Origin of the sequence: Pseudolysinimonas yzui (assembly GCF_014653215.1) — a bacterium.
Taxonomy (GTDB): Bacteria; Actinomycetota; Actinomycetes; order Actinomycetales; family Microbacteriaceae; genus Pseudolysinimonas_A; species Pseudolysinimonas_A yzui.
In genome coordinates this window covers 1-56,967 of the sequence record NZ_BNAI01000011.1, presented here as the reverse complement: position 1 = coordinate 56,967, position 56,967 = coordinate 1, and the positions used below count along the sequence as shown (strand labels likewise).

Sequence of the window (56,967 nt, the reverse complement as noted above, 5' to 3'; positions counted from 1 at the left end):
GCCTCAAACGACGCCTCGCCCGCATCGTCTACAACCACCTGACCACCGACCAAGCCTCCGCGACCGCCCCCCTCGCGGCCGCAGCTTGACATAGGAGAAACACATGACACCCGCCGACGCCGTCACCAAGGTGCGCGACTGGCTCACGCGTGACAACCTTGAGGCCAACCGCCACGTGATCGAAGCGGTCGCAGCGGGTGGGTGGTTCACGGTGGGGCTGTTCGCCGCCGCGACGATGGGTGGCGTGCTGGCGATCGTCGCCCACATCCTGCTCTCGGTCACGCTCGTGCTCTACCGCTCGCAGCCGCTCCTGAGTCTCACGGTCGGGGCAGTCGGAACGCTCGCGATGCTCGGCAGCGGCTTCTTCGGGGCCGGCGGGCTGTTGTTCATCTTCCTGCCGCTGCTCGTCGTCTTCTTCGGCGCCGCGGCCTACGGGCAGCCGGTCACGCGCTGGCTGGGGCTGGTCGGCACCCCCATCGCGGCTCTCGCGATCGTCGTCTCGGTGTTCGCCAACATCCAGCAGGGCATCGGGATCGTGCTGTTCTGGTTCGTGCTGGTGGTACTGGTGCTCGCCTGGGTCGCCGGCCTGCTGGTGCAGGTCAACCGGGCGCGACGGGCGGCGCAGACGGGGGAGATCCGCGCCACCGTGAAGCTCGGCGAGGTCAAGCAGGAGGTCTCGCTCGAACAGGAACGCAACCGGGTCGCCCGGGACGTGCACGACATCGTCGCCCACTCGCTCGCCGTCGTCATCGCGCAGGCCGACGGGGCCCGCTATGGCGCCAAGAACGTTCCGGCTCCGGTGGTGGAGGCGCTGGAGAACATCGCCATGACGGCCCGGGGTGCCCTCACCGACGTGCGGGTGCTGCTGGGGGAACTGCGCCACAACCAGGAGGCGGGGCCGCAACCGGGGATGAACGACCTCGACGCCCTCGTCCGCGGCTTCCGCGACTCCGGGCTCGAGGTCGAGTGGAACAGCTACGGCAAGGCGGTGGAACTGACGGATGCCCCCGCGCTCGCGGTCTACCGCATCGTGCAAGAGGGGCTCACCAACGCGCTGCGCCACGGTGATCGCGGGCAGCCGGTCGAGCTGGTGTTCGACTGGGGCGGAGCGAGTCTTGCCGTCATCGTCACCAACGGCATCCCGCGGGGCACGACGGTGCCGGCCAACCCGGCGGGCCACGGCATCCCGGGAATGCGGGAGCGCGCGACGCTCGCCGGCGGCGAACTCGAGGCGAGCGACGGCACCAACGGACGGTTCCGGGTGCGGGCGACGATCCCGTTCGCCTCGTCAGCGTCGGTCAGCCCGGCGTCGGTCGGGCCGGTGCCCGCGTGACGGCGGGTGGCATCCGCGTCGCCCTCGTCGACGACCAGCCGCTGTTCCGGGGAGGGCTTCGGATGCTCATCGACTCGCAAGACGACCTGACGGTGGTCGGCGAGGCGGGTGACGGCATCGAGGCGCGCACGATGGTGCGGGAGGCGCAGCCCGACGTCGTGCTCATGGACATCCGCATGCCGGTGGCGGACGGCATCCAGGCGACCGAGTGGATCGTGACCGACGCGGCTTCGGCGAAGGTTGCGCCGCGCATCCTCGTGCTGACGACCTTCGACCTCGACGAGAACGCCGCGAAGGCGATCCGGGCCGGGGCGAGCGGATTCGTGCTTAAGGATGCCGAGCCGGAGTTCCTGCTCGCCGCCATCCGCACGGTGCACGCCGGCACCGCGGTGATCGCGCCCGCGGCGACGACCGAACTGTTCCAGCACTTCGGCGAGCGGGCGCCGCAGCCGGGGGATCCCGACGAGCATCTCGCCGACCTCAGCGCCCGCGAGCGCGAGATCTTCCTGCTCGCCGCTCGAGGCCTGTCGAACTCCGAGATCGCGAAGGCCGAGTTCGTCAGCGAGGCGACAGTGAAGACCCACATCTCCCGGGTGCTCGCCAAGCTCGGCCTGCGCGACCGGGTGCAGCTCGTCGTCTACGCGTTCGAGCGCCGCCTGGTGTGAGGTCAGAGGTCCCGCAGCGCGGACTGCACGATGACGACATCCGGCCCGTAGACCTCGTCGAGGTAGGACTGGATGGTGCCGTCGTCGTACGTGACGTCCGCCCAGAGGTAGCCGTTCTCGGTGTATGACGACAGCACGATGACGTCGGTCCATGCGGAGAGCTCGTCCTGCACGCGCAGCAACAGATCTTCGGAGTTGTCGCCCGCGTTCTCGGGATCGTGGCGCGGGTCGGGCTCCTCCATCATCGGGTCGTAGAGGGCGAGCGGGATCGCCGGCTGGGTGGGGGTGAACTCCACCCCGTCCCACGTTCCGGTCAGCGCGTAGGTGCCCCAGGTGACGCCGTTCGCCGACTCGTACATCCCGTCGTCGGGCCACTCCCAGCCGACGATGACCGGGCCCGAGCACTGCGGCGGGTAGGACTCCATGACGGGGCCGAGGCAGAACTGCGCGTCCTCGCCGTCGAGTTGCAGCACGGTGCCCTGGCCGATGACCTCCCCGGGGGCCGCGATCGGTTGCGGCTCACCCGGTCCGCCGGGCACGACGTCGCCGGCGCCCGGGTCCGCGGGGGTCGCACACGCGGCGAGCAGCAGAACGGGGGCGGCGAGCAGGATGAGGGCGCGCGCAGGTCTCATGCCCCCAGTTTCGTCACGTCGGGCCCTCGCCACCAGCCAACGTTTCGGCTGAGTCGAACGTCAGGCCGATCATCCGCGAGGAGGTCGCGGGTCATCCCCGCGCCGGACGCGCCGCGGCCCGCCCCGTTCGTAGCGTCGAGCCATGCAGACAGACACTCCTGCCGCCCGCGCGCGCAGCCTCACGAAGACCTATGGCCGCTCATCCGCCGAGGTGCACGCCCTGCGCGACGTGACCCTCGACATCCGTCGTGGCGAGTTCACCGCGATCATGGGCCCCTCGGGGTCGGGCAAGTCGACGCTCATGCACATCATGGCTGGCCTCGACGCTCCGACGAGCGGGGAGGCGTGGCTCGGCGCGATCGAGATCGGGCGGATGCCGGACGCCCAGCTCACGCTCGTGCGGCGCCGTCGGGTGGGGTTCGTGTTCCAGTCCTTCAACCTCGTGCCGACGCTCGACGTGCGCGGCAACCTGCTGTTGCCGTTCGAACTCGACGGCCGCCGCCCCGACATCCGGGAGCAGAAGTTCATCGACGAGCTGATCGTCTCGCTCGGCCTGAGCGACCGGCTGACGCATCGCCCGCACGAACTCTCCGGCGGCCAGCAGCAGCGCGTCGCCATCGCCCGGGCCCTCGCCACCCGACCCGAGGTGGTGTTCGCCGACGAGCCGACCGGCAACCTCGACTCGAAGACCGGGCGCGACGTGCTCGCGCTGCTGCGGGATGCCGCCACCCGTCACGGGCAGACGATCGTCATGGTCACCCACGACCCCGTCGCGGCGAGCCACGCCGACCGGGTGGTCGTGCTGGGCGACGGACGCATCGTCGCCGACCGGCCGCGCTCGACGGCAGAGGAGATCTCGGCGTTCATGCTCTCCCTCGAGGTGACGTCGTGAACCGCACGCGCGGGCACGGCGCGAGCGTGCTCGTTGCGGCTCTCGGCTCGGCGTTCGGGGTGGCGTTGTTGCAGATCACCGGCGCGCTCTCCGCGGTCATCCAGCAGGATGACGTCACCGGCTCCAGCACCACGGTCGCGATCATGCTGCGGGTGCTCGCCTTCGTGTTCATCGTCATCTCGGTGTACGTCGCCGCGGTCGTCACCGCGAACACCTTCTCGACGATCGTCGCGGGCCGGGTGCGCAGCATCGCGCTGCTGCGGCTGCTCGGCTCGTCGGCGCGCCGGGAGCGTGGCCGGATCGCGCGGGAAGGCCTTGCCGTCGGCATCCTCGGATCGCTCCTCGGCGGGGTGGCGGGTACGGCGGTCGCCGTCGCGACCGAGCGGATCGCGGTCGCGACCGGGGCGATCCCCGACGCGGGCTACACCTTCGCCGAGCGGGTCATCCTCGTGCCGGTGGTCGGGGTGGTGTTCACCACCTGGGCGGCCTCGTGGGTGGGTTCGCGTCGGGTCACGACCGTCACCCCGCTCGAGGCGCTCGGCCGGAGCGAGGAGCTCAGTCGCGAGCAGACCCTGGCCCGCCCGGGTCGCAACCGCACGGCTCTGGTGCTGGCGATCCTCGGCTTCGTGCTGCTCGGCGCGGGCGTCGTGCTCGGGCTGATGCATCCGGCCGCGATCCTGATCGGGCTGGTCGGCGGCATCCTGTCGTTCAGCGGAATCGTGCTGGGGGCGGATGTCGTCATGCCCCCCGTTCTGCGGGTCGCCGGGCGACTCTCCGGTCGTTCGGCGCCGGCGCGACTCGCGGCCGAGAATGCGGTGCGGCATCCGCAGCGCAGCTCCCGTGCGACGATCGGGCTCGTGATCGGCGTCACGCTCGTCACGATGTTCGCCGTCGCGATGGCGGGCTTCGAGACGTCGATCCGGGTGGCTCAGGCGCAGCAACCCGAGGTGTACCAGGGAGTCGACCCGATGCTCACCGCGACGACGGCGGTCTTCTCGGTGCTCGTCGGCTTCAGCGGACTCATCGCGGCGGTCGGCCTCGTGAACAATCTCGTCCTCAGCGTGTTGCAGCGTCGGCGCGAGCTCGGGCTGTTGCGTGCGCTCGGCTTCACCGTGCCGCAGGTGCGTCGCATGGTGCTCGCCGAGAGTGCGCAGCTCACCTTCTCGGCCGTCGCGCTCGGACTGGTGCTCGGTGCGTTCTACGGCTGGGCGGGGGCGCAGTCGCTGCTCGGCTCGGCGACCGAAGGCATCGTGATCCCGGGGATGCCGTGGCTCGCGGTCGCGCTCATCGTGCTGGCCGGCGCCGCGATCACGGCGATCGCATCGTGGGCGCCGGCTCGATCGGCGGTACGCGTCTCGCCGATCGAGGCGCTGGCCGTCGACTGACCTACAGCAGGGGCGCGAGGTCGACGGTGAGCGAGGAGCCGTCGGCCACCCGCGCCCAGCACTGCGCCAGCAGCACCTCGTCGACGACGTACTCGGCGTTCACCGAACTCGCCTCGACGATGACTCCGGTCACCAGGTCGGGTCGCTCGGCGATCGCCGCCTGGAATGTCGCGCACTGCGTTTCGACGACCGCGGCCGCCTCGGCATCCCCGAGGTAGGCGCCGTCCCAGTCGGCCGGCATCGGAACCCAGCGCAGGAACTGGGCGGCGTGCGGCTCGGAGCAGGCGACGACCGGGTAGGTGTCTTCGTCGGGGCTGAGGAACTCCGAGACGCAGGCGCCCTCGTCCAGCTCGTCCCACGAGATCGGGCCCCCCTCGCCGGTCGCGTCGAACCATCCCTCCGCGAACGCCGGAACGTCGTCGCCTAGGACCACCTCGTTGGCCGTCACCATCATCGCGGCGATGTCGACCACTGCCTCCATCGGCGTGAAGCCGGGCTCGTGGGCGATGCAGGCGCCCAGGCGGGGGTCGCCGATCGTCGCGTAGTTGATGCTGACCTGCAGCTCCTCTGCGGGGTCGACGGCGGCGAGGTGGGCGGCGACGAACAGCTCGTAGGCGCGGCAGACCCCGGTCACCCATTCGTCGGATTCGGCGATGGCCGGACCGTCGGTGGTGCCGTATTCGCTCCACTCCGGCGCGGCCGGGATGTCGACGACGCCGACGACCTGCGCGAGGTGCAGCCGGTCGCAGTCGACGACCTCGAAGTAGTAGGCGTTGGGGTCGAATCCGTCGGTCGGCAGCGCGTCGGCGTCGAGGCTCGCCGCGAGGCAGGCACCCGGCTCGAGGTCTTGATAGTAGATCTCCACCGACCAGTCGGTGCTGCTGTCGGGGGCGGAAACACACGCGGTCAGCGTCGCGAGCGAGGTCAGCGCGAGCGCGGCGAGTGCGACGCGGAACGTGCCGATCACCGAGCCTCCGAACGCGCTAGTCTCTGAACCGTCCGCCGTGCACGGTCGAACTGGACCGCACACTATCAGTCGGGCAGCTCGCATTTCAGGCGCAAGGAGCAGGCGTGACCGTCGCGAACGAGCGTGGCTCCCGGTGGGCCGGGGGCGACATCCTGCTGCTCGTCGTCGCCATCGTTCTCGGGGTCGGGGTCGCTGCCGTCTTCGCGGTGAGCGCGTTCATCTCGATCGATACCGCGCGCGAGGCGGAAGCCCGCATCGGAGCCAGTTTCGAGCTCGCCGACCTGCGTGAGGGCGACTGCGTCTCGGAGTTGCCGCAGTACGTTCCCACCGACTTCACCGTCGTCGACTGCGCCGAACCGCACGCCGCCGAGTTCGTGTTCTTCGTCGACCAGACCGATGCGGTCGACAGCAACCTCGGCGATCGCGCCCTGGCCGCACTCGCCGACACCTACTGCGACACGACGTTCACCTATCGCATCAACATCTCCGAGGATGTCGACGACCTTCCGAACGCCGCGGTGAACGGGTACGTCGGGTCACGGGCGACGTTCGCGGGCGGGACGCGGTTCCAGTGCTTCCTGTTCAACACCACGGGGGAGCCCCTCGTCGGTGCCTATTACGTCGACGACGGGGTCTAGCCGAGGCCTTCGACCGGAGGACCGAATCCGATCAGGATCGCGACGACCATGATCACGACGGCCACGACGTTGAGCCCCAACTTGATGCCGCTGCGGGCAGCGGTCGAGGCCACGGTGAGCAGCAGCAGAGCGGCGGAGTAGATCACCGAGGCCCCGGTCAGTCGGGAGCTCGTCGCACTGTAGGCGCCGGCCGTCGCGTATACGGCCTTGATCTGGTCGGCGTAGGCCACCGACTCGACTTTGAGCTCGTCGAAGTACCGCTGGTCGGTCGGGAGCACGTCGGTACCGTAGCCCTGGGCCTCGAATCGACGCGCCGCGTCCAGCCAGCGTTCCGAAAGCAGCCCCGTCAGCGGGCTCGCGTCGAGGGTGTCACCGCTGGTCGCGATCTGGACCCACACCTGGGTGTCGGTCAGGTGATCGGCGAGATCTGATTGCGACTTGTTGATCGCGTCGGTGCTCATCCGGTTGGCGAGTGCAAGGTTGTCGTTGGCCTTGTCGGAGGCGATCGAGGCTTGAAATGCCGAGAACGCGATGAGCAGCGAGACGATGCCGAGCAGGATCGAGGTGAACAGGCTCGCGCTGCGCAACATGCGTGCCAGGAGGCGCGCGATCGCGGGCGACCAACGCCGTCGGGCGGCGGTCGGCTCAGGGTCGGGGGCAGTCATCTCGGCGCTAGTGTATGGGCTATGTCGAGCGAGCCGCCCCCCTGGGCGCAAGCCGACGCGGCCCCGGCACCGCTCACCCGGCGGCGCGTCGTTCTCTTGGTTGTGGTGGCATCGCTCGTGGTGGCTCTCGTCGTCGCGGCCCTCACGCTGCGGTCAGCGCTCGACGCCGTGATCGCGACGGAGAGCACCGGTCCCGCCGAGTCGGTGACCGTCGACATCGCCGACTGCGACGACGAGTTCCCCGAGTGGATCGACAGCCTCATCGAGACCGAGTCGCCGCGCATCGTGCAGACCTACGGAACCGGGCCGGTCACGTCGGTCGGGTACCGGCATCCCGAAGGGTTCCCGACGGTGGCGCTCACCTGGACGCGCGTCATCCCGACCTGCGGCACGACCCTCGTGATTCCCGACGGCACCGAAGTCGCGTACTACCTGGATGCCGCCGAGTCGTCGAAGACCGAGTTCGAGGCGGTGAGTTCGGTGCTGACGGCTCTCGGTTACGTGATGACCGCCGACGAGGTCGAGCGGGAGCTGCTCGAGGTCGCCGGTGACGAGCCCACCGGGCCCGAGACCCCCGCCACCGACACCCCTGAGGGTCCGGCGGCCGAGGAAGGCGGCGAGGAGTCGACGGCTTCGTCGTACCGCTACTTCCGGCTGCCCGGAGGCGGTCGGCTGTGGATGCAGTTCGATCCGTTCGACGTCGCCGACCCCGACGGGGCGGGCGACCTCTACCTCGGCTACTTCCCGCCGTCATGACGAACGGCCGACCCCGAAGGGCCGGCCGTCGCCAATGGTGAAGCGGACTACTTGGACTGCGCCGACCGGCCGAGCGTCGTGTCGAACGAGTTGACCACCTGCAGGTAGACCTCGTTGGCGTCGAGGTCCGACGTGATCTGCGCCCGCACGAAGATCGCCTGGGTGCCGGCCGCGTTCGTGCCGACGATCGCGAACGCCGACGTGTTGGAGCGGCCGCAGCCCTCCCACGCCGACTCGAATCCGACGAAGAAGCCGTCGTCATACGGCGAGGCCTCCTGCACGACGGTCTCGCACTCGGCGTAGATCGACGAGATCGACTCGAGCAGTCCGAGCAGACCCTGGTCGTCGACGCCGGACGTCTCGGTCGCCGCGATCTCGAGCCCGGGCTCGCTCCAGCTGGTGAGGTATCCGTCGATGTCGGGCGCGACGGTGATCGAGGCCCACTCCTGCCCGGCGTCGGTGGTGAACGGCAGGCCGTTGACGTCGGTCCAGTCGTCGGGAACGGTGACGGTGAGAACGCCGAGGTCGTCGACGACCGACGTGTAGCCCGAGTCGTCGGGGTCGACGGGCTCGATCGGCGTGCCGGTCTCCAGGGGCACGGGCGACTCGTCGCCCCCGATGGCCCCGAAGTTCGGGGTGGGTTTGGGCGTCTCGGCGGGTGCCGGGCCGGGTCCGAAGCATCCGCTGAGCAGGGCAGCGGTGCCGAGACCCACGGCGGCGACGAGCGCGGCGCGGAGCAAGGGTGTGCGTGACAAGGGAGCCTCCAAAGGGGTGCGAACGATGCTCACTGTAGTAGCGCGCGCGACCGGTGCTACCCTGGATGTGTGCGTTTCGGCCTGCTCCTTCTTAGCTGCCGCGACGAGGTCTAGTTCTTAGCCTCCCTCGTCGCGGAGTTCGTCGTCGGCTGACAGACCTTACGACCTGAGAGACAGACCCCATGAAGAACACACAGCGCCCCTCCGGGATGCCGGTACATCGCTACCGCCCCTACTCCGAGCAGTTCAGCACCGACCTGCCCGACCGCACCTGGCCGACGAAGACGATCGAGCGCGCACCCATGTGGTGCGCCGTCGACCTCCGCGACGGCAACCAGGCGCTCATCGACCCGATGAGCCCCGAACGCAAACGCATCATGTTCGACCTGCTCGTGAAGATGGGCTACAAGCAGATCGAGGTCGGCTTCCCGTCGGCGAGCCAGACCGACTTCGACTTCGTGCGGCAGCTCATCGAAGAGAACCTCATCCCCGACGACGTCACCATCCAGGTGCTGACGCAGGCCCGCGAAGAGCTCATCGCCCGCACCTACGAGTCGATCAAGGGCGCCAAGCAGGCGATCGTGCACCTCTACAACTCCACCTCGGTGCTGCAGCGCGACGTCGTGTTCCGCACCGACAAGGCCGGCATCCTCGAGATCGCCCTCCAGGGCGCGCGCTGGTGCACCCAGTACGAGGCCACGGTGCCCGGCACGACGGTGTACTACGAGTACTCGCCCGAGAGCTACACGGGCACCGAACTCGAGTACGCGGTCGAGGTCTGCAACGCCGTGATCGAGCACTTCCAGCCCACGCCGGATCACCAGATGATCATCAACCTGCCGGCGACCGTTGAGATGGCGACGCCGAACGTCTACGCCGACTCGATCGAATGGATGTCGCGCCACCTCGCCCGCCGTGACAGCGTGCTGCTGTCGCTCCATCCGCACAACGACCGCGGCACCGCGATCGCCGCCGCCGAACTGGGTTACCTGGCCGGGGCCGACCGCATCGAAGGCTGCCTGTTCGGCAACGGGGAACGCACCGGCAACGTCGACCTCGTCGCGCTCGGGCTGAACCTGTTCACGCAGGGCATCGACCCCGAGATCGACTTCAGCGACCTCGACAACATCCGTCGCACCGCCGAGTACTGCAACCAGCTGCGGGTGCCCGAGCGCTCGCCGTGGGCCGGCGACCTCGTCTACACCGCCTTCTCGGGCTCCCACCAGGACGCCATCAAGAAGGGCTTCGAGGCGATGGATGCCGAGGCCGCCCGCCAGGGCAAGCCGGTCTCCGAGATCGAATGGGCGGTTCCCTACCTGCCGATCGACCCGAAAGACGTCGGTCGCGGCTACGAGGCCGTCGTGCGGGTGAACTCGCAGTCGGGCAAGGGAGGCGTCGCCTACCTGCTGAAGGCCGACCACGCCCTCGACCTGCCGCGTCGGCTGCAGATCGAGTTCAGCCAGGTCGTGCAGGCCAAGACCGACGCCGAAGGCGGCGAGGTGACCAGTGAGCAGATCTGGGATGCCTTTCAGGACGAATACCTGCCCGCCGCCGCCGAAGACGCCAAATGGGGTCGATACGAGCTGCTCAGCACCCGAACCGCCAGCGACATGAACGGCGAAGTCAACCTCGAGATCCGCGTGCGCGTCGGCGAGGAGGTGCAGGCGGCGACCGGAACCGGCAACGGACCCATCGCCGCGTTCCTCGGCATCCTCACCACGCTCGGCCACGACATCAAGCTGTACGACTACGTCGAACACACCCTCTCGGCGGGCGGCGACGCGCAGGCGGCGGCTTATGTCGAACTGCACGTCGACGGCAAGCGCCTCTGGGGTGTCGGCATCGACGGCGACATCTCGACGGCCTCGCTCAAGGCGGTCGTGTCGGCGGTCAACCGCTCGGTGCGTGCCGACTCTGGGTCTCTTTCGCTCGCGTCGGTGTAACTCGGGGGCGCGGAGCCGGATGCGGTTCGCGAGTCAAGAGCGGGGACCCCTACCCCGATTGACTCGCGAACCGCATCCGGCCCCGCGCTCGTTGCACGTCGCTCAGCCCACGACGAGGGTGAGTCGGCGGCCCTCGCTCAATGCTCGGGCTGTCTCTAGCTGCTCTTCTGCGACGAGGGTGACGAGCACGCCGTCGGGAGTCAGCCATTCGTCGAGGTCGGCGAGCACGTGGCGGAGGGGGTCGAGGCCGTCGGGGCCGCCGGCTACGGAGAGGTCGGGTTCGTGGGCGCGGTAGTCGCCGGGGATGTCGGCGAGGCGGGCCGTCGGCACGTGGGGGAGGTAGGCGACGGCGAGGTCGACCCGACCCCGTAACTCGTGGGGGAGGGCATCCCACCAGTCGCCTTCGTGGACGGTGAAGTGGTGGCGGGCGGCGTTGCGTACGGCGTAAGCCAGGGCGTGCGGGTCGAGGTCGACGCCGTATACCGCGGCGCGGGGGAGGCGGGTCGCGAGGGCGGCGGCGATCGCGCCGGAGCCGGTGCCGAGGTCGACGACGACGCGGGCGTCGGGGCGGGCGGCGACGGCCGCGTCGACGAGCACCTCGGCGCGGGCGCGCGGCACGAAGACTCCGGGGCCGACCTCGATCTCGACGCCGGCGAAGAGCGCGACACCCAGGGCGTGTTCCAAGGGGATGCCGGCTCCGCGGGCGGCGACCACGGCATCCGCTCGCTGCTCATCGTCGCCCACCACCCGGCGGATCTCGGCGGCTTCCTCCTCGGCGAAGACGCAGCCGACCTCGCGGAGGCGCCCGATGAGCGGATCGGAGGCGAGGGCGTCAGGCATCCGCGGTCGGCGGCTTCGGTTTGCGCGTGAGGCGCGGGATGCGCTCGAGCCGCCGTTGCTCGGGGAGGCTCCACCGGAACAGCACGGCGAGCACCCGCACCGTGAAGGTCAGCACGACCCCGGCGATCGCGGCGATCGGGATGGCGACGCCGAGGTTCACGAGCACGACGAGGGTGGTCGCCCCGACGAGCGCGGCGACCGCGTAGAGCGAGCCGACGTGCATGAGGGCGATCGGCATCCCGAGCAGCAGGTCGCGCAGAATCGAGCCGCCGACCGCGGCGAGCACCCCGACGAAGACGGCGGGGACTTCGGGCAACCCGGCGGAGAGGGCGGCGGTGGTGCCGATCGCGCCGAACAGCCCGATCGTCAGGGCGTCGAGCACCGTGATGACCTTCGAGAGTCGCGAGAAGAGTCGCTCGAGCAGCATCCCGATGAGCGCCGCACCCGTCGCGACCGGCAGGTACCAGTTGCTCTGCAGCGCTTTCGGGACCTCGTTGAGCAGCAGGTCGCGGATGATTCCGCCGCCGAAGCCGGTCGCGATGCCGATGATCGCCACCCCGAGCAGGTCGAGCCGCCGGTCGCGGAACTGGGCGGCGAACATCGCACCCTGCAAGGACCCGATGCCGACGGCCAGCAGGTCGGCCCAGAACGGGATGACGAACGCGCTCACGCCTCCATTGGTAGCACCCGTTCCCGATGCGGCGGTCGCTCGCCGCGCCAGCGTACGGTCGCGATCACCAGCAGCGCGAGCGCCAGCACCGGCTGGCCGAGAGTGAGCCCGACGGTGAGGACTGCGACCTCGGGGGTCGCGTCGCCGACATGGTGGAGGTGGAACCAGGCGTGCGGCAGGGCGAAGGCGAGCAGCGCGAGCAGGGCCGGGATGACGAGCACCGTGCGGGGGAACAGGGTCGCCGCGACCAGCACGATGCCGATCCCGATCGTCGCTCCGCCGAAGTCGCGGGCGTAGTGCTCGGCGAACGGCGGGGTGAGGGCCACCCCGGGGAAGTTCGCGTAGAAGTGCTCGGGCCAGACGGCGTTCCAGATTCCGATCACGACCGCGGAGGCCGCGAGCACGGCGAGCCCGATCCGCAGCACCGCCGTCACTTCGTGGCTCCCGACGCGAGCCACTCGTCGAAGGTCTGCGTGCCGTAGCCGGGGAGTCCGGCGAGGTGGTGCCCGGCCTTGAACGCCGCGAACGTCGTGCCCGGCAACTGGATCGACAGCACCCGCTTCTTCGCGCGACCCGCGGCCTGCAGGCGGGCGAGGATGTCGCGGGTCTCGAGAATCTCCGGGCCCCCGATGTCGGGCACCCGCCCGGCCGGTTCGCCGGTGGCGAGTTCGGCGAGCCGGGTCGCGACGTCGTTCACCCCGATCGGCTGGATCTTCAGCCCGCCGAGGAACAGCCGCCCGCCGAGCATCCCGAGGATCTCGCCCGGGAACGAGTGGAACTGCGTCGCCCGCAGAATCGTGAACGGAATGCCCGACTCGGCGATCGCCTGCTCGATGGCGACCTTGTCGCGGTAGTAGAAGTACGGGATGCGGTCGACCCCGACGATCGACAGGAACACGAGGTGCGTCACCCCCGCGGAGCGCGCGGCGGCGAGCAGTCGTTGGGTGTCGGGCAGGTCCTTTCTGCGGTTCGTCGCGAGGTGCACGACGACCTCGGCCCCGGCGAGCGCGGCGTCGAGCCCTGCGCCGGTCGCCAGGTCGCCGACGATCCGGCCGTCGCCGGGGGCGCGGCTGAGGGCGCGCACGTCGTGGCCGGCGGCGCGGAGCCGTTCGACGAGCGGGGCTCCCGGGCCGGAGGTGGCGCCGGTGACGAGGATCGTGGTCATTGTTCTCCTTCTAGGTGGATTCCCTAGCTGAGATCGGACAGCCCCGAGAAACGTGACAGCTTCGCCGGATTCAGCACGATGAAGACGCGATGGATGCCGTCCGCCCCCGCCTCGACGGTCCACAGCGCCATCGGGGCGCCGTCGCGCACTCCGAGCACGCCCGGCTCGCCGTTGACCTCGACGGGCACCGGCGTGACGCCGTGGCCGAACTTCTCGAGCACGCCGAGCAGGAAGTGTGCGACGCGTTCGCGACCGCCGACCTCCTTGCGTGCGGCGAGCACCTTGCCGCCGCCGTCGGAGATCGACACGACGTCGGCCGCGAGCACGGTCTCGAGCGCGGAGAGGTCGCCCGCTCCTGCCGCGGCGAGGAACGCCCCCAACAGCCGGTCGCGTTCGTTCGGAGCGACGGGTCGGGCACGACCGGCATCGAGGTGCTTCTTCGCCCGCGAGAACAGCTGCCGGGCGTTCGCCTCGCTGGTCTCCAGAACCTCGGCGACGCGCGCGTGCGGATAGTCGAAGGCCTCGTGCAACACGAACGCGGCCCGTTCCGCAGGGGCGAGCCGCTCGAGCAGCAGCAGGACGGCGAGCGACAGCGCCTCGCCACGTTCCGCGCCGAGCAGCGGATCCCCCGAGGTGTCGACCGGCTCGGGCAGCCACGGGCCGACGTACACCTCGCGCCGCGCGCGGGCACTCGTCAGCTCGGCGATCGCCAGCCGGGTCACGACGGTCGCGAGGTACGCACCCGGCTCGGCCACGGCATCCCGGTCTGCCCGGTCCCAGCGCAGCCACGCGTTCTGCACGACGTCTTCGGCGAGACCGACTTCGCCGAGCATCCGGTACGCGATGCCGAACAGTCGACCCCGCTGCTGCTCGAAAACCGCGACCGTCACGTCCACATCTTCCCAGGGCATCCGGGGGAGACTTATCCCCATGGGCCAGACGTATCGCGACGAAGCGGTCGTGCTGCGCACCCACAAGCTGGGCGAAGCCGACCGCATCGTGACGCTGCTCAGCCGCAAGCACGGCAAGATCCGCGCCGTGGCGAAGGGGGTGCGGCGCACGGCGTCACGGTTCGGCGCGCGGCTCGAGCCGTTCATGGTCGCCGACCTGCAGCTCTACAGGGGCCGCAGTCTCGACATCGTGCAGCAGGCGGAGTCGATCGGGGCGTACGGCGCCGACATCGTCGACGACTACCCGCGCTTCACGGCGGCGACCGCGATGGTCGAGGCCGCCGACCGGCTCACCGACCACGACGCCGGGTTGCAGCACTACCTGTTGCTCGTCGGGGCGCTGCGCTCGCTCGCGAAGGCCGAGCATTCGGCGGGCCTCACCCTCGACTCCTACCTGTTGCGGGCGCTGTCGATCGCCGGATGGGCGCCGTCGTTCGTCGACTGCGCCGTCACCGGCGAGGCGGGTCCGGGCCACACGGCGTTCGTCGTGCAGCTCGGCGGGGTCGTGAGCGACGCCGTCGCCCCACCCGGGTCGCCGCGCCTCGATCCGGCGACCCTCGGAACGCTCGCCGCCCTGCTCGCCGGCGACTGGCCCACCGCGGAGGGCGCCGACGAACGCACCCGCGCCCAGGCATCCGGTGTCGTCGCCGCCTACACCCAGTTCCACCTCGAGCGCGGCCTGCGCTCGCTGCAACACGTCGATCGGACGATCGCGTGACCGGCTTGGCGATCGATTGGACCGGGCTCACACCGCCCGCCATGAGCCCGAGCGCGGTGCCGAAGCATGTCGCGCTGGTGATGGATGGCAACGGGCGCTGGGCGAACCGGCGCGGGCTCTCGCGGGTTGAGGGGCACAAGGCCGGCGAGGCGAGCCTGCTGGATGTCGTGGCCGGCGCCATCCAGATCGGGGTCACCCACCTGTCGGCGTACGCGTTCTCGACCGAGAACTGGTCGCGCAGCCCCGACGAGGTGCGCTTTCTGATGGGCTTCAACCGCGACGTCATCCGCCGTCGCCGCGACCAGTTGCACGAGTGGGGCGTGCGCGTGAAATGGGCAGGACGGCGGCCCCGGCTGTGGCGCTCGGTGATCGACGAACTCGAGGTCGCCGAACGCCTGACCGCCCGCAACACGACCCTCACGCTCACGATGTGCGTCAACTACGGCGGGCGCGTCGAAGTGGTGGATGCGGTGCGTGCGATCGCTGCGGATGTCGCGGCCGGGCGCATCAAACCCGATCGCATCAGCGAGAAGACGCTGCAGAAGCACCTGTACGTTCCCGAGCTTCCGGATGTCGACCTGTTCGTGCGGTCGTCCGGGGAGCAGCGCACCAGCAACTTCATGATGTGGCAGTCGGCGTACGCCGAGATGGTCTTCCTCGACACCCTCTGGCCCGACTTCACCCGTCAAGACCTGTGGCACGCGATCGAGATCTACGCGGGGCGCGCGCGCCGCTTCGGGGGAGCGGTCGACGCGCCGCAGGCCTAGCAGTCCGCCAAGACGACGGCGGCCTCTTGTCGCGGGGATCGGGGCGGACGAGACTCGGGCCATGGCACACTCCGCGGCGCTCGCCGCTGCGATCGACGAGTTCCGGGAACCGCGGGGGTACCTCGCAGTGGCATCGATCGGGCTTCCCCCGAACTCCGCGGTCGCCGCGATGCGGGCCGACCTCAACGCGTGGGAGGCGGCCGACCGCGACCCGCAGGGCTACGACCCGGTGATCGCGCGCACGCGGGAGTCCTACGCACGTCTCGTCGGCATCCCGTCGTCACGCGTCGCGATCGGGTCGCAGACGTCGGTGCTCACCGCCCTCGTCGCGGCTGCGGTGCCCGACGGAGCCGAGGTGCTGATTCCCGAGGGCGACTTCTCGTCGATCGAGTTCCCGTTTCTGCAGCGCCCGGGCATCCGGGTGCGGGTGGTGCCCCTCGAGGCGCTCGCCGACCAGATCACCGACGACACCTGGCTCGTCGTGTTCTCACTCGTGCAGTCGGCGACCGGGGTCGTCGCCGACACCGCGAGCATCCTCGAGGCCGCCGCACGGCACGATGCCTTCACGTTCTGCGATGTGACGCAGGCGGCGGGCGTGCTGCCGGTCGACGCGAGCCTCTTCGACGTCACCGTGTGCCACACCTACAAGTGGCTGTGCTCGCCGCGCGGCGTCGCGTTTCTCACCCTGAGCGAGCGCTTCGACCCGCTGCTCACGCCGCTGCAGGCCGGCTGGTACGCGGGCGACGACGTCTGGACGAGCACGTACGGCCCGGCCATGCACCTCGCGACCGACGCACGCCGGTTCGACGTGTCGCCGGCGTGGCAGGCGTGGATCGGCGCCGAACCGGCGATCGCGCTGTTCGCCGGACTCGACATCGCCGAGGTGTGGGCGTTCACCAGCGGGCTGGGGGATGCCCTGTGCGAGGCGGTCGGCATCCCGCCGCAGCGGCAGGCGATCGTCACCTGGCCGGATGCCTCGGGCGGCGACCTGAAGAAGCTGATCGACGCCGGCATCCGGGTTTCGGGCCGCGCCGGGCGGTTGCGCGCCTCGTTCCACCTGTGGAACGACCTCTCCGACGTGGAGGCCGTCGCGCGGGTTCTCGGTTAAGGCACGCCTCGGTTAGGGTCGCCCTGACTGTAAGTGGTATCCTCTGTTCGGGTCACAGTGACCTTTACTGAGGAGGCGGCGCGTGAGCACGCGAAACGCGATCGAACTCGCCGTCTCGACGGTGATCTTCGCGCTGCGCCCCGAGGGCGAGGAAGCCGTGCTGTCGATCCCGCTGGTGCGGCGCACCCGCGATCCGTTCGCCGGTCGTTGGGCTCTTCCCGGCGGTGCCGCCGAACCGGCGGAGAGCCTCGCCGAGACCGCGGCCCGCAAGCTCTTCGAGACGACGGCGCTGCGCCCCGCGTACCTCGAGCAGCTCTACGCGTTCGGCGACCCCGACCGCTCGCCGACGGGCCGGGTCGTCTCGGTCGTCTACTGGGCGCTGGTGCGCACCGAGCTCGCCGATGAAGGCGTCGAGGACGACAACGTGCGCTGGTTCGCGGCCGACGACCTGCCCGACCTGGCGTTCGACCACAACCTCATCGTGCGCTACGCGCTCTGGCGGCTGCGCACGAAGATGGAGTACTCCCGCATCGCCCACGCCCTGCTGGGCGAGACCTTCACGCTCGCCGAACTGCGCCGCGTGCACGAGATCGTGCTCGAGAAGCCGCTGGATCCCGCCAACTTCCGCCGCCACATCGAGGCCTCGGGCGTTCTCGTCGACACCGGCGAGACGGTGCCCGGCGGCCGCCACCGCCCGCCACGCCTCTACCGCTATGACACGACCCTGCAGCTCGCCGACAACGGCCCGCTCACACCTCCGAAGGAACCGCAGTGACCTCGATCGACGTGCTCATCCGCTCCGCGCCCGATGAGGCGTGCAGCACCGACCTCGCGAAGGGGCCGTGGGAGTTCGACGTCACCCCCGGCTATGGCCCGGGGTCGAGCATGGGTGACGTCATCCCGACCGGTGCGCCGCGCCAGGGCGAGCTGCCCGCCGCCTACCGGGAGGCCGATGCCGCGGACCTGCACGCCCGCATCCGCGCCGCGAAAGCCGCCCTCGGCGACCGGGTCGTCATCCTCGGCCACTTCTATCAGCGCGACGAGGTCGTGCAGCATGCCGACTTCCTCGGCGACTCGTTCCAGCTCGCCAACGCCGCGCAGACCGTGCCGAACGCCGAGACCATCGTGTTCTGCGGCGTGCACTTCATGGCCGAGACCGCCGACATCCTCGCCCGGCCCGGGCAGGACGTCATCCTGCCCAACCTCGCCGCGGGCTGCTCGATGGCCGACATGGCCGACGAAGACAGCGTCGAGGAGTGCTGGGCGCAGCTCGAAGAGCTGTACGGAACAGAGGCGGATGCCGAGGGTCGCGTGCCGATCATCCCGGTCACCTACATGAACTCCTCGGCGGCGCTGAAGGCGTTCTGCGGCCGGCACGGCGGCATCGTCTGCACCTCGTCGAACGCCGAGACGGTGCTCGAGTGGGCGTTCGAACGCGGGCAGCGGGTGCTGTTCTTCCCCGACCAGCACCTCGGCCGCAACACCGCCAAGAAGATGGGCGTGCCACTGGAGCGGATGCCGATGTGGAACCCGCGCAAGCCGCTCGGCGGCAACACGGCCGACGACCTGACGGATGCCCGCGTGGTGCTCTGGCACGGCTTCTGCAGCGTGCACAAGCGGTTCACGGTCGAGCAGGTCGAGAAGGCGCGCGCCGATCGCCCCGGGGTGCGGGTGATCGTGCACCCGGAGTGCCCGATGCCGGTCGTCGACGCCGCCGACGAGGCCGGCTCGACCGACTACATCCGCAAGGCCGTCGCCGCCGCGATCGAGCCCACGACGTTCGCGATCGGCACCGAGATCAACATGGTCAACCGGCTCGCGGCCGAATACCCGCAGCACGAGATCTTCTGCCTCGACCCCGTGGTCTGCCCGTGCTCGACGATGTACCGCATCCACCCGGGGTATCTCGCCTGGGTGCTGGAAGAACTGGTCGCCGAGCGGAAGCCGAACGTCATCCGCGTGCCCGAGCGGGTGGCGGCGGATGCACGTGTCGCCCTCGACCGGATGCTCGCGGCGAAGCCGAAGGACGCCTGATGCGGGTCGTCGTCGTCGGCACCGGAATCGCGGGACTCATCGCCGCGCACCGGGCGAGCAAGCACCACGACGTCGTGCTGGTCACGAAGTCGCGGCTCAGCGAGAGCAACACCCGGTACGCGCAGGGCGGCATCGCGGTCGCGCTGTTCCCCGACGACTCGGTCGAGAGCCATGTCGCCGACACCCTGCGCGCGGGTGCCGGCCTGTGCGACCCGGTCGCCGTCGAGGTGCTGTGCGCCGAGGGCCCGGGACGGGTGCGCGACCTCATCGCCCTCGGCGTCGAGTTCGACAAGCGGGACGGCGAACTCGTGCGCGGCCACGAGGCGGCGCACTCCTCCCGCCGCGTGCTGCACGCGGGCGGCGACGCGACGGGGTTCGCGATCGAGTCGGCGCTGCTCCGCGCGGTGCGGCGGCGGGCGATCGAGGTGCACGAGCACACCTTCGTCACCGACCTGGTCGTCGATGACGGGATCGTGCGCGGCGTCGACGTGATCGCCGCCGACGGCGCCGGCCACCGCATCCTCGGCGACGCCGTCGTGCTCGCCAGCGGCGGTGCCGGCCAGTTGTTCCGGCACACCACCAACCCGGCCGTCGCGACGGGCGACGGGATCGCGGCGGCGTGGCGTGCGGGTGCGGCGGTATCGGATCTCGAGTTCTACCAGTTCCACCCGACGGCGCTCGCGTTGCCGGGCAACCACCTCGTCTCCGAGGCGGTGCGCGGCGAGGGGGCGGTGCTGCGGGATGCGGACGGCGAGCGGTTCATGGTCGACGTGCACCCGGATGCCGAGCTCGCCCCGCGCGACGTGGTCGCCCGGGGGATCGCGGCGGCGATGGCGCGGCAGGGCGGTCGGCCCGTCGTGCTCGACGCGACGGGCCTCGGGGCCGACTTCCTGCGCGCCCGGTTCCCCGGCATCACGACGGCGTGCGCCGAGCGCGGCCTCGATTGGACGGTCGAGCCCGTGCCGGTGACGCCCGCGGCGCACTACGCGATGGGCGGCATCCGCACCGACATCGACGGCCGCACGACGCTGCCGGGCCTGTTCGCGATCGGCGAGGCCGCCTGCACCGGCGTGCACGGCGCCAACCGGCTCGCCTCCAACTCGCTGCTGGAGTCGCTCGTGTTCGCCTGGCGTGCCGCCGATGCCCTCGACATCGCCGGGTCTCCGCTCATCCTCACCACGGAGGGCGACTCGTCGTTCGCGGCGGCCTTCGGGACGACCCCGGTCGACCGCGACGCGCTGCGTGACCTCATGTGGGAGCGGGCGGGGCTGGAACGGGATGCCGCCGGGCTGCGCGAGGCCGCCGCGACCCTCGCCGGCTGGCGCGCCGACGACCCGATGCCCGCCGGTCGCGAAGACGCCAACCTGCTCGACCTCGGTCGCCTGCTCGTGCACGCCGCACTGCGCCGTGAGGAGTCGCGCGGCGCGCATTTCCGCACCGACTTCCCCGAGCCGCGCGGCGTGTGGGCGCGCTCGGCACACGACGCCCGCCCGGTCGCGGCGCGTGTGGAGGCGGCCGCATGAGCACGATCGACGACATCATCCGCCGCGCCCTCGACGAAGACGCGCCGTGGGGCGACCTCACCTCGGAGGTCTTCCTGCCCGCCGACGCGCGGGCGACGGCGGCGCTCGTCGCCCGCGAGCCGGGTGTGTTCAGCGGCGCCACGGTGTTCGCGCGGGTCTTCGAACTCGTCGACCCCGCGACCCGGGTCGAGGTGATCGTCGGCGACGGCGAACGATTCGACGCCGGAACCGTGCTCGCTCGGGTCGACGGCTCCGCGCGGGCGGTGCTGCGGGCCGAGCGCATCGCGCTCAACCTCACGCAGCGGATGTCGGGCATCGCGACGCTCACCGCCCGCTACGTCGAGGCGGCGGCCGGCGCCGGTGCCCGCATCGTCGACACCCGCAAGACGACTCCCGGCCTGCGCATTCTCGAACGCCAGGCGGTGCGCGATGGCGGCGGCCACAACCACCGCTTCTCGCTGTCGGATGCCGTGCTCGCGAAAGACAACCACCTCGCGGTGCTCGCCGCGGCCGGGGTGCCGATCGGCGACGCCATCCGTGCCGCGCGGGAACGCATCGGCCACACGACGCACCTCGAGGTCGAGGTCGACCGGCTCGACCAGGTCGAACCCGTCGTCGCGGCCGGCGTCGACACGATCATGCTCGACAACTTCACCCCCGATCAGTTGCGCGACGGCGTCGCCCTCGTCGCCGGCCGCGCCCTCGTCGAGGCCAGCGGCGGAGTCTCGCTCGACACGGTCGCCGCGATCGCCGCGACCGGGGTCGATGTGATCTCGGTCGGCGCACTCACCCACAGCCCTCGCGCGCTCGACCTCGGGCTCGACATCGACGTGCGGCAAGGCGAGGTGCGCGCGTGAGCCTCAATCTCGACCACGCCGCGGCGAGCCCCGTGAGCCCCGCCGTGATCGACGCGATCACGAGCTACCTGTCGAGCACCGAATCGGCCAACCCGTCGAGCCGTCACGAGCCGGGGGAGCGCGCCGCCCGCGCGCTCACCGAGGCTCGCGCGCGCATCGCGGCAGAACTCGGCTGTCGACCGGCAGAGATCGTGCTCACCTCTGGTGGCACCGAGGCCGACAACCTCGCCATCAAGGGAATCGCCCTGGCCGACCCCCGCGGGCGGCATCTCGTCACCTCTCCGCTCGAACACGAGGCGGTGCGCGAGAGCTGCGACTACCTGCGCCACGCCCACGGCTTCGAGATCGACGTGCTGCCCGTCGACGCCGAGGGTCGGATCGACCCCGCGAGCCTCGCCGCGGCGATCCGGCCCGACACGACCCTCGTGTCGATCACGTACGCGAGCAACGAGGTGGGAACCGTGCAGCCGATCCCCGAGCTCGCCGCCGCCGCCCGCGCCGCGGGAACCCGGATGCACGTCGACGCGGTGCAGGCCGCCCCGTGGTTCGACGTCTCACCCCTCGCGCTCGGGGTCGACGCCGTGAGCATCGCGGGGCACAAACTCGGCACGCCCACCGGCTTCGGCGCGTTGCTCGTGCGGGCCGGCGTGCCCCTCGAGCCCCTCGTGCACGGTGGCGGTCAAGAGCGCGGGCGCCGCGCCGGAACCGAGAACCTCCTCGGAGCCGTCGCCCTCGCAGCGGCACTCGCCGAGCGACCCCGACGGCGCCTCGAAGCGGCCGAGGTCAGCGCCGCTCGTGACGCGCTCATCGACGGCATCCTGCGTGCGGTGCCCGGCAGCATCCTCACCGGATCGCGTCGGCACCGTCTGCCCGGCCATGCCTCGTTCTGCTTCCCCGGCACCGCCGGCGAGGCCGTGCTCATCGAACTCGGGATGGGCGGCATCGTCTGCTCGAGTGGCTCGGCGTGCGCCGCCGGGTCCGACGAGCCCTCGCCCGCGCTGCTCGCCCTGGGGATCGCGCCCGAGGTCGCGCAGACGGCGGTGCGCTTCAGCTTCGGGGCCGGATTCACGACAGAGGATGCCGAACGGGTCGTCGCCGAAGTCGCCGCAGCAGTCGCGGCGGTGTCGGGGATGGCGCGCCGGTAGGCTGGGGACTTCGCACCCTCGACCCTTTCTGAAAGCCGTGCAAGCCGGCACGGCCGACCTCTGGAGCCCCATCCGTGGCAACGCCCACCCCGCTCGACTCGATCATCTCCCTCGCGAAGCGTCGTGGCTTCGTCTACCAGTCCGGTGAGATCTACGGCGGATCCCGGTCCGCCTGGGACTACGGGCCGCTCGGCACCGCGCTGAAGGAGAACATCAAGCGCGAGTGGTGGAAGTTCATGGTGCAGACCCGGGACGACATCGTCGGCATCGACTCCTCGGTGATCCTGCCGAAGCGGGTGTGGGAGGCCTCCGGTCACGTCGAGGTGTTCTCCGACCCGCTCGTCGAGTGCCAGAGCTGCCACAAGCGCTATCGCGAAGACCACCTGCTCGAGGCGTACGAAGAGAAGAAGGGCCGCGCCCCCGAGCACGGCATGGCCGACATCGCCTGCGAGAACTGCGGCACCCGTGGCCAGTGGACCGAGCCGCGCGCCTTCAGCGGCCTGCTCAAGACCTACCTCGGCCCGGTCGACGACGAGGCCGGGTTGCACTACCTGCGCCCCGAGACCGCACAGGGCATCTTCGTGAACTTCGCCAACGTGCTCTCCAGCGCCCGCATGAAGCCCCCGTTCGGCATCGCCCAGGTCGGCAAGAGCTTCCGCAACGAGATCACGCCCGGCAACTTCATCTTCCGCACGCGCGAGTTCGAGCAGATGGAGATGGAGTTCTTCGTGCAGGCCGGCACCGACGAGGAGTGGTTCACCTACTGGATCGACCAGTGCGAGCAGTGGTTCCTCGGCCTCGGTCTGACGCCCGAGAACCTGCGCCGCTACGAGCACCCGAAAGAGAAGCTCTCGCACTACTCGAAGCGCACCGTCGACCTGGAGTACCGCTTCGGGTTCACCGGCAGCGAGTGGGGCGAGCTGATGGGTGTCGCCAACCGCACCGACTTCGACCTCTCGACCCACTCGAAGGAGTCGGGCGTCGACCTGTCGTACTTCGACCAGACCACCAACGAGCGCTGGACGCCGTACGTCATCGAGCCGGCGTTCGGGCTCACCCGGGCGCTGATGGCGTTCCTGGTCGACGCCTACGCCGAAGACGAGGCCCCCAACACCAAGGGCGGCGTCGACAAGCGCACCGTGCTGCGGCTCGACCGTCGGCTCGCCCCGGTCAAGGTGGCGGTGCTGCCGCTGTCACGCAACGAGCAGCTCTCGCCCATCGCGAAGGAACTCGCCGCCGACCTGCGCCAGGACTGGATGATCGAGTTCGACGACGCCGGCGCGATCGGCCGCCGCTACCGCCGGCAGGACGAGATCGGCACCCCGTTCTGCGTCACCGTCGACTTCGACTCGCTCGACGACAAGGCCGTGACGGTGCGGGAACGCGACACGATGGCGCAGGAGCGGGTGTCGCTCGACCGACTGAAGGGTTACCTCGCCGAGCACCTGAAGGGGTAGTTCCATCCACCGGAAGCGGCGCTGGACAATTACCTATGGCCATAGGTAGTCTGTCCGCGACGACGATGTCGGAAGGACCACCCCTCATGGCGACTTACACTCCCGCCCAGCTGCTCGAAGACTTCTCGATCGAGATGACCGGCAAAGACGTGCCCGGTCTTCTCGAAGCCGCGCCGCTCATCCCGCAGGGCACGCGCATCAACGTGACCTTCCTCGGCAACGAGGATCTGCAGATGCGCCTCACCGCGTCGAAAGCGGTGCTCGACGGCGGCTTCATCCCCGTGCCGCACATCTCGGCGCGTCGCCTGACCTCGCAAGCCCAGCTCGAGGAGTTCCTCGGCGCGCTGCAGGCGCAGGGCACGTCGACCCACGTCTTCTCGGTCGGCGGCGACCCGTCGACCCCCGAGGGCCCCTACGAGGACTCGCACGACGTCATCAAGACCGGTCTGCTGCAGCAGTACGGCGCACAGGACATCTCGATCGCCGGCTACCCCGAGGGCCACCCCGACATCTCCGACGAGAAGCTGTGGACGGCGATCACCGGCAAGCACGCGACCCTCACCGAACAGGGCACGCCGGGCACGATCCTCACCCAGTTCGGGTTCGACGAAGACCCCGTCGTCGCGTGGATCGAGAAGGTGCGCGCGGCAGGCATCCCGTACGAGATCCGCGTCGGCGTTCCCGGCCCGGCCGGTATCAAGCGGCTGCTGTCGTTCGCGGCCCGGTTCGGCGTCGCCTCGAGTGCGGGCATCGCGAAGAAGTACGGGCTGTCGCTCACCAACCTGATGGGCACCGCGGGGCCCGACAAGTTCATCAAGCGCCTCGCCAAGAAACTCGACCCGGCCAAGCACGGTGTGGTGAAGTTGCACTTCTACACCTTTGGCGGACTGACCGCGACATCCGAGTGGATCCGCGACTTCAAGGAGAAGCTGTGACCATGACGCAAGCTCAGCAGGCGGTGGCGTCGGCCCTCCCTGGCCGCTCCAACCAGGCCGTGCTCATCGTCTACGGCGCCGATCGGCCCGGCATCGTCGCGGCGGTCTCGACGACCCTGGCGCAGCACGGCGCGAACATCGTCGCGCTCGACCAGTACACCGACGACCCCGACGGCGGCCAGTTCTTCCAGCGCACGGTCTTCGATCTGCCGGACCTGGTGGTGAACTCGCCCGCGCTCGAAGTGGACCTCGAGAAGGTGCTCGGCAAGGACCTCGGGATGACGTGGAAGCTCACGCACCGCGCCTCGCCCAAGCGCGTCATCATCCTCGCCTCCAAGAGCGACCACTGCCTGCTCGACCTGCTCTGGCGGCACCGTCGCGGCGAGATCCCGATGACCGTGCCGATGGTGATCAGCAACCACACCGACATGGCCGAGGATGTGCGCAGCTTCGGCATCCCGTTCTTCCACGTGCCGAGCGTCGCCGGAGCCGACAAGTCGGCATCGGAGAACAAGATCATCGAGCTGGTGCGGGGCAACGCCGACCTGGTGGTGCTCGCGCGCTACATGCAGATCCTCTCCGACGGCTTCCTCGACGGCGTCGGCGTGCCGGTGATCAACATCCACCACTCGTTCCTGCCCGCGTTCATCGGCGCGGGGCCGTACAAGAAGGCGAAGGAACGCGGGGTCAAGCTCATCGGCGCGACCGCGCACTACGTCACCGAAGAGCTCGACGAGGGCCCGATCATCGAGCAGGACGTCGTGCGGGTGAACCACGCCGACACCGCCGGTGACCTGCAGCGCAAGGGCGCCTACGTCGAGCGCGAAGTGCTCTCCCGCGCCGTGCTCGCGCACTGCGAAGACCGCGTGATCCGCGCCGGTCGCCAAACGATCGTCTTCTAGCACTCCCGGGCCTGTCCGGGCCCTTTCACACCCACCTAACACCTATACCCATAGGTATTCAACGGAGAAGGAACCATGGCAAAGAACCTCACCGAAGCCATCGCCGCGGCGGGAAGCCCCGTCGAACTGCTTCGCAACTCGCAGATCGGCTCGTACATCTACCCTGTCGTGCCGGCCGACTTCCAGAACTGGATCAAGGAGCAGCAGGCGTGGCGGCAGACCGCGGTGCTCTACGACCAGTCGCACCACATGGACAACGTCTTCCTCAAGGGCTCGGACGCGATCAAGTTGATCTCCGACACGGCGATCAACTCCACCGCCGTCTTCCCGGTCGACAAGGCCAAGCAGTACGTTCCCACGACCGCCTCGGGTCACGTCATCGGCGACGGCATCCTGTTCCGCGAGGCCGAAGACGAGTACGTGTACGTCGGACGCGCGCCGGCCTCCAACTGGCTCATGTACCACGGCGAGACCGGCGGCTACAAGAACCTCGAGGTCGTCGTCGACCGCCGCTCCAACTCGCGCCCCTACGGCGACGCGGTGTCGCGCAAGTACTACCGGTTCCAGATCCAGGGCCCGGCCGCCTGGTCGGTCATCGAGAAGCTCAACGGTGGACCGCTCGAGCAGCTGAAGTTCTTCACCATGTCGACGATGCAGATCGCCGGCAAGACGGTGCGCACCCTGCGCCACGGCATGGCGGGCGCACCCGGACTCGAGCTCTGGGGCCCGTACGCCGACCACCACTTCATCCGCGACGCGATCGTCGAGGCCGGCAAGGAGTTCGGCCTCGTGCCGGTCGGCTCGCGCGCCTACCCGTCGAACACGCTCGAGTCGGGCTGGATCCCGTCGCCGCTGCCCGCGATCTACACGGGCGCCGAAGAGCAGGGCTACCGGGACTGGCTTCCCGGCGACTCCTACGAGGCGACCGGCACCCTCGCCGGCTCGTTCGTCTCGACGAACATCGAGGACTACTACCTCACCCCGTGGGAGCTCGGCTACGGCTCGTTCGTCAAGTTCGACCACGACTTCATCGGCCGCGACGCGCTCGAGAAGATCGACCCGGCGTCGCAGCGCAAGAAGGTGACCCTCGCCTGGGATGCCGAAGACGTCACCAAGATCTTCGCGTCGCTGTTCGACGTCGACGGTCCGTCGCACAAGTTCTTCGACCTGCCGCTCGCGAACTACGGCTCGGCGAACTACGACGCCGTCGTGGATGCCGATGGCACCGTCGTCGGCTACTCGATGTTCACCGGATACAGCTCGAACGAGAAGCGCGCGCTGTCGCTCGCGACCATCTCGCCCGACGTGCCCGAAGGCACCGAGCTGCGCGTGCTCTGGGGCGAGAACCCCAACACGTCGAAGGCCACGGTCGAGAAGCACGAGCAGCTGCCCGTGCGCGCCGTCGTCAGCCCGGTTCCCTACTCGACGGTCGCCCGTCAGTCGTACCAGGGCGGCTGGCGCACCGGCTACAAGGGCTGAAACCCTTAGGGTCGGATGCGGAGACACGTTCGTCTCCGCATCCGGCCTGAGGTGTCACCGCCATGTCACTGCGATTCGCGCTGCTCGCGCTGCTGAGCGTCGACGCCATGACCGGGTACGACCTGCACAAGCGGTTCGACTCGTCGGTGGGGCACGTCTGGTACGCCCCCGACTCCCAGATCTACCCCGAGCTGCGCAAGATGGAAGCCGACGGCGTCGTCACCGCGCAGGAGGTGCCGTGGGGCACCAAGGGCACCAAGCGCGAGTACTCCATCACCGAGGCCGGCCGGGACGCCTTGCGCGACTGGATGAACGCGACGCTGCCCTACGCGCGGTTCCGAGATGCGATGCACCTGAAGTCCGCCTACTTCGAGTGGGCCGACCCGGATGCCGCCCGCACCCAGTTGCGTGCGCACATCGCCCACTACGAGAGCGAGCTGGCGCAGTGGGAGGAGCAGATCCACCAGATCGACACCGCCACCTCGCCGATGCTGAACCGGCGTCTCGCGGTCACCCCCGAGAAGGACAGGAAGCGCACGGCGGCGTTCAAGCGCTACGCCTACGAGGGCCTCGTGCAGCGGGCGGAGCAGGAGATCGCCTGGGCGCGTGACGGGTTGAAACTGATCGACGAGCTCGAAGAGGAAGACTGACGCGTGACCGACGCTGCCGCGCCCACCCCATCCACCCCTGCAGAGCCCGACGTCACGATCGTCGAGCTGCCGTACCACCGGCTCTACCGAGCACAGCCGACCTACCGCTGGTGGCGCCCGCTCGTCGCGGTGCTGATGGCCGCGGTGTTCTTCCTCGGCATCAGCATCCTGCTCGCCGTTCCGCTGTTCATCGTGCTCTACGCGACCGGCGCGATCGACTTCCTCAGCCCGACGGCGACCGACGACCTGGTGGCGCTCATCAGCCCCGACATGGCGCGGCCGTGGACCCTGGTCTTCGGCCTGGGGTCGATCATCCTGGTGCTGCCGTTCGTTCCGCTCGCCCTGCGCATCGCCGGCATCCGGCCCTCGGGCGTGCGTGTGAACATCCTGCATTCGGTGCTCTTCACCCTGCGCTGGCGCTGGCTGCTGGTCTGCCTCATCCCGGCGACCGTGGTGTGGGTGGCGACGTTCGCCGGGCAACTCGGCATCGGGCTCGCGCTCGGTGAGGAGCTGCTGCCGTTCAGCACCGACGTGCCGACCTACCTGCTCTCGGTGCTCATCGTGCTGCTGCTCGTGCCCGTGCAAGCCGCCACCGAGGAGTACCTGTACCGCGGAATCCTGCTGCAGTCGGTGGGCGCCTGGGTGCGCTGGGCGCCGGTCACGATCATCGTGTCGGCGGTGCTCTTCGGGTTCAGCCACGCCTACGACAGCTGGGGCATCCTCACCGTCATGGTGATGGGCATCGGCTTCGCCGTCGTCACGATCCGCACGGGCGGACTCGAGGCGGGCATCGCGATGCACACCGTCAACAACGTGGCCGCCTTCGTCGTCACCGGCACCGGGATGTTCGGCCCGACCGGCATCACCGAAGACACCGGCGGCCCCGCCGGTCTCGTCGCTCAGGTCATCACCGTGGGCCTGTGGATGCTCGGCGTCGAGTGGTTCGCACGCCGCAACCGCATCGAGCGCCTCAGCCGTATCGGCATCCCCACTCCGCCGGTGGGAATGCTGCCGCCGTACGGCAGTTGAACCCAGGGTGAGTTCCGTTCCCCTCAAGGTCGACATCTGGTCGGACATCGCCTGCCCGTGGTGTTACATCGGCAAGCGCAAGTTCGAGGCGGCCGTCGCCGAGTCGGGCGTCCCGGTCGAGGTGGAGTACCACTCGTTCGAACTCTCGCCCGGCACCCCGGCCGAGTACGCGCACAGCCACGACGAGTTCCTCGCCGGTCACCTGGGGGTGAGTCGCGAGCAGGCGGCCGCGATGGGCGACCGGGTCACCGGCATTGCCGCGACGGTCGGGCTGAACTACGACTACGCGCGTCTGCAGACCACCAACACCGTGCTGGGCCACCAGGCGATCCACTACGCCAAGGCCCACGGCAAGCAGGCGCAGATGAAGGAACGCCTCATGAAGGCCTACTTCGAGGAGGGCCGCCACGTCGGCCGCATCCCCGAGCTTGCCGACCTCGCGGCCGAGATCGGCCTCGACCGCGACGACGTCGTACGGTCGCTCACCGCAGGCGAGTACCTCGGTGCCGTACGCGCCGACGTGGCGCTGGCCGGTGAGCTCGGCATCCGCGGGGTGCCGTTCTTCGTGCTCGACGGCAAATACGGCATATCGGGCGCGCAGGAGTCGGCGACCTTCGCGCAGGCCCTGGAGCAGGTGGCCGCCGAACACGCGGGCGACGTCGAGCAGGCGTCGTGAGCGAGATCCCGAAGATCGTGCTGCAGCCTCTCGGCGACCCCGGGTTGGTGTGCGAGGGCGACGTCTGCGACATCCCGACTTCCCGCGCGGGTTGAGGAGCGCGCCGCGCAGCGGCACGCGTCTCGAAACCCCTACAGCGCCTCGGTGATGTCGACGAGGGTCGCGTCGAGCCCGCGCACCAGATCATCCGCCTGCACGAACAGCGAGTAGCCGTGCTCGCCCGCTCCCATCGACACCCGTTTGCCCGCGATACGTTCATCCGCGAACACCGGCCACGCGGTGGTCGACCCGAGCGGCGTGATCGTGCCGCGTTCGTATCCGGTCGCCTCGAGGGCGAGCTCCGCTTCGGGAAGGCGCAGCTTGTTGACCCCCACCACGGCGCGTAGCTTCGCCCACGAGATCTGCCGGTCGCCCGGCACCAGCGCGAACAGGTAGCTGCCGTCGTGACGCCGCACGACGAGCGACTTCACGATGTCGGCCGGGGTGATCCCGAGAATCTGGGCCGCCTCCTCGAGAGATGACGCGCGCATCCGCTCGATGAACTCCACCGGGATGCCGCGCGCCTCCGCATCCGCCGCCACACGCTCTCTGCCGGTCGTCATCCGACCATTCTGCGGGCTGGTGGCGGGATGCGCTGCGCCAACTCTCGGAAATCGGGGGCTTCGTGGATGTGTCGTGGACGTACGGCCGAATCTCCGAGAGTTGGGGCTGCGGGCAGCCCGGCACCGGCACCCCGCAGCCCGGTCTGAAACAATCGAGGGGTGTCCACGTCCCTTGTCGCGAAGCCCCTCAGCATCGGGCCGATCGAGCTGACCGTTCCGGTCGTGCTCGCGCCGATGGCGGGCATCACGAACACGGCGTTCCGTCGGCTGTGCCGGGAGTACGGCGCGGGGCTCTACGTCTCCGAGATGATCACCTCGCGCGCTCTGGTGGAGCGCACCCCGGAAAGCATGCGGCTCATCCGCCACCACGAGTCGGAGACGCCGCGCAGCATCCAGCTCTACGGCGTCGACCCGAAGACGGTGCGCGAAGCGGTGACGATGCTCGTCGCCGAGGATCGCGCCGACCACATCGACCTCAACTTCGGCTGCCCGGTGCCGAAGGTCACCCGCAAGGGCGGGGGAGCGGCGCTGCCGTGGAAGCTCGACCTGTTCCGCGAGATCGTCGAGGGCGCCGTGCAAGCCGCGGGGCGGGTGCCGCTGACGATCAAGATGCGCAAGGGCATCGACGCCGAACACCTCACCTACCTCGAGGCCGGGCGCATCGCGGAGGGCGCGGGGGTGAGCAGCATCGCGCTGCACGCCCGCACGGCGAGCGAGTTCTACTCGGGCCACGCCGACTGGTCGGCGATCGCGAAACTGAAGGATGCCGTGGCGAGCGTTCCGGTGCTCGGCAACGGCGACATCTGGTCGGCCGAGGACGCCCTGCGCATGGTCGCCGAGACGGGATGCGATGGCGTCGTGGTCGGGCGGGGGTGCCTCGGCAAGCCGTGGCTGTTCGGTGATCTGGCGGCGGCGTTCTCCCCACCGCCCCTCCAGACGCGCGATGCGCGCCCGGAGCCTCCGGCGGCGTGGGCCCAGGGCGGGGTGCTGAAGGCCGAGCCGACCCTCGGCGAGGTCGCCGCGGCCTACCGCCGGCACGCCGAGCTGCTCGTCGAGTTCTTCGAGGACGAGGGGCGGGCGACGCGCGACATCCGCAAACACGTCGCCTGGTACTTCAAGGGCTACGCGGTCGGCGGCGAGACCCGGGCGGCGCTCGCGATGTCGTCGAGCCTCGACGAGATCGACCAGCTGCTCGGTCGTCTCGACCACGACCAGCCGTACCCGGGCGTCGACGCGGAAGGCCAGCGCGGCCGCGCCGGAACCCCGAAGACGCCGAGCCTGCCCGACCGCTGGCTCGACAGCCGCGAGATCGCCGAGGGCATGCGGGCCGAGGTCGCCGAAGCCGAACTGCACAACAGCGGTGGCTGAGCCGATAGCTCCGGTGACGGCGGGGTACTCGGAGGCGGATGCCGAACGCCGCCTCCCCGAGAATCACGTCAGCCGCCGCGGGGACTTCGCCCGCGACCGCGCCCGCATCCTGCACTCCAGCGGCTGGCGCCGGCTCGCGCAGAAGACCCAGGTGCTCAGCCCGACCGCCGGACTCGACTTCGCCCGTAACCGGCTCACCCACTCCCTCGAGGTCGCCCAGGTCGGCCGCGAGCTCGGCACCCGGCTCGGGCTCGACCCCGACATCGTCGACACCGCGTGCCTCGCCCACGACCTCGGGCATCCGCCGTTCGGTCACAACGGGGAGCGCGCGCTCGCCGAGTGGGCGAGCGACATCGGCGGCTTCGAGGGCAACGCGCAGACGCTGCGGCTGATCACCCGGCTCGAGCCGAAGGTCTTCGACGACACCCGGTCGTACGGGCTGAACCTCACCCGGGCGAGCCTCGACGCGTCGTGCAAGTACCCGTGGCCGGCGGCGCAGGGCATTCCGGATCCGTCGGGCCGCAGCAAGTTCGGCTTCTACGCCGACGACACCGACGTGTTCGAGTGGATCCGTGCCGGCGCCCCCGAGCGGGTGCGCTGCATCGAGGCCCAGGTGATGGATCTCAGCGACGACATCGCCTACTCGGTGCACGACTTCGAGGATGCGATCGTCGGCGACTTCCTCGACGTGAAGGCGCTCGGGGCGCGGGTCGACCACGACGCGCTCGTCAACTCGATGTTCGACTGGATCGGCGGCGAGTTCGATCACGACACGCTCATCGCCGCATTCGACCGGCTCGACAACCTCGAGTACTGGATCGACTCCTGGGATGGCAGCCGCCGCGACCTCGCGCGCCTGAAGAACCTCACGAGTTATCTCATCGGCCGGTTCGCCGGGCACGCCGAACGGGCGACCCGCGAGGCGTACCCGCAGGCGTCGCTCGCGCGGTTCGGAGCGGATGTCGTGGTGCCGCCCGAAACGCAGGCCGAGATCGCGGTGCTCAAGGGCATCGTCGCGGCGAACGTCATGTCGACGAACGCCCGTAAGCCGCTCTACGCCCGGCAGCGCGGGGTGCTGACCGAGCTCGCCGACTCGTTGCTCACCGACCCGAGCGGGCTCGATGTCGGCTTCGCCGCCGACTGGGCCGAGGCATCCGACGACGCGGCGCGCAAGCGCGTCGTCGTCGATCAGGTCGCGTCGCTCACCGACGTCTCGGCGATCGCCTGGCACGACCGGCTCGTCGGGTGACGGCCGGGCCACGGCGCGAGGGTCGCATCCTCGCGTTGCTCGGCATCGTGCTGCTGGCACTCGGGATGCGCAGCGCGACGAGTTCGTTCACCCCGCTGTTCGGCATCATCTCGCAGGAGCTCGGGCTCGGCTCTGTCGTGCTCGGCGTGGTGGGGGCGCTGCCCCCGCTCGCCTTCGCGGGTGCCGGGATCGTCACGCCCTGGCTCGCCCGCCGCATCGGGTCGGAACCCGCCCTCGTCGTGGCGATCGTGGCGATCGTCGCGGGCCAGGTCACGCGGGCGTTCGCGGGCGAAGCGGTCGTGATCGTCGTCTCGACGACCGTCACGATGCTCGGGATCGGCGTCGGCAATGTGCTCATGCCGTCGCTCGTCAAGCGGTTCTTCCCGGCGCGCGTCGGCCTCGTGACCGCGCTCTACACGACGCTCTTCGCGATCGGGGGCACGAGCCCGGCTCTCTTCTCCGTTCCGGTCTCCGACGCGATCGGGTGGCGGTGGACCCTCGGGATCTGGGCGATCACCGTGGCGATCGCCGCGGGTCCGTGGTTCGCTCTCGCGCGCCGCTCGCGCACCTCGGCGCTCGACGTGCCGATGCTCGCGATGGCGCACGACGCCGAGGTGCGCCTCACCCGCACGCCGCTCGCCTGGGCGCTCGCGGCGGTGCTGTTGGCGTCCGCGATGGTCGGCTACGGCGGCACCGCGTGGCTTCCCGTCATCCTCACGTCGCGCGTCGGGTTCGACGACGCGACCGCGGGCGCGCACCTGGGCATTCTGCTCGCGGTGGGTATCCCGGCGGCCGTCCTGGTGCCGCTCGTCGCCGCGCGTCCGCGACCCGCGGCTGCCATCGTCGGCGTCGCGGGTGTGCTCGGCACGACCGGCTGGACGGGGCTGCTCGTCGCGCCCGGGCTCGCCCCCGCGCTGTGGTGCGCGATGGTGGGATGCGGCGCCCTCACCTTCCCGCTCGTGCTCGTGCAGGTCGCGGTGCGCGCGACGACGGCCCGTGTCGCGGTACGACTGAGCGCCTTCGTGCAGACCTTCGCCTACATCGCGACGGGGGCCGCCGTGCTCGCGCTCGGGGTCGTCCACGAGGCGACCGGCGGCTGGACGGCGCCCCTCGTCATCCTCATCGCGATCGCGACTCTTCCGCTGGCCGCCGTGGCGACGATCGCGCGGCCGAGTCGTGTCGGCGGGCCCGGCTGAGCCGGCCCCGCCGTCACCCTGCGAGGAGGGCTGCCCCGATGAGCGGGGCCTCGTCACCGAGCGCGGCCGGAACGATGTGCGTCGCGCGCACGAACGGGAAGCCCTCGTCGGCGGCGGTGCGCACGAGGTCGAGGTAGTCGGGCGCGGAACGCGAGAAGCCGCCGCCGATCGCGACGATGTCGAGGTCGACGAGCGCGCTGGCGGAGGCGATGGCGAGCCCGACGGCCCGGGCGGAGCGCTCGATGGCGGCGCGGGCCCGCGGGTCGCTCGAGGCGGCGAGTTCTTCGCCCGTCGAGCCCTCCCAGCCTTGCGACTGCGCCCAGCGCACCGAGTTCGGCCCGGAGGCGGTGGCTTCGACGCAGCCACGGCGGCCGCACGCGCACGGGTCGTCGTAACCGGAGACCTGGATGTGCCCGACGTGCCCGGCGTTGCCGTTCGCCCCCGAGATGCCACGCCCGTCGATCACCAGGCCGCCGCCGATCCCGGTCGAGACCACCATCCCCAAGACGTTGTCCGACCCGCGACCGGCGCCGTAGCGGTGCTCGGCGAGGGTGATCGCCAGCCCGTCGATGGCGAGCACGATGTCGGCTCCGGGTACGAGCGTGGCGACGAGGTCGCGGAACGGATGATCGCGCCACCCCGGGGTGTTGAGCGGCGAGGCGAGCCCGCGCACGGTGTCGACGGGGCCGGCGGTGCCGATCCCGACCCGGGTCACGGTCGCGGTTCCGAGCGCGCCGCGCACCACCTCGGTCACGGCGGCGTCGAGTTCGGCCGCCGACCGGTCGGGCCCGGTGGGGCGTCGGGTGCGGGTGCCGTCGATGATGCGGTCGCCGACGACGAGCGCGGCCTCCACCTTCGTGCCCCCGAAGTCCACAGCCAGCACCGGGTTCTCAGCCTGCTCACTCACGGCCCCCAGCGTAGACTTCCTCGGATGGACGCGACGTCGCTGGCCCCGGCCGAACGGGCGGTCAAGATGCTCGGTGGCGACCTCACCGAGAAGAGCCTCCGGCTGCACCTCGAAGGACTCTCGGGAGTGGATGCCGTGGGCCTCGAAGCCCGCGCGGCCGGTCTGGGCACCCGGTCGATCAAGACCACCTCGAAGGCGTGGGCGCTCGACAAGATCATCACGCTCATCGACCTGACGACGCTCGAGGGTGCCGACACCCCGGGCAAGGTTCGCTCGCTCGTGTCGAAGGCGATCACGCCCGACGCGACGGACCCGTCGACCCCGCGCGTCGCGGCGGTGTGCGTCTACGGCGACATGGTCGGAACGGCCGTCGAGGCGCTCGGCGACCTGCACGGCGACCCCGACGACGGCAAGATCTCGGTCGCTGCAGTGGCGACGGCGTTCCCGAGCGGCCGGGCCTCGCTGCGGGTGAAGCTCGCCGACACCGAGGATGCCGTGGCCGCGGGCGCCGACGAGATCGACATGGTGATCGACCGTGGCGCGTTCCTCGCCGGCAACTACGGCAAGGTCTTCGAAGAGATCGTGGCCGTCAAGGAGGCCTGCCGCCGCGCCGACGGGTCGTACGCGAGCCTCAAGGTGATCCTCGAGACCGGCGAACTCAACACCTACGACAACGTGCGGCGCGCATCCTGGCTGTCGATTCTCGCTGGGGGCGACTTCATCAAGACCTCGACCGGCAAGGTGCAGCCCGCCGCGACGCTGCCGGTGACGCTGCTCATGCTGCAGATCGTGCAGGAGTGGCACCGGCTCACCGGCCAGAAGGTGGGAGTGAAGCCGGCGGGCGGCATCCGTGCCTCGAAGGATGCCATCAAGTACCTCGTGACGGTCGCCGAGACCGCGGGGGAGGAGTGGCTGCAGCCGCACCTGTTCCGCTTCGGTGCCTCGACGCTGCTCAACGATGTGCTCATGCAACGGCAGAAGATGACGACCGGTCGCTACAGCGGCCCCGACTACGTGACGGTGGACTGATGGGCTTCCTCGACTACGCGCCGGCCCCCGAGTCGACGAGCATCCTGCATCTGAAGACGTCGTACGGGCTCTTCATCGACGGCGAATTCGTCGACGGCTCCGGGTCGGGCTTCGACACCATCTCGCCGGCGACCGAGAAGAAGGTCGCCGAGATCGCAACGGCGACCCCCGCCGACGTCGATCGCGCGGTCGCCGCCGCCCGGCGGGCGTTCGAGAAGACCTGGTCGAAGATGCCCGGCGCCGACCGCGGCAAGTACCTGTTCCGCATCGCGCGGCTCGTGCAGGAGCGCGCGCGCGAACTGTCGGTGGCCGAGAGCCTCGACAACGGCAAGCCGATCAAGGAGAGCCGGGATGTCGACATCCCCCTCGTCGCCGCCTGGTTCTTCTACTACGCAGGCTGGGCCGACAAGCTCGACTACGCCGGGCTCGGCTCGTCGCCGCGGGCGCTCGGGGTCGCGGCGCAGGTGATCCCGTGGAACTTCCCGCTGCTCATGCTCGCCTGGAAGATCGCGCCCGCCCTCGCCGCCGGCAACACCGTCGTGATCAAGCCTGCCGAGACGACGTCGCTGTCGGCGCTGATCTTCGCCGAGATCCTGCAGCAGGCCGACCTGCCCAAGGGCGTCGTCAACATCGTCACCGGCGCGGGCGAGACCGGCGCGACGCTGGTGCGGCATACGGATGTCAACAAGGTCGCGTTCACCGGCTCGACCGCCGTCGGCCGCGAGATCGCGAAAGCCGTCGCCGGAACCGGCAAGAAGGTCACGCTCGAACTCGGCGGCAAGGCGGCGAACATCGTCTTCGACGACGCCCCGATGGAGCAGGCGATCGAAGGCATCGTCAACGGCATCTTCTTCAACCAGGGTCACGTCTGCTGCGCCGGCAGCCGGCTGCTCGTGCAGGAGAACGTGCACGACGACGTCGTCGCCCGGCTCAAGGAACGCCTGTCGACGCTGCGGCTCGGCGACCCGCTCGACAAGAACACCGACATCGGGGCGATCAACTCCCGCGAGCAGCTCGATCGCATCACGGCCCTGTCGAAGATCGGCGAAGACGAAGGCGCCGAGCGCTGGAGCGCTCCGTGCGAGATCCCGGCGAACGGCTTCTGGTACGCGCCGACGATCTTCACCGGCGTGCAGACCTCGTCGACGATCGCCCGGGAAGAGATCTTCGGCCCCGTGCTGTCGGTGCTCACCTTCCGCACCCCGGCCGAAGCGATCGCGAAGGCGAACAACACGCCCTACGGGCTGTCGGCCGGCATCTGGAGCGACAAGGGCAGCAAGATCCTCGCCGTCGCCGACAAGCTGCGGGCCGGCGTCATCTGGGCGAACACCTTCAACCGCTTCGACCCCGCCTCCCCGTTCGGCGGTTACAAGGAGTCGGGCTACGGCCGCGAGGGCGGTCGCCACGGTCTCGCCGCGTACCTGCAGGGAGCCTCCAAATGACCCGCCTGTCGATCCCCAAGACGTACAAGCTCGCGATCGGCGGGGCGTTCCCGCGCAGCGAGTCGGGCCGCACCTACGAGGTGCTGACCCCGAAGGGCGCGTTCCTCGCGAACGCCGCCCTGGCATCCCGCAAGGACGCCCGGGATGCCGTGGTCGCCGCCCGTAGCGCACACGCCGGCTGGGCGGGTGCGACGGCGTACAACCGCGGGCAGGTGCTGTATCGCATCGCCGAGCTGCTCGAGGGGCGCCGGGAGCAGTTCGTCGAGGAGATCCGGTCGTCGGAAGGTGCGTCGGCCGCCGCCGCGGCGAAGCAGATCGACGCCGCCATCGACGCCTGGGTCTGGTACGCCGGCTGGGCCGACAAGTACAGCCAGGTCGCCGGTTCCGGCAACCCGGTCGCCGGCCCGTTCTTCAACCTCTCGGTGCCGGAGCCCACGGGCGTCGTCGTGACGATCGCGCCGCAGGGGGTCGCCGGGGGGTCGCTGCTCGGTTTCGTCGCCGCGGTCGCCCCGGCTCTGGTCGCCGGCAACACCGTCGTCGCGATCGCGGACTTCACGCGCCCGCTGTCGGCCATCTCGCTCGCCGAAGTGCTCGCCACGAGCGACGTGCCCGGGGGAGTCGTCAACGTGCTCACCGGGTCGCCCGCCGAGATCGCTCCGTGGCTCGCCGCTCACGCCGACGTCAACGCGCTCGACCTCACCGGTGCGGGAGACCTCGACTGGGTCGACCTCGAGATCGCCGCGGCCGACACCCTGAAGCGCGTGATCTCGCCGGAGCCGGGCATCCCCGCGCTCACCCTCGGCCGCATCCTCGCCTTCACCGAGACCAAGACCGTCTGGCACACCAAGGCCCTCATCTAACTGGTTACTCCGCCATTCGCGCGCTGCTCCGCGCGATTCCCGCGGAGCGACGCGTAGAGCGCGGAGTAACGGCCCCGCGGCCGCCCGAAGGTCACGAAATGGTGAACGTGAGGTAACGGAACGGTAACGGGACGTGGTAGCGTCATCGGCACCCGCAGAGTCGCGGGACCCCGCTACCCGAGGGCGATGCCATGACGACGATGTCGTTGGCCGTGCGTGCCGACCGGCACCTGCTGCGGGTGAGCGCCGCCGCTCTGGTGACCATCGCATCCGTCGCCGTTCTCGTGCTCGCGCCCGGCGCGACCCAGGCCTACGCCGCGAACCTGATGGGGCCGTTGCGGGCTCCCGGTGAGCCGGCGTTCATCGCGGCCCACCGCGGCGACCGGGCGAGCGCCCCCGAGAACACCGTGCCGGCCTTCGAGGCGGCGGTCGCCGGGGGAGCCGATTTCGTCGAAGTCGATGTGCAGCTCACCGTCGACGGCTACCCGGTGATCATCCACGACGCGACCGTCGACCGCACGACGACCGGCACGGGCGCGGTCGCCGACCTCACGCTCGCCGAGATCCGCACCCTCGACGCCGGATCGTGGTTCGCGCCCCAGTTCGCCGGAGTGCAGGTGCCGATGTGGGGCGAGTTCCTCGACATCCTGACGCGGGCGCCCGAGGTGACCGCGCTCGTCGAGCTCAAGCACACCTGGGCAACGGACGACATCGAGAACCTCATGGGCGGCATCTACTTCCGCGGCCTGCAGGATCGCATCGTGTTCGCGTCGTTCTCCACCGCGACCGTGACGGCTCTGCAGGAGACGGCGCCCGTCATCCCGCGGGTGCTCATCCGCCGGGTGCTGCCGCTCGACCCCGTCGCGGTCGCGCAGCGCTACGACGCGATCGCGATCATGACCCGGTCGTCGGCGTTGACCGAGCGTCCGGATGCCGTAGGCGAGATGCACGCCGCGGGCCTGGGCCTGCTGCTCTACACGCTCAACAACGAAGAGCGCTGGGTCGAGGCGCTCGGCTACGGGGTGGATGGCATCGTCACCGACAAGCCGTCGGCGCTCGACGCCTGGATCGCGCAGACCGCTCCGGGAACCTAGGCGCCTTCCAGCAGAGCGCGGTAGAAGCGGATGCCGCGCAGATACGCGTCGACGCGGATGCTCTCGTCGATCGCGTGCAACCCGGCGAGTTCGGCCTTCGTCAGCTCGAACGGCGTGAAGCGGTACACCGCCGGGGTGAGCCGCGTGAAATGCCGCCCGTCGGTCGCGCCGAGCATCGCGTAAGGCACCGCGACCGCTTCGGGGTGCGAGACCGCGAGGGCGTCGACGAGGCGCTGCCACGGGCGGCCCTCCGCGGGGGCGACCGGCCCGGGGTCGGAGCCGCGCACGACCCGCACCGCGATGCGCGGGTCGTCGATGTCGCGGCGGATGCGCTCGACCTCCGCATCGAGCGTCGAGCCGACGACGATGCGCATGTTGACCGACGCGGTGGCGACCTCGGGCAGCACGTTGTCGGCCGCGGCTCCGCGCAGCCGGGTGACCACCCGGGTGGTGCGGATGAGGGCGTTCGCCTCGTCGCTGCCCGCCGCCAGTGCGCGCAGTAGCACCGGCCGGAACAGCCGCGGATGCCGGTACGCCAGCCCGAGGCTGCCACGTGCCCGCGACGCGAGGGCGGCGAACATCGGGTACGCGGTCGGCGGCAGCACGGCGGGGGTCGGCTGCGACACCCTCTGGATGGCGTGCGCCAGCCGGGTGGTCGCGGTCACGCCCGAGCGGGGCGGGTGGGCCGCGTGCCCGCCGGGTTCGCTGGCGCGCAGCTCGATCGTCGCGATGCCCTTCTCGGCGATTCCGATGACGGCGGTCGGCTCGCTCACGCCGGGGAACTGCCCCTGCACGACGGCGCCGCCCTCGTCGAGCACGAAGTCGACGGCGACGCCGCGGCCGTGCACCACCTCGACGGCGCGCTCGGCGGCGGAACCCTGCACCTCTTCGTCGCCGCCGAAACTCAGGTACACGTCGTTCTCGGGAACGAATCCGGCTGCCAGCAGGTCGTCGACCGCTTCGAGGATGCCGGCGAGCGCCCCCTTGTCGTCGATCGCGCCGCGTCCCCACACCCGGCGCTCGCCCTCCGCGGTGACCGTCAACGCCGCGCCGAAGGGCTCGTGCGTCCAGCCCTCCTCGTCGGCGGGCACGACATCCCAGTGCGCCATCAGGATGAGCGCGTCACCCGTCGTGCGGCCCCGCCAGCGGTAGAGCAGCCCCGGACCGTCGAGGTGCTCGAGCTCGAGGGTGGTGTGGATGCGGGGGTACAGCTCGGCGAGCACCTGCGGAAAGCGGGCGAATGCCGCCGCATCCTGCATGTCGCTGTCGTCGCGCGACACCGTCGGCACCCGGATGAGCGCCCGCAGGCGCTCCACAGCGACGTCGTCATCCACGCCCTGAGCCTAGGTTCTCGGTGGTCGAGTAGCCGCCGCAGGCGGCGTGTCGAGACCCGGTTCGAGATTCGGTGGTCGAGTAGCCGCCGGAGGCGGCGTGTCGAGACCCGGTCGGCGATACGCGCTCCTGCTCAGTCCGGGCAGCTCGTCGAATCGCCCCTCGATCAGAGCTTCTCGCTTGGCGCGTGACCAGTTCTGCACCTTCTTCTCGAGGGCGAACGCGTCATCGACGAGCTGGAACTCGTGTGCCCACACCAACTCGACCGGGCGACGGCGGCGCGTGTAGACGGCCCCCTCTCCCGCGGCATGTTGTGCCAGGCGGCGTTCGAGATCGCGGGTGCTGCCGACGTAGTAGCTGCCGTCGGCGCAACGGAGGATGTACGTGAAGGGCATGGCCCATCGTCGTTCGTGGCGGCGCGATGCGGAGCGGTCTTCACAGGGGAGATCGTTGCCCACAGGGTCTCGACACGCCGCCTGCGGCGGCTACTCGACCACCGAGTGCAGCACGCCGCCTGCGGGCGCGGGGGAAGGGTCAGGCGCGGGCGCCCTTCGCCCAGTCGACAACGACGTCGTTGGGACCGTCGCCGATCTTGGCGTGCAGTTTCGAGCCGGGGAAGAGCAGCGGCAGGGCGCTGTTGGGCACCCCGTTGCCGACCTGCACCTGGTAGCTCTCGGCACCCTTGTCGACGGTCAGGGTGAGCGCCTGCACGGGGTCGCCGGCCGACGAGGTGAGCCCCATCGGCTGGTTCGCCACGAGCACCACGGCGGCATCCGTTCCGTTCTCGAGGATNGCCGGGTCGACGCGCACGGCGAGGGCGGTCTGACCGGGCACCAGCTGGGGGATGTAGATCTCCTGCACGCGCTGCACGCAGGTCGCGGGGTACGGGGTCTCGCCGTCGAGGTAGACCTGCAACGAGAAGGTGCACTTGCGTTCGACGAGTCCGTTGCCGAACTGCATCGTCGTGCCCGAAAGGTCGACGGCGAGCAGGTCGGCGCGACCGAGGATGCCGGTGGTGAGGAGGTCGTTGTCGACCGATCCGACGGCGGAGCGGAACGAGTCGGCCAGTTGATCGAAGAAGCCCATGGCCGACATCGTAGGGTTGCTGGGATGTCCTCATCTAGCTCTCGCCCCGCGGGCCGGTACGGCTCGAAGCCCGATCCCGGCACCCGTCGCCTCGCGCTCGCGCCCGGGTTGATCGCCGCCCTCGCCCTGCTCATCGGGGTGACGGTGCTGGGCGACGGCCCGTTCACGGTCGTGCAGTACGTCGTCGCGATCTTCGCGCTGATCGTCGCGGTGTTCGCGTACCAGGCGAAGCAGTGGTGGTGGTTGCCGTTGTTCGCGGTGATCGCCGTCGTGTGGAACCCGATCTGGCCCCTGCCGTTCGAGGGGTCGCTGTGGCAGGGCGCGCAGTACGTCGCGGCCGTCGTCTTCCTGCTCGCCGGGTGGTTCATCAAGGTGCCGATCCCCGAAGACCAGCGCCGATGACGCTGCGCAGCCACCTGCGGGCGTGGTGGCCGGTCATCGCCGCGGGCGGTGTGCTCCTCACCGGCGGGCTCGTCGCCATCCCGCTGGGCGGCTGGGACACCGTCGAGCTGCAGAGCGCCGTCGTGCCCGAGCATCCGGTCGGTGAGCCGTACGCCGGGCACCGGGTGAGCACCTCGATCGACGACATCTATCTCACCGACACCCATCCCGACGGCTACACCGAACTCGAACCGGGCACGACGTTCCTGGTCGTGGTGGCGACGATGGAGAACCTCACGGCCGAGCCGCAGTCGTCGCTCGGGTCGGCCGCGTTCTACGCGTTCACCCTGCCCGGCGTCGTCGAGCCGGACGTGCTGCTCTCGGGCAGCACGACGTGGGCCCGTCTCGTGCGCGATGGCGGCCCCGGCTCGACCCTCAGCCCCGGGGTGCCTGACACCATCCAGTTCATCTTCATGATCGACGCCGACCTGTACGAGGCGGGCGAGGAGGTGCGCATCGGACTCACCGACGCGACCCCGGAGCAGGCCGACCTCTTCGAAGGCACCCGGTGGGCGCGGCCGCACGTCGCGGTCGAGGTGCCGATCGTCATCCGGGAGCAGCGATGAGACGCGCGCTCGCCGTGCCGGCCGGGCTCGGGCTGCTGCTGCTCGCGTTCGGGGTGGCGTACTCGACCCCCGGCGCCCCCCAGGTGGAGGCGCCGTTCGTGGTGACCGGCGGGGTGGGCGACCAGATCGTCTCGCAGCATCTCGTCGCGACCGTGAACGACGTCGCCCTCGCCGAGGTGGTCGAGCTGAACTCCTGGACCGGCACCACCTCCGGGGTCTGGCTCGTCGTGGATGCGACCGTCGAGGCGCGCATCGAGCGCACGGGGGTCGAGGCGAACCTGTTCATCGCCGGGGTGCGCTACCCGGGCACGAACCGCACGAGCACCGACACCGTCGACGGCCGGGTCGCGGATGCCGGATTCCCGGTCACCGGGGCGATCCTCATCGAGCTGCCGGCCGACGTGCAGACCATGCCCGGCGCCGCCGCGGCGGTGCTGCGACTCAGCCCGGGAATCGATGCTCGACTCGACAGCGTGATCGAGCTCACGCTCGACCTCACCCCACTCGACGTCGCCGGCCGGGTCGAACTCGCAACCCCGCGGGACGGCGCCCGATGAGCGCGTGGGTGCGGCGCAACCGCTGGTTCCTCATCGCGTTGGGTGTGCTGATCCCCACCGCGATCGTGGTGTCGCTCGTTCCGCGGTGGTTCCCCTACCAGGAGATTCAGCCGCAACCGGAGGCCGTCGAGCTCGGTGAGACGGTGCGCTATTCGGGCGCCGACATCCAGCTCACCGCTCTCGAGGTGCTCGACGGCGCCGAGGTGGGTGCCGCCGCGGGGGCGGATGTCGTGGTCGCCACGTTCGCGATCGACGTCGTCGAACCGCCGGAGGTCGCCCTCTGCCGGGTGCATATCGTGTCGAACGAAGCCGGGTTCGAACGCTTCTGGGATTCCGAGCTCTTCGTCAGCGACTACCGGGTGCCCGACCGGTTCGAGCAGACCTGTTCGCTGAGCGAGGTGGGCTCGTACGACCTGCAGATGACGTTCCTGGTGCCGCGCGGCGAGGTACTGAACCCGGTGGTGGAACTCAGCTCGTCGGCTGCCCTGCCGCGGGTGCTGCGGCTGAGCTGACGACGTCACCCGCTTCGTCGATCAGAGCCTCGGCCTCGTCACTGCGCAGCGCGTGATCGAACGCCGCGGCGACGAGGCACACCTGAAGCACGCCCGTGATCGCCATGACGACGACCTCGACGGCGTCGCTGGCGCCGTACCACCAGCCGGTCTCGTGCGGCCCCAGCAGGCGGTAGATCCCCAGGGTCAGCCAGGTGCCGGCCGCGGTGACGACGGCGAACGCCAGCAGGTAGGTGCCGAGCGCGATCGGGCCGGAGCGCCAGATGAGCCGCGCCGCAAGCGCGACCGGACCCCAACGGTCGACCAGCCCGGCCGAGATTCTGGTGCCGATGCGCCGCAGCCACACCGGCATCCTCGACCACCGCTCGCTCGCCTTCGACAGGGTCGTGGGCGCGGGACGCTTGCTGCGCGGCATCGTGCCGAAGTAGATGATGGATGCGATGGCGAGCCAGGCGAGCGGCAGCGCGATGAGCGTGCCGGTCTGGCCGAGTGTCCAGCCGACGACATCGCCGACGGTGCCGAGCCACGGCAACGAGTCGACGATGCCGGCCCACCCGTCGACGGCCCACGCGAACATCCGTCGCGTCGCGAGCCACGGGGGCACCTGGGCGACCAGATCCTGGATGACGAGCAACAGCACCAGCACCCAGACGGCCTCGAGGTAGGTGGCGACCGCGGCCGTCCAGCGCGGCAGTTTCGCGGCGAACCGACCCAGGAGCCAGCGCAGGCCGAACGCGACGACGACCAGCGTGGCCGTCATGACGCTCAGCGGGATCGACGTGTTGGCGACATTGCCGCCACCGAGCAGATCGGCCTGCTCCAGTGCGGACCCGAAGTAGTCGAGAAGGTCGGTGCGGATGAGGTTCCACGCGACGTAGAGCAGGAAGAACGGCAGGATGGCGGCGAGCAGCGTCTCGCGCCAACGCCGGATCGCGCCCGGGGCCGCTTCGCCGACCTCGACGTCGTCGACCCGACCGAGGTGCGGAAGCTCCCGTCGGATCGCCAGATACATGCCCACGAATGCCGCGAGTTGGGCGAGGATCGCGAGCGGCAGGATGAGCAGCCCGAACAGGTCACTGGCGTTGGCCACGAAGGCGGCGAGCCGGATGACCAGCGCCCGAAGCGTCCACCCCAGCAGGTACCAGGCGAGCAGGGCGGGCCAGCACCGCACGAGGACCCGGAGGGCGGTGGAGAGCACATGCGATCCTAACCGCGGCCCGGCTGCGCTAGACTGGTCGCGCTCCCCACCCACCGGTCAAGCCGGGTCTGGGTACGTTTCGCGGAGCATGTCTTGGATCACATACGATCCGCTCCCCGAGCGGATCGCACAGCAGGCTCCCGAATCACTGCGGGGGCCAAGGAGACCGATGAGCCCTTCCGGGCAGAGCAAGAGTCCTTCGGGGCAGAGGTCGTCGACCCGCAAGCGCTCGAACGCGCAATCGCAGCGGCGGCGTCAGCACCAGGACGAGACCGGCGTCATCCCGATCCTCGCGCGCACCGTGCGGGCGATCGAGAACTCCGCCGAGCGCGGCAAGGTCAACCCGTCGAACCGCATCAAGTTCCGGGTGGTCGCCGCGTTGGTGCGCGAGGAGCGCACCCGCATCAAGACCGACAAGGCGCTGACGGATGCCGAACGCACGAAAGAGCTGACGCGGCTCGACGGCATCGCGACGATCATGGCGAAGACCGCGTCGCGCGACACCTCGCTCATCCAGTTGCTCACCGACACCGCGCCGCTCACCCCGCAGGCGCAGGAGGCCAAGCGGGCGATGCTGCTCGAGGCCGGCGCCGAGCTGTCGCCCGAAGATCTCATCGTCGTCACCGAAGCACCGGCGACGCGCGACGACGAGAAGCACGTCGTTCCGCAGTCGGTGAAGCAGTACCAGATGGCCAACCCGTTCCTCGCGCCCGACTTCTCGTCGGCCACGGCATCCAAGTCGTCGACCGCCGGGCGCCTCGCGAACTGGGAGCTCATCGAGCCGCTGTTCCGGTCGTTCGAGATGGGATCGGGTGGCGGAGCCGCCAGCATGGATCTGCCCGAGGCGCGTTCGCTCGCGGCCGCCGGCGGCAAAGAGCTGATGCGGCACCAGGCGCGCTTCATCGAGAGCGCCCGCGCCGGCCACCGCACCTACCTGCTCGCCGACGAGCCCGGGCTCGGCAAGACCGCGCAGGCACTGCTCGCCGCCGAGGCATCCGGCTCGTACCCGCTCGTCGTCGTCGTGCCGAACGTCGTCAAGGTCAACTGGGCGCGCGAGGTCGAGAAGTGGACGCCGCATCGCGTCGCGACCGTCGTGCACGGTGACGGCGACGACATCGACGCGTTCGCCGACGTCGTGATCGTCAACTACGAGGTGCTCGACCGCCACGTGGCGTGGCTCTCGCGCCGTGGCTTCAAGGGCATGGTCGTCGACGAGGCGCACTTCATCAAGAACAAGGACTCGCAGCGCAGCAAGAACGTGCTGTCGCTGTCGAAGAGCATCCGCGCGGTCACGCCGAATGCGCTGTTCGTCGCGCTCACCGGTACGCCGCTGATCAACCAGATCGAAGACTTCAGGATGATCTGGCAGTACCTCGGCTGGATCGACGACAAGAAGCCGCTGAGCGCCCTCATGCGCAAACTCGAGGAGACCGAGCTGAACCCCGGCGACCCGGGCTTCTTCTCGGCGGCCCGCAACGCGGTCATCGACATGGGCATCGTGCGGCGTAAGAAGGTGGATGTCGCCGCCGACATCCCCGCCCGACGCATCGCCGACATCCCGGTCGAACTCGACGGCGAAGCCGGCCGCTCGATCCACGAAGCCGAGCAGGCGCTCATCGCCCGCCTGGTGGAGCGTTACCGGCGCCTCACCGCGGCGCGCCCCGACACGTCGCGGGAGGAGGCCATCCGCATGGTCGCCGCCGCCGAACTCGAGGAGTCGCGTGGGGGAGGTGCCGACGGCACCAACGTGTTCGCGATGGTGCGGCGCATCGGGCAGGCGAAGGCCGTTCCGGCGGCCGACTACACCGTCAACCTGGCGCGCAACGTCGGCAAGGTGGTGTTCTTCGCGAAGCACATCGACGTGATGGATGAGGCCGAGAAGTTCTTCAAGAAGGCCGGCCTCAAGACGGTGTCGATCCGCGGCGAGCAGACCACGAAGGCCCGCACGCTCGCGCTCGACGCGTTCACCAACGACCCCGAGGTGTCGGTCGCGGTCTGCTCGCTCACTGCGGCGGGCGTCGGCATCAACCTGCAGGTGGCATCCAACGTCGTTCTCGCGGAACTGTCGTGGACGAACGCCGAGCAGACGCAGGCGATCGACCGCGTGCACCGCATCGGGCAGGAGCTGCCGGTCACCGCGTGGCGCATCATCGCCGCCGGAACGATCGACGGCCGCATCTCGGAGCTCATCGACAGCAAGGCCGGCCTCGCGGCGCGGGCCCTCGACGGCGAAGATTTCGAGGCGGCGGAAGGCTCCGTGCAGCTCGAGGCGCTCATCTCGCTGCTCAAGGATGCGGTGGCCGAGTAGCGGTGTCGAGACCCCGCGCAAACCCTCAACTATCTAGTGAAAGTTAACGGGTTGCGCACTGTTCACCGCTGAGTAATCTTGTGTTCGCCGGAAGGGAAACCTGAAGGCGACAGAACGGTCCTCGAGGCTCGACGAACCCCCAGCTTGCTGGTGGGAACGCGGTTTTCGGGGGCCGTTCGTCGTTGTCGGCACCTTCCCGGCCACTCCGACTTTGTACCCCGTTTTGTCCTCCATGGTGCGGACACCCCCACTGGGGACAGCGGGGGATAGACAATCCTGGCTACTCTTCAAGAGCACTAGTTGGGGGACTAGCCAGACGGCGGTGATCTCGTCACTAACGCGAATCGCATTACGGGGGTAAGAGCGATTTTCGCGGACGATATCACCGCCGTCAGTATTTAACCCGCAACTCTCAACTATCTAGCGAAACTTGACGGGTTGTGCGCCGCGTGGGGCTGAGTAATCTCGTCTCAACCGAAACGGCGAAACCCGAAGCGGACGGTGTCACAGCCGCCGGCCGAGGGACCGCAGACCGGCTGACTCGGGGTCATACTCGGGTCAGAACGGGGCGGGGCTCAGCGGCCCCCTGGCGTCATAGTCGGGAGGAGCGCAGGCTGCTTCGGTCCGTGAGCTCGCGGATCGCGGACGCCGGATTGGTCACTGAACGGCCCTGGGATTTCTAGACCCGGGGTCGTTCGTGGTTTAACCCCCGCCCGCCCCTCGCGGGTCGAGTGCCACGGGAGGTTCCCGCGGGTCGAGTGCCGCCGAAGGCGGTGTATCGAGACCCCGCCCGCGCTGACGACCTGTGGATGCCGGCGGCAGCGCAACGGCGAGGGCGCGACGATGTCAGGATGATCGCCTGCTACATCCTGCGCTGTGCCGACCTGAGCTACTACGTCGGCAGCACGAGGAACCTCGAGCACCGACTCGAACAGCATGCGTCGGGCATGGGATCTGCATACACCGCGAAGCGGCTTCCGGTGGAGCTCATGTGGTTCGCCGAGTTCGACCGCATCGACGACGCGTACCTGCTGGAAAAGCGCATTCAAGGCTGGTCGCGGGCGAAACGGGAAGCGCTCATCGCCGGACGGTTCAACGACCTGCCTGCGCTCAGTAGGAAGAAGTTTCCGCGAGCGGCGGGATGAGGTTGCTCGGGGCGCGGTCTCGATACACCCGCTACGCGGGCACTCGACCCGCGGAAGGTCAGCCCGCGAGGGAGTGCAGGTGGGCGGTGAAGGATGCCGTGAGGGCGGCATCCACCGGCTTGGGGGTGCCGTCGACGGCACGGATGGGGGCGGCGAGCCGCACCGATGAGACGAGCCACGCGGCGTCGGCGGCGGCGAGGTCGGCCGGGGTGAGCAACTCGTAGGTGGTCTCGTACCCGTTGCCGGCGGCCCACTCGAAGAGTTCCGCCTGCGTGGTGCCGGCGAGGATGCCGGCGTCGGTGCGGGTGGTGCGCAACGTCATCCCGGTGCGCAGCACGAGCGTCGAGGTGGGGCCTTCGAGCAGGTACCCGTCGCTCGAGACGAACACGACGTCGTCGGCATCCCGCCTGGCCGCCTCACGGTAGGCGGACCGATTGACGGCGTACGAGATCGTCTTCGCGCCCTGCAGCAACCACGGAGCGGTCTGTGCGATGTCGTGCCGGTAGCCGCGGTCGAGCAGCACGACCCGCAACCCGTCGGCGCGCACGGAGGCGGTGGATGCCGAGGCCGTCGCGTAGGCCCAGCCGGTGGGCGTCGTGCCGCCTTCGATACCGCGGCTGAGCACCATCTTGACCCAGCCCTCACTCGACGGGTCGAGGTCGAGTGCGGCGGCGACCTCGTGCAGGGCGGCATCCCAGATGGTCCAGTCCTGCGCGGGCAGGTCGAGCATCCGCACCGACTGGGCGAACCGCTCGAAGTGCCGCGCGGCCTTGATCGGGTGACCCTCGTGCAGCCCGACGGTCTCGAACACCCCGTCGCCGCGGGTCGCCGCGAGCTCGGTCACGGTGAGCGCTGGCTGGGCGGGGTCGACCAACCGGTAACCGGTCGCGGAACCCGCGGAGTCGAAGGTAAACAGGGCGAGAGCGGATGCCGACATCAGGCGCTCGCCATGCGGCGGTCGAGCATCGACCACACCGTCGGGGTGAGGTCGGGGTAGGCGAGGGCGATCTGGCGCAGCATCCGGTAATCCACCTCGGGGGTGGGGCGGCGCGAGTTGTCGGCCATGATCAGTTCGGCGCGCAGAATCAGCACCACGAGTTCGTCGACCGTCGGGATCTCGTCCATGAATGCCCACGGGTCTTCACCCGAGCGCAGCCGCTCGACGATGACGGTGCCGAGTTCGTCCTGGGCTTCGGCACGCAGCACTTCCAGGCTGGCGCGGCGGGGGCGTCCGGGGCTCTCGGAGGTCACCGTTCGAGCCTACGCGCCCGTCGATAGGGTGAGGGAATGCCGAGGTTCGCGCGCGTCGTCGCCACCGTCACCCTCGGAGCCGCGCTGGTGTTCGCTCCCGCCGGAGCTGCGACGGCATCCGAATCCGACCTCGACGACTTCGCGATCGAGTCGTTCGACGCGCGCTACGTGCTCACCCGCGACGCCGACGGTCACGCGCACCTGCAGGTGACCGAGACGATCGTCGCCGTCTACCCCGACTTCGACCAGAACAAGGGGTTCTACCGCGACATCCCCGAGTACCGGCACGGCGTGCAACTGCACACCGCGGTGGATTCGGTGGTCGACGAGTTCGGCCAGCCGGTGCCGTACACAACCGAGTACTACTACGACTTCTTCAGCGTCGGCCTCGGCGACGACACCTACGTGCACGGTCGGCAGACCTACGTCATCAGCTACCGCCAGATGGATGTCGTGGAGGCGTTCGCCGACACCGGCGCCGACGAGTTCTATTGGGATGTCAACGGCACCGGGTGGGCGCAGCCCTTCGGGAGCGTGAGCATGACGCTCAGCGTCGACCCGTCGCTCGTGCCGGCCCTCACCGGAGCGACCGACTGCGCCGTGCTGGTCGGGGAGTGCGACGAGCCGCTCACGATGACCACGGCGCTCGACGGCTCGGCGGTGTTCACTGCCGTCTCCACCGGTCTGGTGCCGAACGAGTCGCTCACCGTCGCGATCGCGTTCGCCCCGGGCACGTTCGTTCCGGGTGAGGTGGTGGTGGCTCCGCCGACCGACGACGGCGGCGGCGACTACGAGCCGGTGTACGAACCGCCGACGTTCTGGCAGGCGGCCGCGCCGTTCATCGTCGGCCCGGCCGGCGTCGTCATCGCGTTCATCGCCGGCGTGACCCAGGGGGCCGACCGCTCCCGGCGCACCGGTGCGAGCGACATCATCATTCCGCAGTACACGCCGCCCGACGGGCTCAACGTGATGGTCGCGGCGTACATCGCCGGCCGGCCGGAGCGGGCGTTCGCGGCGCAGATCGTCGACCTCGCGGTGCGCGGCAACGTGCGGCTGCTCGATCACCCCACCGACGACTCGGCCCCGTTCGCCGTCGAGCTGCTGCACACCGACGGGCTCGACGATCTGGAGACCCAGCTCGTCGAGTCGATCTTCGGATCCGACCCGCAGCCCGGCCGCCGCATCCCGCTCGGCTCGTCGAACACGACGCTCGGCACGAAGCTCACCGGGGTCTACCGCGCGGTCGACAAGAAGCTCAAGAGCGACGGTCTGCAAGACACCCCTCGGCCGACCGGGCTGTGGTCGGTGCTGTTCTTCCTCTCGGTGGTCGTCGTGATCATCGGCGGTTTCATCGCCTTCTCCCGGCTCGCCGGCGACGGCGCCTTCGAAGCGACGGCGATCTCGACCGTCATCGCGTTCTTCGCCGCGCGCGCGACGTATGCCCGACGCTCGACGGTCGCTCCGCTGAGCGCGCGGGGCCGGGAGACCAACGATCACCTGCTCGGCATGCGTGACTACATGCAGCTCGCCGAGGAGGACCGCATCCGGATGCTGCAGAGCCCCGAAGGCGCAGAACGGGTGGATGTCGACGACCAGGCGCAACTCGTGAAGCTCTACGAGCGCCTGCTGCCGTATGCCGTGATCTTCGGCATCGAACGCGAATGGTCGGAAGAGCTCACCGTGAAGGCCGCCGCCGCGCACGTGCCCGTCACCTGGTGGGCGGGCTCGAGCGACTTCTCGTCGTGGCGGCTCAACTCGACGATCCAGCAGCTGCGCCGCGCGACGCCCGAGCCTCCGCGGCCGGTCGTCGCAAAGGCGAAGTCGTCGTCGTCGGGCAGTGGATGGGGTGGTTTCGGCGGCGGTTGGGGCACCGGTGGCTCGTCGAGTGGCTGGAGCGGCTCGTCGGGTTCGTCGTTCAGCGGCGGCTCATCCGGCGGCAGCTTCTCGGGCGGCGGCGGAGGCGGCGGAGGGGGCCGCGGGCGTTAGCCCTCACGTCGGCGCGTCAGACGATACGCGACGCCCGCGGGGGATGAGCCCCGCGGGCGTCTGCGTGACCGTTGGGTGATACGCCGGGCGGCCACTTCCCGGGGCACTTGTTCGGATTTTCGGCAAGTCTCGCAGACGAACCTCGGCGTCGGGCCTGGGAAGATCCTCGGAATCCGGCAGTATACCGAGGGTATACTGCCGGGATGGCCACGACGATCAAAGTGCCGGAAGACCTCCGCGACCGTCTTAACGCGCGGGCGCGGGCATCCGATCTCACCGTCGCGCAGGTGATCGAGAAGCTCATCGCTGCGGATGAGCGCGCCGAACGGTTCCGCGCGATCAAAGAAGCGCGGGCGCGCACGACTCCTGCACAGTGGGCGGAGTACGAAGAGGAGACACAGATCTGGGAGCGAGCGTCCAACGAGGACCTCGCGAAGTACGACCCTCTCCCTGATGAACCTTCTGCCGGGTGATGTGGTCTGGGTCGACCTCGAGCCGACCCGCGGGCGTGAGCAGGGTGGCGTGCGTCCGGGTGTCGTCGTCTCGTCGGCGGCTGCTCTCGAAGCTGTCGACTCGCTGGCCATCGTCATCCCGCTGACCACACGCGACCGGGGCTGGCCGAATCACGTTCCCGTGGCCGGGATGACCGGTCTCAGTGCCGCGAGTTGGGCGATGACCGAGCAACCGCGGTGCGTCGCGCGCGAGCGGATACTGCGGTGGACGGGTGCGGTCGACGAGGAGACGTTCGACACCATCCAGATGTACCTACGCGACGCGCTCGACCTCTAGGCCGATGCCTCGCGCACCGTCCGCACGTCGAGGCCGCTGATCGCCGCGAAGTCGTCGGGGTTGGCCGTGTAGAGCGGTATATTGTGCGAGATCGCGGTGGCAGCGATGAGCGAGTCGAACGCTCGGGCGACGCGCTTTCTGCCCGCAAGGCGGAGGTCGGCCGCTACTCCGCTGTATATGCGAGCGACCGCGGCATCGAACGGCAGGGGCTCGAAGTCGGATTCGGCTTGCTGCACGTGCAATTGGCGTAGCGCGCGCTCGCGAGGATCGGTGGTCAGCAGCGGCCCCACCGAAAGCTCCGCCAGCGTGACGGTGCTGATTGCCGAGACGGCAGGCAACGACTCAGGGTCGAGGTGGGCGAGCCGGATGACGACATTGGTGTCGATGAGTCCGCGTTCGGCGGTCACAGCGACTGGTCCAAGATGCTGTCGATGTCGGCGCGCAGCTTGTCGGGATCGATATCGGGTAGGTGTCGACGGCGGGCGATGAGTTCGGCCGTCGAGACTCCACGGCGCGGAAGGGGGCGGATCTCGGCGATCGGCTCGCCGTCACGCGTGACGATCATCGCCTCGCCGCGCGCCACCTCGGCGAGGATCTCGCCGCCTCGATTTCTCAGGTCTCGAATGGTCACGGTTCTAGGCTCGCCCATGAGGGCACTGTATCACCGGTGATACACGACGATTGGGAAGATCTCCCCACTGGCCAGGCTGTGGAGGGGTGGGGTTTCGAGACGCGTCCGGCTGAGCCGGGCGCTCCTCAACCCGCGGTGGGGGCGGGGGAGGTCAGGCGGATGAAGCCGGAGAGTTCGGCGAGGGCTTGCGGGGTGTGGGGCAGGTAGTCGCGCAGGGCGGGGGAGTGGATGAGATAGGCCGCCCACTTGCCGCGCGAGATGGCGACGTTGAGCCGGTTGCGCTGCAGCAGGAACGAGATGCCGCGCGGCACATCCGCCGCTGAGGATGCCGTGAGCGACACGATCGCGACCGCCGCCTCCTGCCCCTGGAACTTGTCGACCGTTCCCACCGGCACGTCGCCGAGCCCGGCGGCAGCGAGGGTGCGGCGCAGCAGATCCACCTGGGCGTTGTACGGCGCGACGACGATCAAGTCGGCCGGCCGCAGCAGGTCATCGCGACCTGTCGACGGATCGCGCCACGGCATCCCGATGTGCCGTTTCACCAGGGCGACGACGGCGGCGCACTCCTCGACCGATTCGATCGAGTTGCCGACGTGGTCGATCGGGATGGCGTGGAGGCCCGGGGCGACGCCGTCGAGCAGGCGGTCGGTGGTGTCGGGCAGGTGGGAGCGCAGGCGGCCTTCGTACGACAGATCCGACACCGGTCGGGTGAGGTCGGGATGCATGCGCCAGGTCTCTTCGAGGAAGTACCCGAGTTCGGCGGGCAGCACGTCGAGCCCGTCGCTCAGCCAGCCGAGGGCGGAGAGGTAGATGTGTTCCGGGTGGGCTCCCGTGGTGACCTGCGGCAGTTGCTGCGGGTCACCGAGCAGCAGCAGCCGCTGCGCCGCCACCGACACGGCGATGGTGTCGGCGAGGGAGTACTGGCCGGCTTCGTCGATGACGAGCAGGTCGAGACTGTCGGGCTGCACTTTGCCGCCGTTCGCGAAATCCCAGGCGGTTCCGCCGAGCACGAACCCGGCGGTGAAGTGCTCGCCGATGAACAGAGGGATATCGTCGTTGCCGGGCAGCACCGTCCAGCGGGGCGGGGTGGGGTAACCGGAGCTGGGGGCCTTCTTGCCGACCCGCTCCGGGGGAACCCCGGCATCCAGCACCTTGCCCAGCAGGTTCTCGATGACGTCGTGCGACTGTGCGACGACGCCGACCTTCCAGCCCAGCTCGGTCACGAGGTGCGCGATCACGTTCGACCCGACGTAGGTCTTACCCGACCCGGGCGGCCCCTGCACCGCCAGGTAGGAGCGGTCGAGCCGCACGAGCGACTCGACGATCGCCGCCGGCACCCCGTCGATGCCGATCGGTTCGAGCCCGTCGCCATCCACCATGCGCGGCGGGATCCGCCGAAGGATGTCTAGCGCCGGGTCTGCGAGGTGGGTCTCGACACGCGGCTGCGCCGCTACTCGACCACCGAGGGACTCGGCGACGCGGGCACCCCACTTGAGGATGGCTTCGCGCTGCGCCTTCGTGGGGATCGGGCGACCAGGGGTGAGGGCGATGGGCAGGGCCGTCCACGGCTCACCGCCCCGCCCGACGTTCTCGTCGAGCTCGATGTCGTAGGCATCCGGCCGGCCGTCCACCGCGGTCACCGAGAGGATGCGTGTCTTGTCGTGCTCGCCGCGCAGCCCGGGCGCGGTCTCACCGCACACGTCGGGCACGGGCTGCTCGTACATCGCGAACGGCTGGTCGCCTTCGCGCACACGGGCTCCGCCGGCCATGGTGCCGCGCACCTTGATCACCCGATGCTCAGCAGACCGCGGCGTCGGCTTCGCCCAGTCCGACACGAGGGTGGTCTTCTCGATGAAGAACACTTCGCGGTCGTCGGCGAGGTCGCCGTCATCCATTCCTTGCCGCGCGAAGTGCCCCCACCAGTAGGTCTTGTCTTCGCGCCGGTGGTATTCGATGGCGGCGGCGGCGAGGGCGATCGCCTGCTGGTCGGCGGTGCGATCTTCAGCCGGGATGCCGTCGACGTGCGCGTACAGCGCGTCACGCACGGTCGCCTCACGCCGCTCGATCTCTTTCTCTTCGATCTCGCGCGCCACCCGCGTGCTGACCGGCTCGACGCCGTTCTCGCGAGCCCGTTCGAGCAGCCAGTTGCGCAGCCGGTGGGTCGAGACGCAGTCGTACTCGTTGTAGGCCCGGATCTCTTCGAGCTTCGCCTGCGCGTCGGCCTCGGCCCCGGCATCCCGCAGCTCGGTGTAGTCGACGTAGAACTGAATCGACTCGTCGCCTTTGGTGAGGTCGCCGGTGCGCACGTCGGCGCCCATGTAGAGCGGCTCGAGGCGTTTGATCGAGTAGGAGCCTTCCGAGATGCGGATGCTGCGCCGCACGATCGGGTACAGGTCGACGAACACATCCTCGGTGAGCAGTTCATCGAGGATGCTCTCACCCACCCCGTAGCGCGCGGTCAGCGCCTGCAGGTGCGCCCGCTCGTAGTCGGCGTAGTGGTAGATGTGCAGCCCGGGATGCCGCTGGCGGCGCTGCTGCACGAACTCCAGAAAGTCGATCAGCGCCTGCTTCTCTTCGTTCCGATCGTGTGCCCAGAACGCTGTGAACACTTCTTTCGGTGGTCGAGTAGCCGCCTCCGGCGGCGTGTCGAGACCCTCAAGCGTGACCAACCCCCACAGGTAGTCGAGCCCCCAGTCCAACCCGTTGGCGGTCCACAACGGATCCCCTTCGAAGTCGAAGAAGATGTCACCCGCATCCGCCGGCGGCAGAGCCGCCAACCCCTGCGCCGACGCGATCTCCCACGCCACCCGATGCAGCCCGCTCTCGTCATCTCCGGGAGCCTGAAGTTGCATCCGAGCCTGAGCCCGCAGTTTCGCGAGGGCGTGATCCCCGATCCCCTCGACGGGCCCCTCGGAGGCGGCGAGTTCATCGATCGTGCGGATGCCGACCTCAGCCAGGCGTGCCCGCGCGGTGGTGCGCATCCCGGCGACGAGCAGCACATCGCGGGTGCGTTCGATCTCGGGCGCACACCACTCGCACCGCCCATCGGCCACATACCCGGCAGCACCCCACTCGATGGGATTCGGATCGTCGAGCCGCGCCTCGATCATCTCTTTCAGCCGTGCGACCCGGTCGTGGAACACCGGCTCGATGTCTTTGAGCGAGTGCTTGCTCTCTTCCCCATTGCCGAGCAGCAGGTACGTCTCATCAGCAACCGGGATGCCGAGCTTGCGCAACTGGTCGGCATACGCCGCGAGCTGCAGAAGCGCGGTGACGCGCGCTTTGCGAGCGAGTTTGGTGTCCCACACCTGGTACGCGAACTCACCCCCCTCGGTGGTCGAGTAGCGGCCCTCCGGGCCGCGTGTCGAGACCCCCTCCGCGGGGACCTTCACCAAGAAGTCGGCGAACCCCACGAACCCGATGCGGCTGTCGTCGGGCTCATCGAAGAAGGTGGCCTGGAAGACGACATCCTTGCCCTGCTGAAGCGCTTCGATGGTGCGCTCTTGCGCGGCGCGGAGGATGTCGGGGTCGGCGCGCGCGTCTTCGGTCTCGATCTCGACGACGCTGTCGGCGTAGGTGGACTTGTAGTTCTCGAGCGCGCGGGCTTCGTGCTCCCCACCGAGAAGACTCGCCCGGGCGAGCATCGGATCGTCGGCTTCCTCGATCGCCTCGATGCGTCCCAGCTTCGCGTCGAGCTTTCGCATGAGCGCCCACTCGCACTCGACCGCAGCCTTGAGGTCGGAGGCGCTGTAGTGCACGCGGGATGAGCGGACGAACATGCGTTTCTCCTATGTCAAGCTGCGGCCGCGAGGGGGGCGGTCGCGGAGGCTTGGTCGGTGGTCAGGTGGTTGTAGACGATGCGGGCGAGGCGTCGTTTGAGGC

57 protein-coding genes are annotated in these 56,967 nt (G+C 69.8%); 38 read left to right on the top strand and 19 right to left on the bottom strand.

Annotation, left to right across the window (positions count from 1 at the left end; genetic code table 11):
* The first annotated feature begins 103 nt into the window (after positions 1–103).
* Both IE173_RS14695 and IE173_RS14690 read left to right on the top strand, forming a co-directional pair.
* Positions 104–1,333, top strand: coding sequence for a sensor histidine kinase (locus IE173_RS14695; protein WP_191284275.1), 1,230 nt, complete (start codon positions 104–106; stop codon positions 1,331–1,333).
* Positions 1,330–1,998, top strand: a complete 669-nt coding sequence (locus IE173_RS14690) for a response regulator (protein ID WP_268248920.1) — start codon at positions 1,330–1,332, stop codon at positions 1,996–1,998. Before IE173_RS14695 ends, IE173_RS14690 begins: the two co-directional genes overlap by 4 nt.
* A gap of 2 nt (positions 1,999–2,000) precedes the next feature.
* Here IE173_RS14690 and IE173_RS14685 read toward each other — a convergent pair whose 3' ends face one another.
* Positions 2,001–2,630, bottom strand: coding sequence for a hypothetical protein (locus IE173_RS14685; RefSeq protein WP_191284274.1), 630 nt, complete (start codon positions 2,628–2,630; stop codon positions 2,001–2,003).
* A 142-nt stretch (positions 2,631–2,772) separates the two neighbouring features.
* On the opposite strand from IE173_RS14685, the gene IE173_RS14680 reads away from it, so the two are divergent.
* Both IE173_RS14680 and IE173_RS14675 read left to right on the top strand, forming a co-directional pair.
* Positions 2,773–3,522, top strand: a complete 750-nt coding sequence (locus IE173_RS14680) for an ABC transporter ATP-binding protein (RefSeq protein WP_191284273.1) — start codon at positions 2,773–2,775, stop codon at positions 3,520–3,522.
* Entirely contained in the window at positions 3,519–4,907 is a 1,389-nt protein-coding gene (locus tag IE173_RS14675; RefSeq protein ID WP_191284272.1) for an ABC transporter permease, read from the top strand. The genes IE173_RS14680 and IE173_RS14675 overlap by 4 nt, the downstream gene beginning before the upstream one ends.
* A 1-nt stretch (position 4,908) precedes the next feature.
* Here IE173_RS14675 and IE173_RS14670 read toward each other — a convergent pair whose 3' ends face one another.
* Entirely contained in the window at positions 4,909–5,874 is a 966-nt protein-coding gene (locus IE173_RS14670; RefSeq protein WP_191284271.1) for a hypothetical protein, read from the bottom strand.
* 104 nt (positions 5,875–5,978) lie between these two features.
* Here IE173_RS14670 and IE173_RS14665 point away from each other — a divergent pair, with 104 nt between their 5' ends.
* Entirely contained in the window at positions 5,979–6,512 is a 534-nt protein-coding gene (locus IE173_RS14665; RefSeq protein WP_191284270.1) for a hypothetical protein, read from the top strand.
* Here the strand turns inward: IE173_RS14665 and IE173_RS14660 are convergent.
* Entirely contained in the window at positions 6,509–7,177 is a 669-nt protein-coding gene (locus IE173_RS14660) for a hypothetical protein (protein WP_191284269.1), read from the bottom strand. The two genes, IE173_RS14665 and IE173_RS14660, sit on opposite strands and share 4 nt — an antisense overlap.
* Before the next feature lie 21 nt (positions 7,178–7,198).
* Between IE173_RS14660 and IE173_RS14655 the strand changes: the two genes are divergently transcribed.
* On the top strand, positions 7,199–7,933 hold the full coding sequence (locus tag IE173_RS14655; RefSeq protein ID WP_191284268.1) for a hypothetical protein: 735 nt from the start codon (positions 7,199–7,201) through the stop codon (positions 7,931–7,933).
* A 47-nt stretch (positions 7,934–7,980) separates the two neighbouring features.
* Here IE173_RS14655 and IE173_RS14650 read toward each other — a convergent pair whose 3' ends face one another.
* Positions 7,981–8,688, bottom strand: a complete 708-nt coding sequence (locus IE173_RS14650) for a hypothetical protein (protein WP_191284267.1) — start codon at positions 8,686–8,688, stop codon at positions 7,981–7,983.
* Between the two features lie 182 nt (positions 8,689–8,870).
* Between IE173_RS14650 and leuA the strand changes: the two genes are divergently transcribed.
* Positions 8,871–10,631 carry a 2-isopropylmalate synthase gene (gene leuA / locus IE173_RS14645; protein ID WP_191284266.1) on the top strand — a complete coding sequence of 587 codons (1,761 nt, stop codon included), beginning with the start codon at positions 8,871–8,873 and terminating at the stop codon, positions 10,629–10,631.
* A gap of 102 nt (positions 10,632–10,733) precedes the next feature.
* Here leuA and IE173_RS14640 read toward each other — a convergent pair whose 3' ends face one another.
* From IE173_RS14640 to IE173_RS14620, 5 genes are read right to left on the bottom strand one after another with little or no spacing between them, the layout of a single operon-like run.
* Complete coding sequence (locus IE173_RS14640; protein WP_191284265.1) at positions 10,734–11,471, bottom strand: N5-glutamine methyltransferase family protein; 738 nt, start codon at positions 11,469–11,471, stop codon at positions 10,734–10,736.
* Entirely contained in the window at positions 11,464–12,141 is a 678-nt protein-coding gene (locus IE173_RS14635; protein WP_229842136.1) for a trimeric intracellular cation channel family protein, read from the bottom strand. The genes IE173_RS14640 and IE173_RS14635 overlap by 8 nt, the downstream gene beginning before the upstream one ends.
* A complete protein-coding gene (locus tag IE173_RS14630) occupies positions 12,138–12,599 on the bottom strand; it encodes a hypothetical protein (RefSeq protein WP_191284264.1) in 462 nt (153 codons plus the stop codon). Before IE173_RS14630 ends, IE173_RS14635 begins: the two co-directional genes overlap by 4 nt.
* The gene (locus tag IE173_RS14625) at positions 12,572–13,306 is read right to left on the bottom strand and encodes an SDR family oxidoreductase (protein ID WP_191284263.1); all 735 of its coding nucleotides are present in this window, start codon (positions 13,304–13,306) and stop codon (positions 12,572–12,574) included. Before IE173_RS14625 ends, IE173_RS14630 begins: the two co-directional genes overlap by 28 nt.
* A gap of 23 nt (positions 13,307–13,329) precedes the next feature.
* Positions 13,330–14,196: an RNA polymerase sigma-70 factor gene (locus tag IE173_RS14620; protein WP_229842135.1), complete on the bottom strand. Its 867-nt coding sequence runs from the start codon at positions 14,194–14,196 to the stop codon at positions 13,330–13,332.
* A gap of 40 nt (positions 14,197–14,236) precedes the next feature.
* On the opposite strand from IE173_RS14620, the gene recO reads away from it, so the two are divergent.
* From recO to IE173_RS14545, 15 genes are all read left to right on the top strand, one after another.
* Positions 14,237–14,974 (top strand): DNA repair protein RecO, encoded by a 738-nt coding sequence (gene recO, locus IE173_RS14615; protein ID WP_191284261.1) that lies wholly within the window; start codon positions 14,237–14,239, stop codon positions 14,972–14,974.
* Positions 14,975–14,979: 5 nt separating this feature from the next.
* Positions 14,980–15,741 carry an isoprenyl transferase gene (locus tag IE173_RS14610; RefSeq protein WP_373298477.1) on the top strand — a complete coding sequence of 254 codons (762 nt, stop codon included), beginning with the start codon at positions 14,980–14,982 and terminating at the stop codon, positions 15,739–15,741.
* A 61-nt stretch (positions 15,742–15,802) separates the two neighbouring features.
* Positions 15,803–16,849: an aminotransferase class V-fold PLP-dependent enzyme gene (locus IE173_RS14605; RefSeq protein WP_191284259.1), complete on the top strand. Its 1,047-nt coding sequence runs from the start codon at positions 15,803–15,805 to the stop codon at positions 16,847–16,849.
* Between the two features lie 82 nt (positions 16,850–16,931).
* Positions 16,932–17,624: an NUDIX hydrolase gene (locus IE173_RS14600; protein WP_191284258.1), complete on the top strand. Its 693-nt coding sequence runs from the start codon at positions 16,932–16,934 to the stop codon at positions 17,622–17,624.
* Positions 17,621–18,883: a quinolinate synthase NadA gene (nadA, locus tag IE173_RS14595; RefSeq protein ID WP_191284257.1), complete on the top strand. Its 1,263-nt coding sequence runs from the start codon at positions 17,621–17,623 to the stop codon at positions 18,881–18,883. The genes IE173_RS14600 and nadA overlap by 4 nt, the downstream gene beginning before the upstream one ends.
* Complete coding sequence (gene nadB / locus IE173_RS14590) at positions 18,883–20,406, top strand: L-aspartate oxidase (RefSeq protein ID WP_229842134.1); 1,524 nt, start codon at positions 18,883–18,885, stop codon at positions 20,404–20,406. Before nadA ends, nadB begins: the two co-directional genes overlap by 1 nt.
* On the top strand, positions 20,403–21,263 hold the full coding sequence (gene nadC / locus IE173_RS14585) for a carboxylating nicotinate-nucleotide diphosphorylase (RefSeq protein WP_191284256.1): 861 nt from the start codon (positions 20,403–20,405) through the stop codon (positions 21,261–21,263). The genes nadB and nadC overlap by 4 nt, the downstream gene beginning before the upstream one ends.
* A complete protein-coding gene (locus IE173_RS14580) occupies positions 21,260–22,408 on the top strand; it encodes a cysteine desulfurase family protein (RefSeq protein ID WP_191284255.1) in 1,149 nt (382 codons plus the stop codon). The genes nadC and IE173_RS14580 overlap by 4 nt, the downstream gene beginning before the upstream one ends.
* Before the next feature lie 74 nt (positions 22,409–22,482).
* Positions 22,483–23,865: a glycine--tRNA ligase gene (locus IE173_RS14575; RefSeq protein ID WP_191284254.1), complete on the top strand. Its 1,383-nt coding sequence runs from the start codon at positions 22,483–22,485 to the stop codon at positions 23,863–23,865.
* A gap of 86 nt (positions 23,866–23,951) precedes the next feature.
* Positions 23,952–24,800, top strand: a complete 849-nt coding sequence (locus IE173_RS14570) for a methylenetetrahydrofolate reductase (protein WP_191284253.1) — start codon at positions 23,952–23,954, stop codon at positions 24,798–24,800.
* 2 nt (positions 24,801–24,802) lie between these two features.
* Positions 24,803–25,702, top strand: coding sequence for a formyltetrahydrofolate deformylase (purU, locus tag IE173_RS14565; protein WP_191284252.1), 900 nt, complete (start codon positions 24,803–24,805; stop codon positions 25,700–25,702).
* Between the two features lie 75 nt (positions 25,703–25,777).
* On the top strand, positions 25,778–27,181 hold the full coding sequence (gene ligM / locus IE173_RS14560; protein ID WP_191284251.1) for a vanillate/3-O-methylgallate O-demethylase: 1,404 nt from the start codon (positions 25,778–25,780) through the stop codon (positions 27,179–27,181).
* A gap of 62 nt (positions 27,182–27,243) precedes the next feature.
* Positions 27,244–27,831: a PadR family transcriptional regulator gene (locus IE173_RS14555; protein ID WP_191284250.1), complete on the top strand. Its 588-nt coding sequence runs from the start codon at positions 27,244–27,246 to the stop codon at positions 27,829–27,831.
* Between the two features lie 3 nt (positions 27,832–27,834).
* Positions 27,835–28,860 (top strand): CPBP family intramembrane glutamic endopeptidase, encoded by a 1,026-nt coding sequence (locus tag IE173_RS14550; RefSeq protein ID WP_191284249.1) that lies wholly within the window; start codon positions 27,835–27,837, stop codon positions 28,858–28,860.
* Between the two features lie 7 nt (positions 28,861–28,867).
* On the top strand, positions 28,868–29,536 hold the full coding sequence (locus IE173_RS14545; RefSeq protein WP_191284248.1) for a DsbA family oxidoreductase: 669 nt from the start codon (positions 28,868–28,870) through the stop codon (positions 29,534–29,536).
* Between the two features lie 131 nt (positions 29,537–29,667).
* Here the strand turns inward: IE173_RS14545 and IE173_RS14540 are convergent, their stop codons facing one another.
* Positions 29,668–30,138, bottom strand: coding sequence for an aminoacyl-tRNA deacylase (locus tag IE173_RS14540; protein WP_191284247.1), 471 nt, complete (start codon positions 30,136–30,138; stop codon positions 29,668–29,670).
* 159 nt (positions 30,139–30,297) lie between these two features.
* Between IE173_RS14540 and dusB the strand changes: the two genes are divergently transcribed.
* From dusB to IE173_RS14525, 3 genes are read left to right on the top strand one after another with little or no spacing between them, the layout of a single operon-like run.
* The gene (gene dusB, locus IE173_RS14535; protein ID WP_191284246.1) at positions 30,298–31,506 is read left to right on the top strand and encodes a tRNA dihydrouridine synthase DusB; all 1,209 of its coding nucleotides are present in this window, start codon (positions 30,298–30,300) and stop codon (positions 31,504–31,506) included.
* Positions 31,499–32,755, top strand: coding sequence for a deoxyguanosinetriphosphate triphosphohydrolase (locus tag IE173_RS14530; RefSeq protein WP_191284245.1), 1,257 nt, complete (start codon positions 31,499–31,501; stop codon positions 32,753–32,755). Before dusB ends, IE173_RS14530 begins: the two co-directional genes overlap by 8 nt.
* Positions 32,752–33,951, top strand: coding sequence for an MFS transporter (locus IE173_RS14525; RefSeq protein ID WP_191284244.1), 1,200 nt, complete (start codon positions 32,752–32,754; stop codon positions 33,949–33,951). The genes IE173_RS14530 and IE173_RS14525 overlap by 4 nt, the downstream gene beginning before the upstream one ends.
* Before the next feature lie 13 nt (positions 33,952–33,964).
* On the opposite strand, the gene IE173_RS14520 is transcribed toward IE173_RS14525, so the two are convergent.
* Positions 33,965–34,858, bottom strand: coding sequence for an ROK family protein (locus IE173_RS14520; RefSeq protein WP_191284243.1), 894 nt, complete (start codon positions 34,856–34,858; stop codon positions 33,965–33,967).
* 24 nt (positions 34,859–34,882) lie between these two features.
* Between IE173_RS14520 and deoC the strand changes: the two genes are divergently transcribed.
* The 4 genes from deoC to IE173_RS14500 all read left to right on the top strand — a co-directional run bounded on the left by deoC (position 34,883) and on the right by IE173_RS14500 (position 39,283).
* Positions 34,883–35,887 (top strand): deoxyribose-phosphate aldolase, encoded by a 1,005-nt coding sequence (gene deoC, locus IE173_RS14515; RefSeq protein ID WP_191284242.1) that lies wholly within the window; start codon positions 34,883–34,885, stop codon positions 35,885–35,887.
* Positions 35,887–37,329, top strand: a complete 1,443-nt coding sequence (locus IE173_RS14510) for an aldehyde dehydrogenase family protein (protein WP_191284241.1) — start codon at positions 35,887–35,889, stop codon at positions 37,327–37,329. Before deoC ends, IE173_RS14510 begins: the two co-directional genes overlap by 1 nt.
* Complete coding sequence (locus IE173_RS14505; RefSeq protein WP_191284240.1) at positions 37,326–38,189, top strand: aldehyde dehydrogenase family protein; 864 nt, start codon at positions 37,326–37,328, stop codon at positions 38,187–38,189. The genes IE173_RS14510 and IE173_RS14505 overlap by 4 nt, the downstream gene beginning before the upstream one ends.
* Before the next feature lie 191 nt (positions 38,190–38,380).
* On the top strand, positions 38,381–39,283 hold the full coding sequence (locus IE173_RS14500; protein ID WP_191284239.1) for a glycerophosphodiester phosphodiesterase: 903 nt from the start codon (positions 38,381–38,383) through the stop codon (positions 39,281–39,283).
* Here IE173_RS14500 and IE173_RS14495 read toward each other — a convergent pair.
* Positions 39,280–40,617, bottom strand: a complete 1,338-nt coding sequence (locus tag IE173_RS14495; protein WP_229842133.1) for a M20/M25/M40 family metallo-hydrolase — start codon at positions 40,615–40,617, stop codon at positions 39,280–39,282. The two genes, IE173_RS14500 and IE173_RS14495, sit on opposite strands and share 4 nt — an antisense overlap.
* 9 nt (positions 40,618–40,626) lie before the next feature.
* Positions 40,627–41,010 (bottom strand): GIY-YIG nuclease family protein, encoded by a 384-nt coding sequence (locus IE173_RS14490; RefSeq protein WP_191284238.1) that lies wholly within the window; start codon positions 41,008–41,010, stop codon positions 40,627–40,629.
* Positions 41,011–41,725: 715 nt separating this feature from the next.
* Here IE173_RS14490 and IE173_RS14480 point away from each other — a divergent pair.
* Genes IE173_RS14480 through IE173_RS14465 form a run of 4 tightly spaced genes read left to right on the top strand, consistent with a single transcriptional unit; the run spans position 41,726 to position 43,777 of the window.
* Positions 41,726–42,103 carry a DUF6804 family protein gene (locus IE173_RS14480; protein ID WP_191284236.1) on the top strand — a complete coding sequence of 126 codons (378 nt, stop codon included), beginning with the start codon at positions 41,726–41,728 and terminating at the stop codon, positions 42,101–42,103.
* A complete protein-coding gene (locus IE173_RS14475) occupies positions 42,100–42,708 on the top strand; it encodes a hypothetical protein (RefSeq protein WP_191284235.1) in 609 nt (202 codons plus the stop codon). Before IE173_RS14480 ends, IE173_RS14475 begins: the two co-directional genes overlap by 4 nt.
* Positions 42,705–43,265 carry a hypothetical protein gene (locus IE173_RS14470; protein WP_191284234.1) on the top strand — a complete coding sequence of 187 codons (561 nt, stop codon included), beginning with the start codon at positions 42,705–42,707 and terminating at the stop codon, positions 43,263–43,265. Before IE173_RS14475 ends, IE173_RS14470 begins: the two co-directional genes overlap by 4 nt.
* Positions 43,262–43,777 (top strand): hypothetical protein, encoded by a 516-nt coding sequence (locus IE173_RS14465; protein ID WP_191284233.1) that lies wholly within the window; start codon positions 43,262–43,264, stop codon positions 43,775–43,777. The genes IE173_RS14470 and IE173_RS14465 overlap by 4 nt, the downstream gene beginning before the upstream one ends.
* Here IE173_RS14465 and IE173_RS14460 read toward each other — a convergent pair.
* Positions 43,734–44,975 (bottom strand): hypothetical protein, encoded by a 1,242-nt coding sequence (locus IE173_RS14460; RefSeq protein WP_191284232.1) that lies wholly within the window; start codon positions 44,973–44,975, stop codon positions 43,734–43,736. The genes IE173_RS14465 and IE173_RS14460 overlap by 44 nt on opposite strands.
* Before the next feature lie 169 nt (positions 44,976–45,144).
* Between IE173_RS14460 and IE173_RS14455 the strand changes: the two genes are divergently transcribed.
* Together IE173_RS14455 and IE173_RS14450 are read left to right on the top strand one after the other, a co-directional pair.
* Positions 45,145–47,283, top strand: a complete 2,139-nt coding sequence (locus tag IE173_RS14455) for a DEAD/DEAH box helicase (RefSeq protein ID WP_191284231.1) — start codon at positions 45,145–45,147, stop codon at positions 47,281–47,283.
* 758 nt (positions 47,284–48,041) lie between these two features.
* The gene (locus IE173_RS14450; protein ID WP_229842132.1) at positions 48,042–48,428 is read left to right on the top strand and encodes a GIY-YIG nuclease family protein; all 387 of its coding nucleotides are present in this window, start codon (positions 48,042–48,044) and stop codon (positions 48,426–48,428) included.
* A gap of 58 nt (positions 48,429–48,486) precedes the next feature.
* Here IE173_RS14450 and IE173_RS14445 read toward each other — a convergent pair whose 3' ends face one another.
* Positions 48,487–49,365 carry an aminotransferase class IV gene (locus tag IE173_RS14445; protein WP_191284230.1) on the bottom strand — a complete coding sequence of 293 codons (879 nt, stop codon included), beginning with the start codon at positions 49,363–49,365 and terminating at the stop codon, positions 48,487–48,489.
* The gene (locus IE173_RS14440) at positions 49,365–49,679 is read right to left on the bottom strand and encodes a tryptophan synthase subunit alpha (protein ID WP_191284229.1); all 315 of its coding nucleotides are present in this window, start codon (positions 49,677–49,679) and stop codon (positions 49,365–49,367) included. The genes IE173_RS14445 and IE173_RS14440 overlap by 1 nt, the downstream gene beginning before the upstream one ends.
* A gap of 36 nt (positions 49,680–49,715) precedes the next feature.
* Between IE173_RS14440 and IE173_RS14435 the strand changes: the two genes are divergently transcribed.
* The 3 genes from IE173_RS14435 to IE173_RS14425 all read left to right on the top strand — a co-directional run bounded on the left by IE173_RS14435 (position 49,716) and on the right by IE173_RS14425 (position 52,454).
* The gene (locus tag IE173_RS14435; RefSeq protein WP_191284228.1) at positions 49,716–51,665 is read left to right on the top strand and encodes a DUF2207 domain-containing protein; all 1,950 of its coding nucleotides are present in this window, start codon (positions 49,716–49,718) and stop codon (positions 51,663–51,665) included.
* Positions 51,666–51,868: 203 nt separating this feature from the next.
* The gene (locus tag IE173_RS14430; protein ID WP_191284227.1) at positions 51,869–52,138 is read left to right on the top strand and encodes a toxin-antitoxin system protein; all 270 of its coding nucleotides are present in this window, start codon (positions 51,869–51,871) and stop codon (positions 52,136–52,138) included.
* A complete protein-coding gene (locus tag IE173_RS14425; protein WP_191284226.1) occupies positions 52,119–52,454 on the top strand; it encodes a type II toxin-antitoxin system PemK/MazF family toxin in 336 nt (111 codons plus the stop codon). Before IE173_RS14430 ends, IE173_RS14425 begins: the two co-directional genes overlap by 20 nt.
* Here IE173_RS14425 and IE173_RS14420 read toward each other — a convergent pair.
* The 3 genes from IE173_RS14420 to IE173_RS14410 form a co-directional block, all read right to left on the bottom strand.
* Positions 52,451–52,861 (bottom strand): type II toxin-antitoxin system VapC family toxin, encoded by a 411-nt coding sequence (locus tag IE173_RS14420; RefSeq protein WP_191284225.1) that lies wholly within the window; start codon positions 52,859–52,861, stop codon positions 52,451–52,453. The two genes, IE173_RS14425 and IE173_RS14420, sit on opposite strands and share 4 nt — an antisense overlap.
* Positions 52,858–53,085, bottom strand: coding sequence for a type II toxin-antitoxin system Phd/YefM family antitoxin (locus tag IE173_RS14415; protein ID WP_229842131.1), 228 nt, complete (start codon positions 53,083–53,085; stop codon positions 52,858–52,860). Before IE173_RS14415 ends, IE173_RS14420 begins: the two co-directional genes overlap by 4 nt.
* Positions 53,086–53,210: 125 nt before the next feature.
* On the bottom strand, positions 53,211–56,864 hold the full coding sequence (locus IE173_RS14410) for a TM0106 family RecB-like putative nuclease (protein ID WP_191284223.1): 3,654 nt from the start codon (positions 56,862–56,864) through the stop codon (positions 53,211–53,213).
* Positions 56,865–56,967 lie beyond the last annotated feature (103 nt).

Coding starts and splice junctions, on each gene's coding strand:
- IE173_RS14500 (WP_191284239.1), top strand. CDS start 38,381: ATGACGACGATGTCGTTGGCCGTGCGTGCCGACCGGCACCTGCTGCGG.
- IE173_RS14540 (WP_191284247.1), bottom strand. CDS start 30,138: ATGACGACCGGCAGAGAGCGTGTGGCGGCGGATGCGGAGGCGCGCGGC.
- IE173_RS14660 (WP_191284269.1), bottom strand. CDS start 7,177: ATGACTGCCCCCGACCCTGAGCCGACCGCCGCCCGACGGCGTTGGTCG.
- IE173_RS14465 (WP_191284233.1), top strand. CDS start 43,262: ATGAGCGCGTGGGTGCGGCGCAACCGCTGGTTCCTCATCGCGTTGGGT.
- IE173_RS14480 (WP_191284236.1), top strand. CDS start 41,726: ATGTCCTCATCTAGCTCTCGCCCCGCGGGCCGGTACGGCTCGAAGCCC.
- IE173_RS14570 (WP_191284253.1), top strand. CDS start 23,952: ATGGCGACTTACACTCCCGCCCAGCTGCTCGAAGACTTCTCGATCGAG.
- IE173_RS14555 (WP_191284250.1), top strand. CDS start 27,244: ATGTCACTGCGATTCGCGCTGCTCGCGCTGCTGAGCGTCGACGCCATG.
- IE173_RS14445 (WP_191284230.1), bottom strand. CDS start 49,365: ATGTCGGCATCCGCTCTCGCCCTGTTTACCTTCGACTCCGCGGGTTCC.
- IE173_RS14655 (WP_191284268.1), top strand. CDS start 7,199: ATGTCGAGCGAGCCGCCCCCCTGGGCGCAAGCCGACGCGGCCCCGGCA.
- leuA (WP_191284266.1), top strand. CDS start 8,871: ATGAAGAACACACAGCGCCCCTCCGGGATGCCGGTACATCGCTACCGC.
- IE173_RS14680 (WP_191284273.1), top strand. CDS start 2,773: ATGCAGACAGACACTCCTGCCGCCCGCGCGCGCAGCCTCACGAAGACC.
- IE173_RS14625 (WP_191284263.1), bottom strand. CDS start 13,306: ATGACCACGATCCTCGTCACCGGCGCCACCTCCGGCCCGGGAGCCCCG.
- nadB (WP_229842134.1), top strand. CDS start 18,883: ATGCGGGTCGTCGTCGTCGGCACCGGAATCGCGGGACTCATCGCCGCG.
- IE173_RS14475 (WP_191284235.1), top strand. CDS start 42,100: ATGACGCTGCGCAGCCACCTGCGGGCGTGGTGGCCGGTCATCGCCGCG.
- purU (WP_191284252.1), top strand. CDS start 24,803: ATGACGCAAGCTCAGCAGGCGGTGGCGTCGGCCCTCCCTGGCCGCTCC.
- IE173_RS14510 (WP_191284241.1), top strand. CDS start 35,887: ATGGGCTTCCTCGACTACGCGCCGGCCCCCGAGTCGACGAGCATCCTG.
- IE173_RS14455 (WP_191284231.1), top strand. CDS start 45,145: ATGAGCCCTTCCGGGCAGAGCAAGAGTCCTTCGGGGCAGAGGTCGTCG.
- IE173_RS14640 (WP_191284265.1), bottom strand. CDS start 11,471: ATGCCTGACGCCCTCGCCTCCGATCCGCTCATCGGGCGCCTCCGCGAG.
- IE173_RS14410 (WP_191284223.1), bottom strand. CDS start 56,864: ATGTTCGTCCGCTCATCCCGCGTGCACTACAGCGCCTCCGACCTCAAG.
- deoC (WP_191284242.1), top strand. CDS start 34,883: ATGGACGCGACGTCGCTGGCCCCGGCCGAACGGGCGGTCAAGATGCTC.
- IE173_RS14430 (WP_191284227.1), top strand. CDS start 51,869: ATGGCCACGACGATCAAAGTGCCGGAAGACCTCCGCGACCGTCTTAAC.
- IE173_RS14505 (WP_191284240.1), top strand. CDS start 37,326: ATGACCCGCCTGTCGATCCCCAAGACGTACAAGCTCGCGATCGGCGGG.
- recO (WP_191284261.1), top strand. CDS start 14,237: ATGGGCCAGACGTATCGCGACGAAGCGGTCGTGCTGCGCACCCACAAG.
- ligM (WP_191284251.1), top strand. CDS start 25,778: ATGGCAAAGAACCTCACCGAAGCCATCGCCGCGGCGGGAAGCCCCGTC.
- IE173_RS14470 (WP_191284234.1), top strand. CDS start 42,705: ATGAGACGCGCGCTCGCCGTGCCGGCCGGGCTCGGGCTGCTGCTGCTC.
- IE173_RS14425 (WP_191284226.1), top strand. CDS start 52,119: ATGAACCTTCTGCCGGGTGATGTGGTCTGGGTCGACCTCGAGCCGACC.
- IE173_RS14685 (WP_191284274.1), bottom strand. CDS start 2,630: ATGAGACCTGCGCGCGCCCTCATCCTGCTCGCCGCCCCCGTTCTGCTG.
- IE173_RS14695 (WP_191284275.1), top strand. CDS start 104: ATGACACCCGCCGACGCCGTCACCAAGGTGCGCGACTGGCTCACGCGT.
- IE173_RS14435 (WP_191284228.1), top strand. CDS start 49,716: ATGCCGAGGTTCGCGCGCGTCGTCGCCACCGTCACCCTCGGAGCCGCG.
- nadC (WP_191284256.1), top strand. CDS start 20,403: ATGAGCACGATCGACGACATCATCCGCCGCGCCCTCGACGAAGACGCG.
- IE173_RS14490 (WP_191284238.1), bottom strand. CDS start 41,010: ATGCCCTTCACGTACATCCTCCGTTGCGCCGACGGCAGCTACTACGTC.
- IE173_RS14605 (WP_191284259.1), top strand. CDS start 15,803: ATGGCACACTCCGCGGCGCTCGCCGCTGCGATCGACGAGTTCCGGGAA.